The 57,671-nt window shown below is 50.9% G+C and carries 44 protein-coding genes and 1 pseudogene (1 of these 45 only partly in view); 26 read left to right on the top strand and 19 right to left on the bottom strand.

What is annotated here, in order from left to right:
* From htpG to Undi14_RS17695, 6 genes are all read left to right on the top strand, one after another.
* On the top strand, window positions 1-1,294 hold the 3' portion of the coding sequence (gene htpG, locus Undi14_RS17720) for a molecular chaperone HtpG (RefSeq protein WP_200181984.1). The gene continues 614 nt to the left of window position 1, outside the view; the window shows 1,294 of its 1,908 coding nt (coding positions 615-1,908); the start codon falls outside the window, past its left edge; it ends in the stop codon at window positions 1,292-1,294.
* Window positions 1,295-1,596: 302 nt separating this feature from the next.
* Entirely contained in the window at window positions 1,597-3,828 is a 2,232-nt protein-coding gene (locus Undi14_RS17715; protein WP_200181983.1) for a TonB-dependent hemoglobin/transferrin/lactoferrin family receptor, read from the top strand.
* A gap of 30 nt (window positions 3,829-3,858) precedes the next feature.
* Window positions 3,859-7,935 carry a cobaltochelatase subunit CobN gene (gene cobN / locus Undi14_RS17710; RefSeq protein ID WP_200181982.1) on the top strand — a complete coding sequence of 1,359 codons (4,077 nt, stop codon included), beginning with the start codon at window positions 3,859-3,861 and terminating at the stop codon, window positions 7,933-7,935.
* Window positions 7,935-8,906, top strand: a complete 972-nt coding sequence (locus Undi14_RS17705; protein ID WP_200181981.1) for a ChaN family lipoprotein — start codon at window positions 7,935-7,937, stop codon at window positions 8,904-8,906. The genes cobN and Undi14_RS17705 overlap by 1 nt, the downstream gene beginning before the upstream one ends.
* Window positions 8,906-9,397: a MotA/TolQ/ExbB proton channel family protein gene (locus Undi14_RS17700; protein ID WP_223827085.1), complete on the top strand. Its 492-nt coding sequence runs from the start codon at window positions 8,906-8,908 to the stop codon at window positions 9,395-9,397. The genes Undi14_RS17705 and Undi14_RS17700 overlap by 1 nt, the downstream gene beginning before the upstream one ends.
* A gap of 2 nt (window positions 9,398-9,399) precedes the next feature.
* A complete protein-coding gene (locus Undi14_RS17695; protein ID WP_200182040.1) occupies window positions 9,400-9,717 on the top strand; it encodes a DUF2149 domain-containing protein in 318 nt (105 codons plus the stop codon).
* A gap of 151 nt (window positions 9,718-9,868) precedes the next feature.
* On the opposite strand, the gene Undi14_RS17690 is transcribed toward Undi14_RS17695, so the two are convergent.
* From Undi14_RS17690 to Undi14_RS17680, 3 genes are all read right to left on the bottom strand, one after another.
* On the bottom strand, window positions 9,869-10,375 hold the full coding sequence (locus Undi14_RS17690; protein ID WP_200181979.1) for a DUF3016 domain-containing protein: 507 nt from the start codon (window positions 10,373-10,375) through the stop codon (window positions 9,869-9,871).
* 265 nt (window positions 10,376-10,640) lie between these two features.
* The gene (locus tag Undi14_RS17685; protein ID WP_200181978.1) at window positions 10,641-11,150 is read right to left on the bottom strand and encodes a DUF3016 domain-containing protein; all 510 of its coding nucleotides are present in this window, start codon (window positions 11,148-11,150) and stop codon (window positions 10,641-10,643) included.
* 192 nt (window positions 11,151-11,342) lie between these two features.
* Entirely contained in the window at window positions 11,343-11,792 is a 450-nt protein-coding gene (locus Undi14_RS17680; protein ID WP_186885934.1) for a glycine zipper 2TM domain-containing protein, read from the bottom strand.
* Between the two features lie 248 nt (window positions 11,793-12,040).
* Between Undi14_RS17680 and Undi14_RS17675 the strand changes: the two genes are divergently transcribed.
* Window positions 12,041-12,547: a DNA-deoxyinosine glycosylase gene (locus Undi14_RS17675; RefSeq protein WP_200182037.1), complete on the top strand. Its 507-nt coding sequence runs from the start codon at window positions 12,041-12,043 to the stop codon at window positions 12,545-12,547.
* 36 nt (window positions 12,548-12,583) lie between these two features.
* Here the strand turns inward: Undi14_RS17675 and Undi14_RS17670 are convergent, their stop codons facing one another.
* Window positions 12,584-15,217, bottom strand: a complete 2,634-nt coding sequence (locus Undi14_RS17670; protein WP_200181975.1) for a hypothetical protein — start codon at window positions 15,215-15,217, stop codon at window positions 12,584-12,586.
* 198 nt (window positions 15,218-15,415) lie between these two features.
* On the opposite strand from Undi14_RS17670, the pseudogene Undi14_RS17665 reads away from it, so the two are divergent.
* The 3 genes and pseudogenes from Undi14_RS17665 to Undi14_RS17655 all read left to right on the top strand — a co-directional run.
* Window positions 15,416-15,766: pseudogene (locus Undi14_RS17665) on the top strand (DNA-deoxyinosine glycosylase); the annotation flags it as partial.
* Window positions 15,767-15,867: 101 nt separating this feature from the next.
* A complete protein-coding gene (locus tag Undi14_RS17660) occupies window positions 15,868-16,686 on the top strand; it encodes a methyltransferase domain-containing protein (RefSeq protein WP_200181970.1) in 819 nt (272 codons plus the stop codon).
* Between the two features lie 127 nt (window positions 16,687-16,813).
* Window positions 16,814-18,595: a GspE/PulE family protein gene (locus tag Undi14_RS17655; protein ID WP_200181968.1), complete on the top strand. Its 1,782-nt coding sequence runs from the start codon at window positions 16,814-16,816 to the stop codon at window positions 18,593-18,595.
* A gap of 11 nt (window positions 18,596-18,606) precedes the next feature.
* Here the strand turns inward: Undi14_RS17655 and Undi14_RS17650 are convergent, their stop codons facing one another.
* Window positions 18,607-19,494, bottom strand: a complete 888-nt coding sequence (locus Undi14_RS17650) for an SDR family oxidoreductase (protein WP_200181966.1) — start codon at window positions 19,492-19,494, stop codon at window positions 18,607-18,609.
* 12 nt (window positions 19,495-19,506) lie between these two features.
* Between Undi14_RS17650 and Undi14_RS17645 the strand changes: the two genes are divergently transcribed.
* A complete protein-coding gene (locus Undi14_RS17645) occupies window positions 19,507-20,532 on the top strand; it encodes a CDP-6-deoxy-delta-3,4-glucoseen reductase (RefSeq protein ID WP_200181963.1) in 1,026 nt (341 codons plus the stop codon).
* A 385-nt stretch (window positions 20,533-20,917) separates the two neighbouring features.
* Window positions 20,918-22,108: an acetylornithine transaminase gene (locus Undi14_RS17640; protein ID WP_200181961.1), complete on the top strand. Its 1,191-nt coding sequence runs from the start codon at window positions 20,918-20,920 to the stop codon at window positions 22,106-22,108.
* Window positions 22,109-22,357: 249 nt separating this feature from the next.
* Here Undi14_RS17640 and Undi14_RS17635 read toward each other — a convergent pair whose 3' ends face one another.
* Window positions 22,358-24,136, bottom strand: a complete 1,779-nt coding sequence (locus Undi14_RS17635; protein WP_200181959.1) for a glycoside hydrolase family 44 protein — start codon at window positions 24,134-24,136, stop codon at window positions 22,358-22,360.
* 259 nt (window positions 24,137-24,395) lie between these two features.
* Here Undi14_RS17635 and Undi14_RS17630 point away from each other — a divergent pair, with 259 nt between their 5' ends.
* Window positions 24,396-27,818 carry a S41 family peptidase gene (locus tag Undi14_RS17630; protein ID WP_200181957.1) on the top strand — a complete coding sequence of 1,141 codons (3,423 nt, stop codon included), beginning with the start codon at window positions 24,396-24,398 and terminating at the stop codon, window positions 27,816-27,818.
* 228 nt (window positions 27,819-28,046) lie between these two features.
* Here Undi14_RS17630 and Undi14_RS18570 read toward each other — a convergent pair whose 3' ends face one another.
* The 5 genes from Undi14_RS18570 to Undi14_RS17605 form a co-directional block, all read right to left on the bottom strand.
* A complete protein-coding gene (locus tag Undi14_RS18570; RefSeq protein ID WP_200181955.1) occupies window positions 28,047-28,202 on the bottom strand; it encodes a transposase in 156 nt (51 codons plus the stop codon).
* A gap of 112 nt (window positions 28,203-28,314) precedes the next feature.
* A complete protein-coding gene (locus Undi14_RS17620; RefSeq protein WP_200181952.1) occupies window positions 28,315-28,905 on the bottom strand; it encodes a hypothetical protein in 591 nt (196 codons plus the stop codon).
* A gap of 427 nt (window positions 28,906-29,332) precedes the next feature.
* Window positions 29,333-30,157, bottom strand: coding sequence for a DUF2189 domain-containing protein (locus tag Undi14_RS17615; RefSeq protein WP_200181950.1), 825 nt, complete (start codon window positions 30,155-30,157; stop codon window positions 29,333-29,335).
* 280 nt (window positions 30,158-30,437) lie between these two features.
* Window positions 30,438-31,412 (bottom strand): alpha/beta hydrolase, encoded by a 975-nt coding sequence (locus tag Undi14_RS17610; RefSeq protein ID WP_234030675.1) that lies wholly within the window; start codon window positions 31,410-31,412, stop codon window positions 30,438-30,440.
* Window positions 31,413-31,455: 43 nt separating this feature from the next.
* Complete coding sequence (locus tag Undi14_RS17605) at window positions 31,456-31,836, bottom strand: tautomerase family protein (RefSeq protein ID WP_200181948.1); 381 nt, start codon at window positions 31,834-31,836, stop codon at window positions 31,456-31,458.
* Window positions 31,837-32,331: 495 nt separating this feature from the next.
* Here Undi14_RS17605 and Undi14_RS17600 point away from each other — a divergent pair, with 495 nt between their 5' ends.
* Entirely contained in the window at window positions 32,332-32,820 is a 489-nt protein-coding gene (locus Undi14_RS17600; RefSeq protein ID WP_200181946.1) for a MerR family transcriptional regulator, read from the top strand.
* Between the two features lie 40 nt (window positions 32,821-32,860).
* Entirely contained in the window at window positions 32,861-33,805 is a 945-nt protein-coding gene (locus Undi14_RS17595; RefSeq protein ID WP_234030686.1) for an aldo/keto reductase, read from the top strand.
* A 165-nt stretch (window positions 33,806-33,970) separates the two neighbouring features.
* Here the strand turns inward: Undi14_RS17595 and lpdA are convergent, their stop codons facing one another.
* The 7 genes from lpdA to tagH form a co-directional block, all read right to left on the bottom strand.
* Complete coding sequence (lpdA, locus tag Undi14_RS17590; protein ID WP_200181943.1) at window positions 33,971-36,091, bottom strand: dihydrolipoyl dehydrogenase; 2,121 nt, start codon at window positions 36,089-36,091, stop codon at window positions 33,971-33,973.
* 14 nt (window positions 36,092-36,105) lie between these two features.
* Window positions 36,106-37,434 (bottom strand): dihydrolipoyllysine-residue acetyltransferase, encoded by a 1,329-nt coding sequence (aceF, locus tag Undi14_RS17585; protein ID WP_200181942.1) that lies wholly within the window; start codon window positions 37,432-37,434, stop codon window positions 36,106-36,108.
* Between the two features lie 79 nt (window positions 37,435-37,513).
* Complete coding sequence (gene aceE, locus Undi14_RS17580; RefSeq protein WP_186885950.1) at window positions 37,514-40,210, bottom strand: pyruvate dehydrogenase (acetyl-transferring), homodimeric type; 2,697 nt, start codon at window positions 40,208-40,210, stop codon at window positions 37,514-37,516.
* Window positions 40,211-40,714: 504 nt separating this feature from the next.
* Entirely contained in the window at window positions 40,715-41,206 is a 492-nt protein-coding gene (locus Undi14_RS17575) for a TssQ family T6SS-associated lipoprotein (RefSeq protein ID WP_200181941.1), read from the bottom strand.
* An 11-nt stretch (window positions 41,207-41,217) separates the two neighbouring features.
* Window positions 41,218-42,921 (bottom strand): serine/threonine-protein kinase, encoded by a 1,704-nt coding sequence (locus tag Undi14_RS17570; protein WP_200181940.1) that lies wholly within the window; start codon window positions 42,919-42,921, stop codon window positions 41,218-41,220.
* A 65-nt stretch (window positions 42,922-42,986) separates the two neighbouring features.
* A complete protein-coding gene (locus Undi14_RS17565) occupies window positions 42,987-43,754 on the bottom strand; it encodes a PP2C family serine/threonine-protein phosphatase (RefSeq protein ID WP_200181939.1) in 768 nt (255 codons plus the stop codon).
* Between the two features lie 11 nt (window positions 43,755-43,765).
* Window positions 43,766-44,989: a type VI secretion system-associated FHA domain protein TagH gene (gene tagH / locus Undi14_RS17560; RefSeq protein ID WP_200181937.1), complete on the bottom strand. Its 1,224-nt coding sequence runs from the start codon at window positions 44,987-44,989 to the stop codon at window positions 43,766-43,768.
* Between the two features lie 461 nt (window positions 44,990-45,450).
* Between tagH and Undi14_RS17555 the strand changes: the two genes are divergently transcribed.
* The 7 genes from Undi14_RS17555 (at window position 45,451) to Undi14_RS17525 (ending at window position 52,579) form a co-directional block, all read left to right on the top strand.
* Window positions 45,451-45,975: a RodZ family helix-turn-helix domain-containing protein gene (locus Undi14_RS17555; RefSeq protein ID WP_186885955.1), complete on the top strand. Its 525-nt coding sequence runs from the start codon at window positions 45,451-45,453 to the stop codon at window positions 45,973-45,975.
* A gap of 370 nt (window positions 45,976-46,345) precedes the next feature.
* A complete protein-coding gene (gene folD / locus Undi14_RS17550) occupies window positions 46,346-47,191 on the top strand; it encodes a bifunctional methylenetetrahydrofolate dehydrogenase/methenyltetrahydrofolate cyclohydrolase FolD (protein WP_200181935.1) in 846 nt (281 codons plus the stop codon).
* 1 nt (window position 47,192) lies between these two features.
* The gene (locus Undi14_RS17545) at window positions 47,193-49,256 is read left to right on the top strand and encodes a M3 family metallopeptidase (RefSeq protein ID WP_200181933.1); all 2,064 of its coding nucleotides are present in this window, start codon (window positions 47,193-47,195) and stop codon (window positions 49,254-49,256) included.
* A gap of 11 nt (window positions 49,257-49,267) precedes the next feature.
* Window positions 49,268-49,885 (top strand): glutaredoxin family protein, encoded by a 618-nt coding sequence (locus tag Undi14_RS17540; RefSeq protein WP_234030674.1) that lies wholly within the window; start codon window positions 49,268-49,270, stop codon window positions 49,883-49,885.
* Between the two features lies 1 nt (window position 49,886).
* Entirely contained in the window at window positions 49,887-50,306 is a 420-nt protein-coding gene (locus Undi14_RS17535) for a DNA polymerase III subunit chi (RefSeq protein ID WP_200182031.1), read from the top strand.
* Window position 50,307: 1 nt separating this feature from the next.
* Complete coding sequence (locus Undi14_RS17530) at window positions 50,308-50,733, top strand: hypothetical protein (protein WP_200181931.1); 426 nt, start codon at window positions 50,308-50,310, stop codon at window positions 50,731-50,733.
* Window positions 50,734-51,433: 700 nt separating this feature from the next.
* Window positions 51,434-52,579 carry a branched-chain amino acid ABC transporter substrate-binding protein gene (locus tag Undi14_RS17525; protein ID WP_200181929.1) on the top strand — a complete coding sequence of 382 codons (1,146 nt, stop codon included), beginning with the start codon at window positions 51,434-51,436 and terminating at the stop codon, window positions 52,577-52,579.
* Between the two features lie 103 nt (window positions 52,580-52,682).
* Here Undi14_RS17525 and Undi14_RS17520 read toward each other — a convergent pair whose 3' ends face one another.
* Window positions 52,683-52,991: a c-type cytochrome gene (locus Undi14_RS17520; protein WP_200181926.1), complete on the bottom strand. Its 309-nt coding sequence runs from the start codon at window positions 52,989-52,991 to the stop codon at window positions 52,683-52,685.
* A gap of 125 nt (window positions 52,992-53,116) precedes the next feature.
* Between Undi14_RS17520 and Undi14_RS17515 the strand changes: the two genes are divergently transcribed.
* The 4 genes from Undi14_RS17515 (at window position 53,117) to Undi14_RS17500 (ending at window position 57,567) form a co-directional block, all read left to right on the top strand.
* A complete protein-coding gene (locus tag Undi14_RS17515) occupies window positions 53,117-53,350 on the top strand; it encodes a TIGR04438 family Trp-rich protein (protein ID WP_186885962.1) in 234 nt (77 codons plus the stop codon).
* Between the two features lie 80 nt (window positions 53,351-53,430).
* On the top strand, window positions 53,431-54,342 hold the full coding sequence (locus tag Undi14_RS17510) for a LysR family transcriptional regulator (protein ID WP_200181924.1): 912 nt from the start codon (window positions 53,431-53,433) through the stop codon (window positions 54,340-54,342).
* Window positions 54,336-55,133 carry a prolipoprotein diacylglyceryl transferase gene (gene lgt, locus Undi14_RS17505; protein WP_190480983.1) on the top strand — a complete coding sequence of 266 codons (798 nt, stop codon included), beginning with the start codon at window positions 54,336-54,338 and terminating at the stop codon, window positions 55,131-55,133. Before Undi14_RS17510 ends, lgt begins: the two co-directional genes overlap by 7 nt.
* A gap of 346 nt (window positions 55,134-55,479) precedes the next feature.
* On the top strand, window positions 55,480-57,567 hold the full coding sequence (locus Undi14_RS17500; RefSeq protein WP_200181921.1) for a M13 family metallopeptidase: 2,088 nt from the start codon (window positions 55,480-55,482) through the stop codon (window positions 57,565-57,567).
* Window positions 57,568-57,671 lie beyond the last annotated feature (104 nt).

Genomic DNA, 57,671 nt, shown 5'->3' with positions numbered 1-57,671 from the left:
ACTGCCGATCAAAATGCAGAAAGAAGAATGGGATGAAGAGAAAAAAGAACAGGTATTGAAAGACGAACTGGAAACAGTGAATCAGGCCAGCGCATTGTGGGCGCGCAGCAAGTCTGATATCACACCAGAACAGTACGACGAATTCTACAAACATATTTCGCATGATTTCGGCGCTCCACTGGCACACACACATAACCGCGTCGAAGGTCGCAGCGACTACACACAATTGCTGTACATCCCGGCGCGCGCGCCGTTCGATCTGTGGGATCGCAACAAACGCGGCGGCATCAAGTTGTATGTGAAACGCGTGTTCATCATGGACGATGCTGAGCAACTGATGCCGGTCTATCTGCGCTTCGTCAAAGGCGTGATCGACTCCAACGACTTGCCACTGAATGTGTCGCGTGAAATTCTGCAGGAAAGCCGCGATATCAAGGCGATCCGCGATGGTTCGACCAAGCGCGTACTCGGCATGCTGGAAGACCTCGCCAATGCTGACGGTGATGACGCACAAGAGAAGAAAGATAAGTACGCCACATTCTGGAAAGAATTCGGTCAGGTGCTGAAAGAAGGTATAGGCGAAGATGCGACCAACAAAGACCGCATCGCTAAATTGCTGCGCTTTGCTTCCACCCACAACGACAGCGACGCACAAAACGTGTCTCTGGCCGATTACCTGTCCCGCGCCAAAGAAGGCCAGGACAAGATTTACTATGTGACCGCTGAAAGCTATGCGACTGCAAAAAATAGTCCGCATCTGGAAATCTTCCGCAAAAAAGGTGTGGAAGTTTTATTGCTGACGGATCGCGTCGATGAATGGATGCTGTCGTTCCTGACTGAATTTGAAGGCAAGGAACTGGCCTCCGTTGCGAAAGGCGGATTGGATCTCGGCACGCTCGAAGATGAAGCCGAGAAAAAGCAACACGAAGAAACCGAAACCGAGTTCAAGGATCTGGTTGAAAAAATGAAAGCGGCACTGACGGATAAAGCCAAAGATGTCCGCGTCACTTTCCGCCTCACCGACTCGCCAGCTTGTCTGGTTGCCGATGAGCATGATCTCTCCGGTAACCTCGCCCGTATGCTGAAAGCGGCTGGTCAGGCTGCGCCGGAATCGAAACCGATTCTGGAAGTCAACCCGGATCACCCGCTGGTGCAAAAGCTGAAGTACGAAGAAGCGAAATTCGCTGACTGGTCACACATCTTGTTCGACCAGGCCTTGCTGGCCGAAGGCGGTAACCTGGCCGACCCTAGCAGCTTTGTGAAACGTCTGAATGAAATGCTGCTGAGTAAGTAAGAAAAACACAGCGACATCAGACAGTCGCTGAAAAACAAAAATCCCGCTCATTCAAATGAGCGGGATTTTTTTTGCAGATATCAACGACAAGTACAGCAAAAACAATCTGCTGGTAGCTGTTTGTGCAATAGGGAAGTAACACTTAGTTCTGGCAGCAAATACATCAGATTCATAAATAGTCCTTTACTATTCAAATGCGAATCATTATCATCTGCATTTGCAAATATTCCGGCGTATCCCACACTTTTCATCTCAGGCAGCCGGTCAGCAACTTTTTTATCATCACTGCCAGGAGATACACCGTGCATAAAAAACCACGCCTTCGCCCGCTCTGCGCCGCGATTGCTGCCCTTCCTTTCCCATTATTTTTCTCGCCTGTATTACATGCGCAAACAGCAGAAACTCAGTTAAAAGAAATCGTTGTTTCGGCCGCGCGTATTGAGCAAAGTGCAGATGATGTCGCCGCCACCATCAGCAGCGTTACGCAAAAACAGGTGGAGCGCGAAATGCCTGTCAATCTGCAGGATATGATGCGCTATGAAAACGGAGTCTCCGTCCGGGTATTACCAAATCGTGCATCCGGTGTCTTCAGTGCCACAGGCAGAGCCGGGAATGAAGGTGTCAATATCCGTGGTCTGGAGGGCGATCAGGTGCGCCTGCAAGTGGATGGTGTTCGCTTGCCATCCACCTACTCATCGGGACCCTACGCTGCCGGACGTGGCGACTACATTGACGTTGAGGCATATAAGCGTGTTGAAATCCTGCGCGGCCCGTCTTCGACTCAGTTTGGTAGTGATGGCCTCGCTGGTGCAGTCAGTTTTCTGACGAAGGACCCGGCAGATTTACTGACACTAGGAAAGCCTACGCAGTTTGCATTCAAGAGCGGGTACAACTCAGTCGATCGCAGTTGGTCGCTGGTTCCCAGCTTTGCCATTCGTGGCGACACTGTCGAAGCAATGATATTGGCAAGCTTGCGACGCGGTCATGAAACAAAAACAGGCGGTTCAAACGATAGTGCGAACATCAACCGCACAACTGCGAACCCAGCAGAAACCAGTTCTGATTATGTGCTGGCAAAAATGGTGATCAAAAAAGATCGCAATAATCGTTTTAAATTAACAGCAGAAAACCTGGACAGAGAAAACTCCACCACTCCATTGAGTTTTTTCGGCGACTCCTTTGCGGCGGCGGGATTGAATGATGTGAAAACCCGAGAAAATATCACTCGCCAGTTGCTAAAACTCGATTACGACTACACCAATACCGATAACAGCTTGTTCCAGAGCGCCAGCGCGAGCATTTATGGTCAGCATTCCAAGAATCATCAATGGGGTTATGAAGCGAGAAGCAGTACGAGCGGGTGGAACAGCAGGACTCGTGATACCGAGTACGGAGAGAAAGTCGCTGGCGGTAATCTGCAACTGGAAAGCAACTTCGGCAACGCTGTCGCACATCGTCTGATTTACGGGGTTGATGCGTCGCTGACGAAAGTCGAGTCGCTGAAAGAAGGCAATAACATGCGCGACGGTGTTTCGCTCACCGGTACGGCAGGGTTCAAGGTCAATAAGAGCTTTCCGGATACAGACTATCGTTTGCTGGGTGCATTTATTCAGGACGAAATCAGCATAGACAATCTGGCGATCATACCGGGTCTGCGTTATGACAGTTTTAAATTGACGCCAAAGCCTGATGCTTTGTATGCGGTCAACAATTCAATTGCCCCCACCACACTTTCAGGTAATGAGCTATCACCGAAACTGGGGGTTATATGGAAATTTTCACCGGTACTGAACGCCTTTGCGCAGTATGCGCATGGGTTTCGTGCACCAACGCCTAGCCAGGTCAATGGCGGCGTCACCAACCTCACAGCAAATCCACCATACACCGCCATCGGTAACGCCGACCTGAAACCAGAAATCAGCGACTCGCTGGAATTTGGTCTGCGTGGGCGTACGCAAGAGTTCAGTTACAGCGCCAGCATATTTCATGGCAAATACAAAAACTTCATCGCAAGTAATGTGCAAGTCGGAGGTGCCGGTACATTAGCGAGCCCGACGGTATTTCAGTCTGTAAATTTATCTGATGTAAAAATTAACGGCTTCGAAGCCCGCGGCGAATGGAACTTCTCGCCAAACTGGATGCTGAGTGCAAGCTACGCACATGCACGCGGCGATCAGAATTCCAACGGTAAAAGCACGCCACTGGAAACCATTGACCCCGATAAACTTGTGCTGTCCTTGCGTTACAACGAAGAGCATTACGGTGCACAGGCAAATCTGAGTGCTGCCGAGCGCAAGAAACGGAATCCTTATGGCGCATCGTCGTTTTCACCCGGCAGTTATCAGGTTCTGGATTTAATGGTCTGGTACAACATCGATAAAAACTCGAGTATCAACGCGGGTGTTTTTAATCTCTTGAACCAGAAATATTTCCTGTGGGCGGATGTTCGCGCTGTCAGCGCGAACAGCGCTTCGCTGGATGCATATAGTCAGGCTGGACGTAATTTCAGCGTCAGCTACCGATACCAGTTCTGATTTTCACTAATGCATTCTGACAAGTTCGCCATGACATCTGCCACACCCAGCTTTTTTCAACGTTTTTTTAAACCCAATTTATATCAACGCAAAACATCGTGGGTACAGCGGTTGTATGGCTTACTTGTTATATTGATTTCTTTAGCCTGCCTGCTCTGCACAACAGCGCAGGCAACCAATATACTGATCATCACCAGCAGCCCGGTTCCGCCGGGAAAATTCCGCATGCTCGCAGAATTAGCCAGTGCGCATGGTGTCAAGATCGATACCCGCTACAGTGAGAAACTTCCTGCCAGCACGGATGCGAGTATATTCAACGGCTACGACATCGTTATGTTTGACGCCCCGCGTGATCACATCCGCGAAGCTATTCAGGCACAACTGCACAATGCCTTATCCGGCTTAAAAATACCGTCGCTCTGGCTGCACACCACCGAGCCCGTCTGGAAAAATTTACCTGAGCCGCTTGCTAAACGTCTTAACACTTATTACGTCAACGGCAGCACACCCAATTACCAGCACTTTTTTGAAACACTCTCTGCATACCTTGCAGGACGTTCATGGAAACAGATCGCAGAACCAATTCTGTTTCCAAAGTCAGCCATCTACCATCCTCGTGCGCCCGGACTAGTATTTGCCAATGCTGCGGCCTACCTGAAGTGGAAGCAAGTCGATCCCACGCAGCATCGTCCTGTAATCGCGATTGCTATGCATCAGCAATATGTCGTTGCAGAACAAACCGCCTTCGTCAACGATATGATCTACCGCATTGAAGCGGCAGGCGCGATACCGATTGCGTTTTACAGTCCGGTGATGGATGCCGATGCCATCGGCAGCATGATCGCTCCCGGCGGTAAGCCTATTGCAGATGTGCTGATCAATACGCAAATCATGCTCAATCCGGAAGGGCGAAAACAAGAATTCGAAACCCTGGGAATTCCCGTCATACAAGCAATGCCTTATCGAAAAGGCGATATCGCCGACTGGAAAAAAGATCCGCATGGTATCGCCCTGATGGATGTTCCCTTCTACATGGCGCAGGCGGAGTATGCGGGCGTCAGCGATATACAGATCGCTGCCGCTACCGATAAAAAAAATGATCAGATTGTTCCTATCGCAGAACAAACGTCCGCTGTCGTGGCTAAGGCGATTAATCTCGCCAAGCTGAAAAACATGCAGCACGCCGATAAAAAAGTGGCGATCTTCTTTTGGAATTACCCGCCTGGCGAAAAAAATCTGTCGGCTTCTTATCTGAATTTGCCTAAGAGTCTCGATGCAACGCTATCCGCACTCAAACTCGCTGGCTATAAAACAGATACTCCTGGCGACAAAGAACTGACACGGCAACTACAACGTTTGCTGGCACCGTTCTATCGCCCGCCTGCGGATAATCGTGAACTGAACGCCTTGATTGATGACGGTCTGGCCGACCTGATGCCGCTAGAAAATTATCGGGAGTGGATCAGTAGCCTGCCAGCAGAAGTCAGTGCCGGGATCTTGAAAGACTGGGGAGCCCCCGAAAAATCGACTATGGTCGTGGAACGTCAGGGTCGGAAATATTTCGCCATTCCGCGTCTGCAAATCGGTAATGTCATCCTGATGCCACAAGCACCACGCAGCGAACGTGGCAGTGATAAAGAGAAACTGCTGTATCACTCTAACGTCGTCGCACCACCGCCATTTTATCTGGCGAGTTATCTTTGGATGCGTCAGCAATTTGGCGCGCATGCCTTAATTCACTACGGAACTCACGGCACACAAGAATGGTTGCCAGGGAAAGAACGCGGTCTCTCTGTATATGACTATCCTCAGTTGGCGATCGGAGATGTACCGGTGATTTATCCCTACATCGTTGATAACATCGGGGAAGCGCTGCAAACAAAGCGCCGCGGACGAGCCGTAACCATCTCACATCAGACGCCACCATTTGCGCCTGCTGGCCTGCACGAAACGCTGACACATATTCATGATTTACTGCATGCATGGCTCGCACAAGATGAAGGCATGGTCAAACAGAAACAACAGGCTGAACTGATTTCGCTGGTTAAAAAAGAACGTCTCGACAAAGATATGAATTGGGATGCGCAGCAGATCAGCAAAAATTTTGCCGGTTTCATCAATGTATTACATGACCATTTGCACGAACTGGCTCGCACAGCACAACCGATGGGCTTGCATACATTTGGCAAAGGCGCTGCAGAGGAATGGCGGCTAGGCACAGTCATGCTGATGCTGGGAAAATCTTTTTGGGAAGCAGCCGCCGCTCCGGGCGACGATATCGACGAGGCTCTGGTCAACGACTACCTGAAACTCAGCAGTTCATCGGCCTATCAGTTACTGAAGCAGCATATTATCGACGGCAAACCGGATGACAAGCTCACACCGACATTGCGAGAGGCGATAGAAAAAGGTCGGCAGTGGTACAACGATCTTGCGGCAACCAGTGAGACCGCCGGATTACTCGCAGCACTGGATGGCCGCTACATTCCGACATCGTATGGCGGAGACCCGATCAAAAATCCCGAATCCTTACCAACCGGACGTAATCTGTATCCATTTGATCCATCTCGCATCCCAACTAAAGCAGCATGGGAAGCCGGTAAGGAAACGATGGAGAACTTAATTGCGACCCATATCCGGCAATCGGGACACGCCCCGAAAAAACTGACTTTTTCATTATGGTCGGTAGAAACAATGCGCCATCAGGGCATGCTCGAAGCACAGGCATTGTGGGGACTTGGAGTTGAGCCGGTATGGGATCAGGGCGGTCGCGTTGTTGACGTAAAACTGGTGTCACGTACGGAATTGAAACGCCCGAGGGTCGATGTTGTGTTGTCAGCGACAGGTCTGTATCGCGATCATTTTCCTAACACGATGAAAATTCTCGCCAAGGCTGCGAAACTCGCTGCGGAAGCCAATGAGGCAGATAATCCGGTGGCAATCAACGCCCGCAATATCAACGAGCAATTAGTCAGACAAGGATGGGCAACGGCCGCGGCAGACAAGGCCAGCAAAACCCGAATTTTTGCTTCTGAATCCGGCAAGTACGGTACAGGTCTTGACGACGCAGCGCTGGCAACCGATACCTGGGACAGCAAAGCGGAAGGCGACAAAAAACTGGCGCAACTTTACTTAAACCGTATGCAATATGCGTATGGCCCCGATGAAGCTGATTGGGGAAAAAGCGCAACAGAATTGAGTAATGGAAAGCCCGGCAATCTCTACGCCACTCACTTAAAAGGTACAGAAGGCGCGATTCTCTCCAGAACATCTAATCTGTACGGCATGCTCACGACAGATGATCCGTTTCAATATCTTGGCGGTATTGCGCTTGCTGTGCGTCATCTGGATGGACGCGCACCTGAACTGTACATTTCCAACCTGCGCGAATCCGGTAGCGGCAAAATCGAAGGTGCCGCGCAGTTTCTCGCGAAAGAACTGGCAACGCGTAACTTCCATCCCGGATATATCAAAGGGCTGATGTCTGAGGGGTATGCGGGCACCTTGCAGGTACTCGACAGTATGAATAACTTTGCGGGATGGACTTCTGTTGCGCGGGAAATCGTGCGGGATGATCAATGGCAGGAATTTGTCGATGTCTATGTACGTGACAAGCATCAGCTTGGCTTAAAAGACTGGTTCGAACGTGAGAACCCCCATGCACTCGCGCAGACCATAGCACGCATGCTGGAAGCGGCGCGAGGCGGTTACTGGCAGGCAGATGCCGCCACAGTCAGTGAGTTAAAGCAACGCTATCGCGAGCTGGCTCAGACCTACGACGTTAAAACTGACAATGCGAAACTGGCAGCCTATGCAGGATTCAGCGGCCTTGGACTTGATGCTCCGGCATCAGCAAAAACTAATCCTCAGGAAACAGCAGCAGCGAATGCAGCCAAAACGCCGCGTGCTACCCAAACCATCACAAAACCCAAGCCAGATACAGAGACGAAACCTGCAACAACACAAACAATCAGCGGAATGAAACTGGAATCCGTTTCGCAGAAGGTCGTTGAAACGCTGGGACAGTTAATGATTGCGGCCATCGCTCTTCTCATTTTATTTCCTTTGATCGGCGCCTGGCGCCAATGGAGAAAGTCAACATCGTGATGAAAAAATACACAAACCGATATCATTGGACCTCATTCGTCGCGGCTACGCTGCTGAGTAAGATGAGCCTGGCCGCGATGGCTCAAACAACACATCCGCTGGAGGGACGTATCTGGGATACACGTTCAAATAGCTTTGTCAGCGAAGACGCCGCTTACAATGCAGCAGCATCCAGCCGTTATGTACTCCTGGGTGAAAAACACGACAGCACTTTTCATCATCAGTTGCAACTGCAAGCCCTGCAAGCACTTCAGCAACGCCATCAGGGGAAAGTACCTCTGACGCTGGCGATGGAACAATTCGATTCCGAATATCAGTCAGCGCTGAGCGCAGCCGTTAAAGCAGGCGTAAAAGATGCAGAACAGCTGGCTGACGCTGGCATGCTCAATCGTAAAGGATGGCGATGGCCTATGTACAAAAGCCTGATCACCTTCGCAGCAACACATGACTGGTCATTTATCGCCGCAAATTTATCACGCAAAGATGCACGCGCCATTGCTATGGGCACGATGACGTCAGACTTACCGAAGGCAGATACATCCCAGATCGCTGCATTAGAAAATGAAATCGTGCAAGGGCATTGCGGTCAACGCCCGGCACCAGCGCAACTTGCCGCGATAGTCACCGCTCAACGGGCACGCGACGCGCGTATGGCGGACGCTATTGAGGCAAGCGCAGGCCCTGTCGTGCTGATCGCAGGCTCCGGACATGTGCGGCGTAACCTCGCCGTTCCCCGCTACCTGAAAAGCAATGCCAGTACCCTTGCCGTCGCCTATGTCGAAATCAATGAAGGTCAATATTCGCCGCAGGATTACGACACAACAGGCTTTGATCTGGTCTGGTTTACTCCGCGCACAAAACGCGAAGATCCCTGCGCCATGCCTATAGGCGGCGTTGTCTCCGGAGCGGCGGTAACAAGCACATCAGAGACATCCTCATCCACACCATCTCCAAAAAAGGAAAAACAATAATGCCAACCTCCACTCTTGAACTACTGATGTATCAGATCGGGCAGTTGTTCTTATTCCCTGTACTCGTACTGGTCGCTGCGATGTTTGCATATTCATTTTATGCATTAGGCTCGTTCATTCTGCAAGCACTGCAACGTCGTCGTCGCTCGCAACATCTGGCGGGGTTTCCTTTGCTGCAGCATGTTCGCAAGAATGCGGAGACCACATCAGACGAACTTGATTTGCTTGCACACAAATTACTGGAACCTGCACGCATCGCCAGTCGCATCGCGCCTATGCTGGGGCTCATTGGCACGATGATTCCTATGGGACCAGCACTAAAATCATTAACTGACGGCAATCTGGCGAAAGTATCGGGCAATCTCACGGTGGCTTTTTCCGTCGTGATCATCGCACTGATCGCCGCCAGCATCACCTACTGGATTGCTAATGTTCAACGTCGTTGGCTGGCAGAAGAAATCGTGGAAATTCAAAAAGAGAAAACAGCATGAGCCTGAAGCTATTACATGAACCTGAGAGCGATGATCCTATTCTCTCCGTGGTCAATATTATCGATATATTTCTGGTCATTATTGCTGCACTACTTATTACAGTCGCGCAGAATCCGCTGTTAAACGCATTCAGCAAACAGGATGTCACTATCATCACGGATCCAGGAAAGCCAAACATGGAAATGATGATTAAAAAAGGCAAAACAATAGAACACTATAAATCCAGCGGCGCTATCGGCCAGGGCGAAGGAGCAAAAGCAGGCACCGCCTACCGCATGAAAGACGGCTCTATCGTTTATATTCCGGAAGACAAACAATAAAGAAATCAGACATCCCGAAGCAAAACTAAAATCACATTATTTCAATAACAAATGGTCTATAGCACTTTGGCATTGAAAAAGTAATTCATGTATAAAAAAAGGGAAGTGTTTTCAGTGGAACACTTCCCTTTTTGCAGAAAAAAATCAATGATCACTTCGTCGGAAATTTCTTATCCCGCTGCTGTTTTCTGAACCAGTCCTGCAGCATTTTTTCTTCATATTCAAAGCTGGTGTGGCCGGATGGAATATGCATTCCCATCATAAAATTCATGTCTTTGATGTCTTCCTGCCCTTCAGCTATTGTCGCGCCCTTACCATCGGTCATGCGATAACTGAGCGACATGCGCGGCCAATAAATTTCTTTGATGATACGAATATCATTCGCAGTACCACGCATCATCGGGTGGACATCACCAGCGAGATCGACATCGGTGACCGTAATAGCCCACTTCACGTCGTCCGGTAATTTTTTCGCCAGATCGACAAAAACCTCGCCCAGCTCTTTCGCCACGCGCTCCTGAAATGCCTCGCGGGTTTCGCTGGAAGGGCGTATATCCGTATATTTTTCCGGTGTTTGCCAGGTGATACTGACTTCGCCCGCATACACAGGGGATGTCAATGCGCTCGCGATAAGCAGAGTCAGACTAATCTTTTTCATCTCTTTTCTCCTGAATCAAATCAAGCCGTACCCCAGTAGAGCTGAACCTTACTGCGATCACCTGCCAGATGCATCGACCAACTTAAATGTTGCTAAACCATCAGAATAGCAGTCAGCGGAAACTATGCAGTAAAAAAATAAAAAAACCCGTTCAAATGCATGAGCGGGTTTTCCGTTGTCGACGAGAAAATCAACCATATTCTCAATTGCCGCGTGTCCGCCACGAACCTTTATCGGCAAGGACACATACAAGAAAATATGATGTTTACTTCGTTGGGAATTTATTATCCCGCTGCTGATTCTTAAACCAATCTTGCAGCATTTTTTCTTCATATTTCAGCACGGTATGTCCAGAGGCTATGTGCGGTCCCTTCATCAAAAAAGTCATATCTTTAATCTCATCTGAACCCTCGGCAATTTTTATGCCCTTGCCATCAACCATACTGTAACTTACCGACATCCGAGGTAAATAGACATCTTTGATGACACGAACATCTTTTCCAGTAACGCCCTTGGCATGAAGAACTTCGCCAGCCAGATCAACGTCAGTCACTGTCACGTTCCATTTAACATCGTCAGGCAATTTTTTTGCGAGATCCGCGAAAACGATGCCGAGCTCGCCAGTCACAACATCCTGAAATACGTTATCAGTACCAACGGCGGCTTTGATATCAGTATATTTCTCGGGTGCTAGCCAGGTGACGCTGACCTGTCCAGCATAAGCCGCAGAAGTGAGCATTGTCGCGGCAAACAAAACTAAACGAAGTTTCTTCATGGATTCTCCTTTGACATGTCAACAAACGAAATATCTGCTCACTCCATCTGGTTCTCCGTGCTTTCGCAAGATGGTCAGGATAGAAACAAAACAGTATCATAAAGACTACTATTTATTTCATTTAGTTACAATGATTCAATATGCAGATTTTTGTAACGTATTCCTTCTGACCAAGCTCGGTATTGCAATGAGTTAATGCGTCACACGCGTCGTGCGTCCATTCGACAGCAGGCGCACTCTTTCGCCGACGCGGAACAGTTCATCGGCGTCTTGCGTAATGGCTCTGAACTCGCCGCTGTCAAGCCTGACCGTAATTTCGAGGCCGCGCTTCTGGCTATTGCTCTGCTCGATTTTCTGGCCGATCAGACCACCTGCCACCGCGCCGACTATGCCAGCAGCGATCGAACCGTTACCGCCGCCGATACTGGAACCGGCAGCAATGCCGCCAAGCGCCGCGCCTGCTGCCGTGCCGACACCGGTCTGCCCTTTATCGATGGTCACTTCGCGTACCGATTCCACATAGCCCATGCGCACACTTTGCTCATTCTGCGTCTGGCTGGCGCGATAGACGCTGCCGGAGTTATTCGGTTGGGCACAAGCGCTCAGCAGCGCCACAGCAGTCAGTATCAAGACTTTTTTCATTGCGATCTCCTTATTCATCGAAACATCAATACAACTATGATCACACTCGGTAATGTTCAGACTGCACGACAGATGAAAAGTTTCTCAGGCTGCGTTTGCGTCTGTTGCACCGAGCGGCATACACAATAGTATAGCCATGCATCATAATGTTTGCCGGCCGGCGCACAAACAGAACGAAGATCACAAAAAATAAGCAGCAAAAGCACGAACTTCAGCGCTTGTTACTGCAAGAACGAACAAACCAACAAATGAGTCAAATAATTTTATCGGGATTTCCCCCAGTTATCGATGAGGCAACCCACACCCTGATACTGGGGAGTTTTCCGGGGCAAGCTTCGCTAGATGCGCAACAATATTATGCGTTTCGTCACAACAAATTTTGGGAACTGCTCGGTGCGGTGATCCATGTTGATTTACGTAGCCTACCCTATGAAGCTCGCCTGCGGACCCTGCTCGCACATGGCATTGGTTTATGGGATGTCATCGCAAACGCAAATCGCACAGGAAGCCTTGACAGCCAAATAAAAAACCACCTAGATAACGACATTGCAGGGATGATCGAATCCCTGCCACATTTGAAAACGATTGCCTTCAACGGCGGTACCGCAGCAAAACACGGCTTGAAACAACTCGGAACAATCGCCAGTCGCTACCAGATAATTCTACTGCCATCGTCAAGCCCAGCCTATACGCTTGCATTCGAGCAAAAGCTGCAATCCTGGAAAAAGTTGTGTCAGTTTGTCTGTTTACATTGAAGTGTTTTTCAATCTGAAGCACTGCCGTTGCAAGATTCACTTACTATTAATCAACGTACGCATTTTCCGGGCTGAAGCCTCATCATATGAACTCTGCGTCCTTAAAGCTGTGGTCAGCGCTGGCCCTTCCCAATTCAGTTCACCTCGCAACGAAGGCGTGAGATATTCACAGTGCTGCTCAAATCGGGCATGAAAATGGGTCAACGTCTCGCCGACATAAACCGCCTTATCCACTGCAAACCAGCCGATTGAGTTATTGCAACCTACGCCATTCGCAGACCAACTCAATCCACCGAATGCCCGATTCTGGAACGGAATACGCATTACATAGTCATAGAAACCCGTCTGGAACTTCTTCATTCCTATCATGGTCTGGAATGCACCGCTCCAAATTCTTAATCCGGTTTTGGAGGACTCCATCGATAACCCAAAATACGCATCGTTGTTGTACAGCGCAGTCAAGCTGGCAAAAAACTGGGTGTCCTTATTGGTCATTAGTACAGTCCTACCTTGACCAATGCGGTCCCCTTGGTCGGATTGCACATATAAATAATTACCACTTGTCGGCAAAGACCCTGCTGGTGCCCGCCATAAATCCGCAGGAATCGGTGCTGGCCCAGACGGTTGCCGCATGTCCTCCGCCATCCAGCGGATTTCGCCACGGGTTGGGCCAGGATCGTTGTCGCAGTGCTGCTCAAAACGCATGAGTAATTCGATCAATTGGTTCCCAGAATAAGTCACCTTATCGACAACCACCCCGGAAGTGGCTTCATTGCAGCCACGCGCATTACCGCCCCAATTGAACTTGCCACGTGAAGGATTGTAAACCGCAGAATTGTTGAGGCCCGCATAATAACCGGTCAAAATCTGAGTTGCATTACTCATTGCTGCAAAGCTACCGCTCCAAATCTTGTCGCCTTTCACTTCCACTGAGACAGAATTGCCGGTACCGCTGACTGTGATTAAGCTGTTTAACGGCGTGTAAAGGTGGGAAGACTGGCTGGAAGACTCGTCACCAAGATAGTCGCTACGGTCGCTTTCCAAATAAATATAGTTTCCCGACGAAGGTGTATTGCCTGCCTCAGGATGCCAAAACAGCGATGGTACAGACATCGATGGTCCGGTAAAGTTGTCAGACTGACCGGCTCGCCAATGCAACTGCCCATGCAGCAGGCCGCTAGCATTACCAGCCCGGTTATTGCCAAGTTCTTCAAAGCGTAAATCCAGCGCCACAATCTTTCCTGACGAGTAGTTGATACTGTCGATGACAACCCAACCCTGCGGTGAAAATTCCCCGTAGCCGTCAAGCGAAACAGTGAGCGCACCGCGGGTCAAATTACCATAGTCTCCGACAGTAAACTGACTTTGTCCTGGCTTAGGTGCCAGGCTCACGTTCCAGTAGTGAGCGCCATGCACGTTAATGGCCAGACGGTTATCCTGCGCGTCGACACTGAACGTGGCGGTCGAGTTGGTTTGCAGATCGATCAGACCTTTGGCCAGCGGCTCACCCACATCGCTTTGCATATACAGATAATTTCCGCCGACAGGCAACGCTGCCGCCGGTGCATACCAAGAACCGACTTCTGTATTGACTGCGACAGGCGGCAGTAGCGACGGTGATTTCCAGTGAATCACTCCACGCAGGGCGGCAGCTCGGCCCTCGCAATGCTGCTCGAAACGTAGATCGATGGCGGTCACTAGTAAGGTTGTCGTGTCGCTTGTTACGGAGTCAATCACCACCCAACCTGTAGATTTACTGCAACCTCGCCCCGCGCCAGTCAAACTCATGCCCCCTTTAACCGGATTGTGGAAACGCGAACCATGTATACCCGGATAGTAACCAGGTTGGAAAATCTTAAAACCGTACATCCCCCGTAGTTCAGCAGACCAAAGGTCGCTTCCATTAACGGTAATATTCAAGTTAACGTTATCCCCGACAACATCGATCTTGGAGCTTCGCTGATCATAACGCCATGTTTTTCCTAAGCCAACATAATCACCACCATCGCTTTCAAAATACGCATAGTTGCCGACACTGTTAGCTACATCAGCCGGTGGACGCCACAGCGAAGCTGGCGCAGGCGCAACGGGTGGCGGCGGTTTGGTGGTATCGTCAGCATAGTACGTAATTTCACCATGCATAGCTGCGGCTGCACCATCACACTGACGCTCAAAGCGAACCTTGACCTCTCTGAGTTGTGTGCCGATATATTTCACGTGATCGATACTGAACCAGCCATAGGAACTTGAACACCTCCGCCCTTCACCCCACCAAGTGAGTCCGCTCTCTCCCCAGTCCATGCCATCGACATATCGCTGAACGTTAGTCACCGTACCAACTTGTAGTTGGTTTTGCGTCGATCCGCCGGTCTGGAATACTCCTATCCAGGACTCATCACCTTCTACCAGAACTAATAAGCGATTATGGTCGCTGCTCACTGAAATCTTTGCATCACTTAAACTGTATGCGTAGTTTTGTCCCAAGCCAATCGCGTCACCTGCATCGCTTTTCAGGATAATTTTGGTGAGACGGCTTTCAACTGGAGGTATCACGGGCGGTGTGACCGGCGGTTGCGTAGGCGTGCCGGTTGTAGAACCGCCACCTCCACCACCGCATCCACCAAGCAAGACAAGAAAAACGACAATCAGTAAACGGGGTAAGTTGATCATGAAAATTTATTGCAAATAAAGAAATTCTATTTTGCACTAAAATTTTTTTAAAATCACTCCCTATTTGCAATGACGATATTCGCCAATTACCACTTGGACGTATATCTCGGTGGCTATGACTCAGCGTCTGACTATCATTGAATAGCAGCTATTGGCTGCGAGCTAGCGTCAAATTGACCATGAGTTAATCAGCTCTGGCGATTGTTATCGGTAGTGTTGCAACAAGATCTGGTCGTTTGTGAGTACCCGCAAAAACTGGAACTGCTGTTAGCGCATGGGATAGGACTGTGGGATATTTTCTGTCATTGCGTGCGTCAGGGCAGCCTGGACGCAGCGATACGCGAAGGGCAGTTAAATGATTTTGCCACATTGCGGCGCGACTATCCGCAGCTCAGACGGGTTTGTTTTAATGGCAAAACGGCAGCAAAAATACAAAGCTGGTTTCAGGCGCAAGGCTATCAGACGCTGGTGCTACCCTCTTCTTCGCCGGCCAATGCGATGCGCTCGTTTGCAGAAAAATCACACGAATGGCAACAGATTCTCAACTGAATCGATGCCGCCTGATTTTATTTATCGTTGCTGTCACATTGAGCGACAAACTTTTACATGAATTCTGTTTTAGATACAAAAGCAAAAGGTAAAATAGCGCTATGCTAATCAAACGTAAATCCATAGAAGCCGAAGCCAATCATCGCTCCGGCCCCAAGGCCGCGGCCGTTAAAAAATCTCCACGCAAACCTAAATTCGCGCCAGTGACTTTGTCAGAACTCGACGGTGTGCGTTTTTTACATTTCGGTACCGAATGGGTACAAGGCGCAATGCGCTTACGCAAACCGGATGCTATCGAACTCGAATACGCGCAGCAAATGATGATCTGGATGTTGTTCATACCTGAACCGCAACACATCGTTCAGCTTGGTCTGGGAACTGGTGCGCTGACTAAATTCAGTTATCGTCAGTTCGAGAGCGCACGTGTTACCGCCGTTGAGCTGAACCCTTCTGTCATCGCGATTTGCGAGAGCATGTTCAAATTGCCTGCCAATGACGACAGATTGAATGTCATCGAAATGGATGCGCTCGATTTTGTTAACGATGAAAACAATCTCGATACCGTCGACGCGCTGCAGGTGGATCTGTACGATGCGACCGCCAAAGGACCTGTACTGGATACGGCAGAGTTTTATCAGTCATGCGCAGCCTGCCTCAAAGACAACGGCATACTGACCGTCAATTTATTCGGCGACCACCCAAGTTATGCGCGCAATCTGAAAGCCCTGCGCTTTGCTTTTGCCGAAGTCTTATGTCTGCCGGAAGTGCATGATGGCAACGTCGTTGCAATCGCTTTCAAACACAAACAACAATTTGATTTTGCTGCATTATATGAACGCGCAACTGAGATCAAGGCGGCGACCAGGTTGCCGACGAAATCCTGGGTTAACGGTCTCAAAGCAGCGAGTGATCCGGAATAATTTCACATTACAGACGAGTCATTTCAGGCAAGATTTTTAAGATAAAAGCAGATAACAAAGCAGCTAAAAAAACAGTTAACGGTCATCCGCTATTCGCCCACTACAACTACAACGTCAGCCAGAGAAAATGAACCAAAAAGCCCCGCGCCGCTTAGATCTGCAACAAATTTTCACCTGGTTGATGGCCGATGGCCTGATCCTCAAAGACGAGGCCAAAGCAAAATACAATGAGGCGCAAGGTATCCTGAAAAACGGACCATCCACCATGCACCCGTTGACGGCAACCGCGCAATGTAAGCTGCTTTCAGCAAAGACACCGCATGCGCAGCTGACGCTGGACTGGCTGACCGAATGGGCGGCGGCAAAAGTGCACCTGCCGTTTTACCGGATAGATCCTTTAAAAATTGATTTCACCACGGTCTCTGATGTGATGTCATCGACGTATGCGACACGCTTTAATATTTTGCCTGTCGAATCGAATGCCAACACGCTCGTCGTCGCTACGACTGATCCGTATAACACGGAATGGCAAGATGAAATCGCGCGTCTTTCACGTAAAGAAATACGTCTGGTACTTGCGAATCCGCTGGAAATTTCACAATACATCGTGCAGTTTTTTTCGCTGGCGAAATCGATTAAAGATGCGCGTAAATCCAGCAGCAATGACCTGGGCTTGCGACAAAACTTTGAGCAACTGGTTGAACTTGGTAAGTCGAATAAACAAGTTGATGCGAATGATCAGCACATCATCAATATCGTAGACTGGTTATGGCAATTTGCTTTTGATCAGCGTGCCTCGGATATACATCTCGAACCCAAGCGTGATATGGCGGTGATCCGCTTCCGTATTGATGGCGTGCTGCATCAGGTGTATCAGGTGCCGGCCACCGTCATGATCGCGATGATCGCGCGGATCAAATTATTGGGTCGTATCGACGTCATTGAAAAGCGGCGCCCGCAAGATGGTCGTATTAAAACCCGTACCGCCGATGGGCAGGAAGTCGAGTTGCGTTTATCAACGCTGCCGACCGTGTTCGGTGAAAAAATGGTGATGCGTATTTTTGATCCGGATGTCGTGGTCAAGACCTTGCCGGAATTAGGTTTTCCGCTGAACGATGCGAAACGCTGGGACAATCTGACCAAGAAACCGCACGGCATCATTCTCGTCACCGGGCCGACCGGCTCAGGAAAAACTACAACGCTGTACACCACACTGAAAGCGCTGGCGACGTCAGATGTGAATGTCTGTACTGTCGAAGATCCGATAGAAATGGTGGAAGCTTCGTTTAATCAGATGCAGGTGCAATCATCGATCGATCTGAACTTCGCCGACGGTATACGCGCACTGATGCGGCAAGATCCTGACATCATCATGGTCGGTGAGATTCGCGATCTGGAAACCGCAGAAATGGCGGTGCAGGCCGCACTGACCGGCCATCTGGTGCTGTCGACCCTGCATACCAATGATGCGCCATCCGCGATCATGCGGCTGCTGGAACTCGGCGTTCCGTATTATCTGTTGGAGGCAACGATAATCGGCATTCTGGCGCAACGTCTGGTGCGTACCTTGTGCGTTCATTGCAAAGTCGCTGATGGCGAAATTCAGGATGCCATCTGGGAAACGCTGGTCGAAGACTGGGGCATCCCGAAACCACAGACCGTCTATCGCCCTGTCGGCTGCCCGGAATGCCGCCAGACCGGTTTTCTGGGGCGTACTGGCCTGTATGAGTTGCTGACCGTGACTTTGCCATTCAGTAAGCTGATCACGGAAAACGCCGATATTCATGCCTTACGTGCGCAAAGCATCAAGGATGAGATGAAGCCCTTGCGCATTGCGGGTGCTTACAAAATTGTCGAAGGTCTGACGACCGCCGATGAAATTTTGAAAGTCACCTCATCGCTGATATAAAACTATTCTCGTCAACTGTTGACTGCGGCAAAAATGCCATCGCGCACCTGCGGATACAGCAAGCGTGCGCCCAGCTCGTGCTTGATACGCTGATTCTCGAGGCGACGGGATTCCGACATGAATGACAGCAGCATGGGCGATACTTGTTTCTGTAATTCAGCACGAGGCAGACGTGGCGGGCGCGGCAACTGAAACGCGTCAGCCACCAGATCAAAATAATCCCCCATCCGTATGTCGCTGTCGTCCACCGCGTGATACACGCGCTGCGGCAAACCGCGGAATAAGGCCAGCCGGATCAGCCGCGCCAGATCGTCAGCATGAATATGATTGGTGTACACGTCATCACTGCCGATCAATGCTGGCGTGCCTTTTTGTAAGCGTTCCACCGGTAAGCGATCCGTCGCATAAATCCCCGGCACTCTCAAAATAGATAAGGTGGACTGGCTGCGTTTTGCCCAGCGTCGCAGGCACTGTTCTGCCGCCACGCGTCGCACTGCACGCGTATTTTGAGGGTTGACCGTGCGTGTTTCATCAAACTTTGCGCCAGCGCAATCGCCATACACGCCGGTCGTGCTGACATAAACAAGACGGCTCTTGTCGGGTAAAATGGCGCTCAAATTCTGGCTGCGGATATCTGTAATGCCGTCAGATCGCGGTGGCGCCAGATGCACGATACGCTGCGCCAGCCCGGACAAGCGCGCCAGAGTATGCGGCTGATCCAGATCAGCAACCACTGGCACAGCCCCCGCCACACGCAGCTCTGCGCAACGCGCAGGCTGACTGGTGACAGCGAAAATGCGGAAATGCGCACGCAATAACGGCAGCAGACGCATACCGACATCGCCACAACCAATAATCAGTAAGCGCGGCTTAGCTATTTTTTTTAACTGTTTTTTCATGCTCAGGATTGTATGACTTTTCAAGTAACCGTGACCCCCAGCGGTCGTCAATTTAGCTGCGAGGCAGATGAAACCGTATTATCAGCCGCTTTGCGCGCGGGCGTCATTCTGCCTTACGGTTGTAAAAATGGAGCCTGCGGTTCCTGTAAGGGCAAAGTCACCGATGGCACTGTCGTGCACGGCAATCATCAGCAACGCGCGTTAACCGAAGATGAAGCAGCACAAGGCATGTCGCTGTTCTGCTGCGCGAAGCCGCAAAGCGATCTGACGATAGAAGCGCGTGAGCTGGTCGCCAATGATGAATATCCGGTCAAAAAAATGCCGACCCGCATTGCGAAACTGGAAAAATTATCCGATGACGTGATGCTGCTTGCCTTGCAATTGCCAGCAAATGAAAAACTGAATTACCGCGCTGGTCAGTACATAGAATTTTTACTGCGCGACGGCAAACGCCGCAGCTACAGTATGGCCAATGCGCCGCACGATGCGGAACACATTACCCTGCATATCCGCCACATGCCGGGCGGCTTATTTACCGATCAGGTTTTCTCGACCTTGAAAGAGCGTGACATCCTGCGCTTTGAAGGCCCGCAAGGCACGTTTTATCTGCGTGAAGACAGCGACAAACCGATTATTCTGCTCGCCTCTGGCACCGGCTTTGCACCAATCAAGGCGCTGGTCGAACAATTGATCCACACTAAATCCACGCGCCCTGTCGCGCTGTACTGGGGCGGCCGTCGTCCAGCTGATCTTTACATGGACAAGTTATGTCAGGATTGGGCTGCGCAATTACCGGGCTTCCGTTATGTGCCGGTCATTTCCGATGCACAAGCCGAAGATCAATGGCAGGGTCGCACCGGCTTCGTTCATCAGGCGGTGATGGCCGATCACGCTGATTTATCAGGCTATCAGGTGTATGCCTGCGGTGCACCGGTGATGGTGGATTCCGCCAAACGCGATTTTGTCGCGCAATGCCAGTTACCGGCGGACGAGTTCTACGCCGATTCGTTCACATCCGAAGCCGATCTGGTGAATTAACAAGGAACGGACAACGCGTGTTCATGCATGCGAAAAACGATGTACTTGTGCTCTGTTAATCAATTGCTCATCGTCCACGCGTTCCTGAACTGAGCATCCCGTTTTTTTCGGCGCACTGCATAAATTTATTTTGACGCAGTGCGCAAAAAGTCCTACTATCCGCTTTATGAAAATTTTTACCGACATGTCCTCACCAAATATCGCACGACGTCGCAGCTCGTTCTTCGAGCCTGGGACTATGTACGAGTGAGCGTGCGCGGTAAATGAGCAGCACCACAAGTATCAAGCCACAGGCAACTCCTGTGGCTTTTTTGTTATTCAGCACCCGATTTAATCTCCACCACTCTTTTTTTACCCCTGCATTGTCGACTTTAGGAGTCTTGAAATGGAATTCAGCCAGTACAACGTTAACGCTCTGATGTACATCACACCGCGCCCGGAAATCGTCTTTACGGAAGGCAGCGGCATGTGGCTGACGGATAACAATGGCAAGCGCTATCTCGATTACCTGCAAGGCTGGGCGGTCAATTGCCTCGGCCACAGCCCGGCGGTAATCCACGATGCGCTGGTCGCGCAGTCGAAAAAACTGCTGAATCCATCCCCTGCTTTCTACAACGCGCCGATGATAGAACTGGCTTCGCGTCTGACCGAGCAATCCTGTTTTGACCGCGTGTTCTTTACGAACAGCGGTGCAGAAGCGAATGAAGGTGCGATCAAACTGGCGCGCAAATGGGGTCAGCTGAACAAGAACGGCGCATTTGAAATCATCACCTTTGATCACGGCTTCCATGGCCGCACACTGGCCACCATGTCGGCCTCCGGCAAACCGGGCTGGGACACCATATTTGCACCGCAAGTCACCGGTTTCCCGAAAGCAGATCTGAACGATATCGCTTCGGTTGAAAAACTGATCAGCGACAAAACCGTCGCTGTCATGCTGGAACCGGTACAAGGCGAAGGCGGCGTGTTGCCGGCAACGCGTGAATTCATGCAACAACTGCGCGCACTGACGCAAAAACACGGCATCCTGCTGATCGTTGATGAAGTACAGACCGGCATGGGTCGCACCGGTGAATTGTTTGGCTATCAGTTGTCCGGCATCGAGCCTGACATCATGACGCTGGCGAAAGGTATCGGTGGCGGCGTGCCACTCGGCGCCTTGCTGTGCCGCGAAGCAGTGGCCTGCTTTGTGCCGGGCGATCAGGGCGGTACTTATAACGGTGCGCCATTGATGACGGCCGTCGGTATCGCCGTGCTGAAGGAATTGACCAAGCCAGGCTTCCTCGATGAGGTCAAAGAAAAAGCCGCGTATCTGAGCGCAGAATTAGTGAAACTGTCGGATGAATTCGGTCTGCAAGGCGAACGCGGTGAAGGCTTGCTGCGCGCGCTGAAACTCGGCGACAACATCGGCGCACAAATCGTTGAAACTGCGCGCAATATGGAACCAGTCGGTTTGCTGCTGAATTCACCGCGCCCTGATCTGCTGCGTTTCATGCCTGCGCTGAACGTGACGAAAGAGGAACTCGATCAGATGCTGGCGATGTTGCGCGAAGTGCTGAAGCAAATCAAAAAATAAGCGCTGAACGTCAAAGTTCTGCCTATAAAAAAAGCAGCTAAGGCTGCTTTTTTTAACGTCTGTTTCCTTATTTTTGCTTGTATTTTGACGAATTTCGGCATACTCCCCCCTTTTTTTCTTGTTTTCGCCTTTATCTCAGCATAAACAAAGGGGCTTACAACATACTCCCGGGGAGTATTATTCAGGCATTTTTCGGCACTTTTCCGGCTCTCTTTCAAACTATGTCAGTCACGCCAGTGAATTGCCGGCTTATGGCTTCACCACAAAGTGCATGACCGACCACGCTGGCAAGGTGTAACTGAACTGATTTTGCTTGATCGCACTCAGACCCGCACGCATGGTCACGGCCTGACTGCTCGCATCGACACCCCATGCCTGTACAGAATTCAGCGCCACCGGATGGGCGATTTGCAAGCTGGCATTCAACGGTGTGCTGAGGCGGTTGATCGCTATCAGATGCACGGTATCCGGCGCGGCGGCACTGACTGCGGCATACACGGTACCATTGCCGTTATTCGTCGAGACCGCTTTGACTGAGACTTCGGGAAACACCGATTTATTGCCGTCGTAATTGCGGAAAATTTTAAATCCGGCTGCGATGTAAGCTTCGACATCACCGAAATACGTTGCCAGATGCACGCCCTGCTGACCAAAAGCGCCGAGCGCATCTGCCTGCGCAATCGCGCCGCTCACATCGTCTCTGCCGCCAAAATCATATTCGGTCACAGCGAGTTTGGTGCCCGGATAAAAATCCGCAATCGACTGTTTGAGCTTAGGCAGAATTTCCAGGCCACGGCCATCTGTAAAGCCGTTACCACCTTGCGTGATCCAGCTTGGTTCGACATAGCTGCTATCCCACAAACTGCGTGAAGCCTGTACGCGATTTGCCGGATCATACGACGCTTGTGAATAGTAGTGAAACGAGAAAACATCCAGCAAACGCTTACCCGCCGTCGCAGAAGCTTTGCGCATCGTATCCAGATAGACGTTAGCAAACGTCATGCCGTTGTAGCGATAGCGGTCACCGGTATTTTTGCTGAGATACGGCTCCCCATAATATTGATTCCAGTCCGCTGGCTGGCGCGATTGCGAACCATCCCAGACCGCCCACAGACTGAATAAGCCAAGATAGCCACTCAGCGCCGGGCCAAAGGTTTGCGCGGAGCTGTCCATGCGCTTCACCGTTTTGGCCAGCGCCAGATTTTTTTGCATGACATCGCTGATCGTGGTCAGCTTCGGGTACAGATCTTCATGTGTGCCAGCGCCTTGGTCTGATGGCCAAAGGTGCCAGAGATCGGGTTCGTTATCCAGTTCATAGCCTTTAACACCTTTGGTGGAAGATGCCTTGCCATATTTTTTAACGAGGAAATTAAGCTCTTCGTCGATATACACCACACTGTCGTTCAGCGATGGTGACAGACTCAGACTGCCTGCTGCCGTAGGTTTGTCATTCACAATATCAAGCCAGCGGCTGACATCGACATTCGATGGTCCGGCGGTGCTTTGCCATAACTCGTAACCTTTGCAGGACGACGGTGGATACAGATTGACGATGTCTTTCGGCAGCTTGCCCGCAGCAGGTAATTGCAGCAAAGAGAACGTGCCCAGCGCCAGCGACTGATCGTGGAACGCTTTAATCCCGGCACCCGGCGCGTAATACGCAAGGCCGTTGGTGGTGGAAGGCTCACCAGCGCCGGTCGCGTATGTCACACCGGCATTTGAAGAATGGCACCAGTCGGCGCCGGAATTGCTGACACCGTTTTCCCAGTTATAGCTGGTCATATTATTGCCACCGAGGCGACGCGAAGTCAGATTCAGACTATCCAGATTCGCTTTGCCGCCATGCGCATCCCAGCCAGTGCGGCCATAACCGTCGGCGTAGGCATTGAAGCCGTAAATCAGCGGGCTGATGGTTTTGCGTTCGGCCTGAGTGTTAATGCTGAAAGTGACGTTCTGCGCCATCGCTAATGACATTTCTGTCGAAATACTGAGGATTGCAAGAACTTTGATGAAGTTGACTGGTCTCATGGCTCTCTCCGCCGGGTAACTAAACTAATTGCGCGTTGATGGTCACGTAAGGCAGATCGGCCAACGTGTAAGGAAACAAATGTTGCTCTGCCGATGTTATAAATGGATAGTTGCCCGACATCAACAAAACTTACACTTCGGTAACACTTTTTATGATTTTTTGTAGGAAAAAAGAGGAGATTTGTTTTTCTTACCGGCTTTGTTTGCAATAAGTAATTTCAATAAATAATTTCAATCAATTAAGTTAAAGATCTTTCACATGAAACTACCCGCTGGTGTCACCCGCTACTTACCTTCGTCTGTTCTGCCGCGCAAACTGAGCAAACGGCAGCCTCTCAACCTCGCTCTCAGTCTCGCGCTTGGACTGACGCTAGTCAGTATTCTTCCTGTGGCGACCGCTGCACCGGCGTATTACCGCTTTCCTGGCATACGCGCAGATACCGTCGTCTTTACTGCGGAAGGCGACTTGTGGAAAGTCGGTCTGCGCGGCGGACAGGCGCAACGGCTGACCACACATCCGGCCGCAGAAACCCTGCCAGCGATTTCACGTGATGGGCTATGGCTGGCGTTTTCCGCCGCCTATGAAGGGGCAACTGAAGCCTATGTCATGCCGGTCAACGGTGGTTTGCCACAACGTCTGACATTTGAAAATGATGTGGTGAATGTGCTCGGCTGGACAGCACAGGGCGAAGTCTTGGTCAGCACGCTCAACAGCACCGGGCCAAACGCACACAGGGTCATTGCAGCGATTGATCCGAAAACGCAGCTGCGCCGCGTGTTCCCGGTTGCCGATGCGAATGAGGCGGCGCTCGATGACAGCGGTCGCTATCTGTATTTCACGCGTTTCGGTCTGCAAATGACCAATGACAATGCCAAACATTACCGCGGTGGTGCCACAGCACAATTGTGGCGCTATGACTTGCAGGGCAAAGCCGAGGCCGTCAATCTGTTTGCCAGCGACAGCAGCAATAACAAGCGTCCGATGTGGTATCAGGGACGCCTGTATTTCGTCAGCGACCGAGATGGCGCGTTCAACATCTGGACTGCCAATGCCGACGGCAGCAATCCACAACAACTGACATCGCATAAAGAATGGGATGTCAGAAACGCCGCCATCGGTGACGGCAACATCGTCTATCAGCTCGGCGCCGATCTGCATGTGTTGAACCTTGCCAGCAAAGCCGACAACACCTTAGCGATCGATCTGACATCCGATTTTGATCAGCAAAGAAAACGCCTGATCCGCACACCGCTGGACTATCTGAGCGATACCGAAATCGCCAGCAAAAGCGAGCGTCTGATTTTTACCGCCCGCGGCCACGTCAGCATTGCCGGCACCGACCGCCAACGTCGTGTCGATTTAGCGATTCCCGAGAATGCCCGCGCCCGCGCTGCCGTGTTTTCGCACGATGATCAAAGCGTGTATGTGATTGTCGACAGTTCAGGCGAAAATGAAATCTGGAAATATCCTGCCAACGGCATAGGTAAGGCAGAAATGCTGACCCACAATGGCGATGTGCACAGGCTGAACATCTATCCGTCACCGGATGGAAAATCGCTCGCACATACAGATAAACGTGGTCGTGTCTGGTTGCTGGATCTGGCAACGAAAACCAACACCATCATTGATGATGGTAGCAAAGCAGCCTTTGATCGCTACGGCGATATCGTCTGGGCACCGGACAGTAAAACGCTGGCCATCGTGCGCCCGGATAGCAGCAGCGGTCGCGAACAAATCGGCTTATATTCATTCGCCAGCAAACAACTGCATTTCGTCACAGGCGATCGCTATGAATCGCATACGCCGGTATTTTCCACCGATGGCAAATGGTTGTATTTCTTATCTGAACGCCACTTCGAGGTCGGCAATCGTTCACCTTGGGGTGATCGCAATCTCGGCCCCAGCTTTGACAAACGTTCCGGCATTTACGCCCTCGCCTTGCAGGCAAAAAATCGCTTCCCGTTTAAAGCGGACGATGAGTTAAGCAAGCTCAGTAACAAAGCCGAAGTAAAACCCGCAGAAAAAGCGGCTGACAAAACAACGGATAAAACAACTGAAAAAACGGCAGAGAAATCATCGGATACGGATGCTAAATCAGCAGATACAAAAGCCAGCAAAGCAGCATTACCCGCCATAGAATATGCGGGACTCAGCGAACGTTTGTATCAGGTGCCACTCGCCGCCGGTAATTACGGCGGCTTAGCGATTGACGACAAGCGTCTGTATTTCGTTGAATCAGAAGGCCGCGAAGGACGCGGCACGCTGAAGACACTCGCCATCAGCAAAAACCCGGTGCAACCAGAAGTATTCGTCAGCGGAATCCGTCAGTTCGATTTATCCGCCGACAAAAAGCATGTGTATTACAAAACCGCTACCAGTAACGGTGCCAGTGATTTTGTGATCGTCGAAGCCGGTGCGAAAGCACCCAACGATATCAGCAAGGCGAAAGTCAGCATCAATGACTGGAGCTTCACATCCGACCCGCGTCAGGAATGGCGTCAGATGTTCGGTGATGCCTGGCGTATGCACAGAGATTTTCTGTACGATGAAAAAATGCGTGGCGTGGACTGGAAAAAAATGCGCGACAAATATGCGCCTTTAGTCGAGCGTGTCACTGACCGCAATGAGTTGAATGATGTGCTCGCGCAAATGGTCAGCGAAGTCGGTGCGCTGCATTCACAATTCCGTCCTGGCGACATACGCAAAGCTGCTGCCGAAGGTGCACCAGCAACGCTGGGCGCAGTGTTAGCCCGCAGCAAAGACGGCTATAAGATCGAGCATATTTATCGCAGCGAACCGGAGTTACCAACAGAGCGCAGCCCGCTGGCGCAACCCGATGTCGATGTCAAAGAAGGCGATGTCATTCTGAGCGTCAACGGCAAGCCGGTCATGGAAGCGCGTGATATTGCCGATCTGCTGCTGAATCAGGCCGACAAGCAAGTCTTGCTGCAGGTAAAACGCGCAAATCAGGCGCCGCACAATGTCATCGTCACGCCAGTCAGCATGACGAAACATGCGAATCTGCGTTACAGCGACTGGGAACAAAGCCGCAGCGCACGCGTTTACGAAGCATCGAAAGGTAAGATAGGTTATCTGCATCTGCGAGCCATGGGTGCGCAAGACATCAATGCGTTTGCACGAGAGTTCTACAGCAATTTCAATCGTGACGGCCTGATCATCGATGTGCGCCGCAATCGCGGCGGCAATATCGACAGCTGGATCATAGAAAAACTCTTGCGTAAAACCTGGGCGTTCTGGTCGCGCGGCAACAACCAGCCTTACACCAATATGCAACAGACCTTCCGTGGTCATCTGGTGGTGCTGGTGGATGAGCTGACGTATTCTGACGGCGAGACTTTCGCAGCAGGTGTGAAGGCATTGAAACTCGGACCACTGGTTGGCAAACGCACGGCTGGTGCCGGTGTCTGGCTGTCCGATGGCAACAGCCTCGCGGATAACGGCATGATACGAGCGGCAGAAAATGCACAGTTCGGCATGGATGGGCAATGGCTGGTCGAAGGCGTCGGCGTCACGCCGGATGTCGAAGTCGAAAACATGCCGCATGCAACCTTCAACGGACAAGATCAGCAACTGGAAACCGCAATCCGCATGCTGACCGATAAACTGCGCGAACAACCCGTCAAAAAACTGGTGCCGCAAGCGATTCCACCGCTGAAATAAACCCGCTGTCATTCAAAGCATCAAGCCCGGTCAGGTTAATGAGCGGGCTTTTTTTTGAGGGGCAGAGGTCGCAATATCAGACCAGAAGGTATTGCGTTAACCGGTTGAACCAACTGGGGCTTTTTTTAAATTATCGATATCCATGCGCAGTGGGCGGTTTTGAGCTTCCAATTCCCAGATACGTATTTGATCCGCGGCGAGTGGCTTGCCTATTCCTGGCAGCCCGCTTTATTCTGCCCGCACCTGAGTGAACCAGCAACGGACTGCAGTCTCGCTGAACTTCATATCTTTGCAGACTTGCGATACGCTCAAGCCTTGATCATGAATCATGCGGACAGCCTGCAGCTTAAAATTGGCGTCAAATGTTCTTCTTTGTTTTGCCATTCTTTTTCCCTCGATAGATGAATTATCCACCTATCCTGGTGTCCATTTTTATTAGACAACTACAGTTGTAGCCATAATGACTCCTGAATTATTGGTTAAATTAAACGCTGCATTAATTTTTACAGAACGATGATTCAGCAACAATTTTTGCGTATTCGGGCGACATCCCTTGAACACTCATACGCTCTATTTTGGTATTAATTGTGTGATAAGCCAGCTCAGCTTTATTACTAATTCTTGTCAGAATATTTGCAGGCCTCCCTATATGTTGCGGCGACAAATCAACCTGTTGCCACTGTCCGTTACGCAACCGGAATTCGGCATACGGAAGTTTTGGTTTTCCTATTTTTCTCCATGCGTCACACATGTAAAAAGTAGTCACGACAAACCATTCTTTGGTTCCTGTATCCTGATCAAACAAGATGGGAATCAAGCCAATCTCTGATTGCCAGATTGGTGGATTACCGTCGCGAAGCGGTCTGATGATGACCATGCTATTAAACTTGGCATCCCATCCTCCTGGCCCACCAATTTCACCAAGTGCTTCCGTTTTAAACTTACGGTCAACCACGATAAGCTCTCCGCTCGCCAGTTGTACTTCCTCCGTAAACCGGAGATAGTGATCACTCATAAAGTAGCAGGCTATCGCGCTACCTAAGCCGACGATGGTAATCAATGGCAACCATGGCTTTAGTGAGTTCATAACTTTCCTTTTCTAGCAAGCGTAGCGTACGTACTCCTTAGGGTGCGTCATACGCACCACTCTCAACAATCAAACAGCACTCACCTGTTCATTCGCATCTCACTCTGAAATCTGGCGACGTCGCACATGATGATTGCGCATCTTATGCGGGGTGCTTACTGCCAGCCGACGAACATCAACCTTGCCTGATTTGGTGCGTATGACGCATCCTACACTGACTGTATTTTTCTCTTAAATTAGCATTTTAAGGGGAGTATGTGGCAAAAATGCCTTTATCTCCTTAGAAATAAAGGGCTTTAAAATATACCCTAGGGAGTATATTTTTAGCTCCAGCAGCCATTTTTGCACCTTACTGGCATGACAGGCATAAAAAAACGGAACCTGTTGCGGCTCCGCCTTTGGGAATACGATGTTGGCCAGCATCAAATCAGCGCCGGTCGGAGGCGTTCCCCACCACTTCTTTGTACGCATGCCAGGTCGCATGGCCGATCACTGGCATGGCGATAATGAAACCCAGGCTCCAGGTCATGAAGCCGAGTACCACGAAGCTGACGATGATCAGCGCCCAGACGATGCTTGCGGGTACATTGATGAACAGCGCCACACAACTGATAATCATCGAAGTGATGGCATCGCTGTCGCGGTCGAGCATCATAGGAATCGAGACCCAGCTGATTGCGAAAACGATACTCGCAAAGATAAAACCGATGCAGGCATAGACCAATAGAAATTCCAGATTATTCAGTGAAAATAACTGCGTCAGAAAACCGTGCATGGTGGGCATGCCCTTGTTATAGAACAGCGCAAAAATCACCAGCGAAGCGCGCGCCCAGACCATCAGTATCACTGCCAGCACGAGTGCCAGCACGCCGATATTGCTCCAGCGGCCGCGCATGGAAAACACACTGCCGAGCAAACCGGAACGCACGTTTTCTATACGGCGGCTGATGTCGTACAAACCCAGCGCCAGCAAGGGCCCGATCAGTAAAAAGCCGCAACTGAGTGCAGACACATATTGCGGCGCATGACTGAGCACGAGATTGAGTATCAGCCCCATCGCGGCGAAACAGATACCGTAAAAAATACTGGCGCTGCCGGATTCGCGAAAATCGTCCCAGCCCAGCCGCAGCCAGGTGAACGGGCGAAACATGCCGATGCGGCGGATGGGTGGAAAGGGTGATGCGGTATCGATGATGGTGGTAATGTCGGGTGGCGCGCTGTCACCACCTCGTCCCTGAGTCTGGTCTGCCATGCTGTCTCCATCGTTTTTGTAGTGGATTGTCCATCTTGATCTGGATCAATACATTCATACTATGACAACAAAACAGCCATTGGCAATGACCGCCGACGCGAAAACGGTAAGGACTTTAGGTGCAGTGCGGCATAAGTACCGCGTCAGCAATGCGGAAGATGCGGCATTGATGGATACTCCCCCATGTATTGATAAAAACAGCCCTGATGTCCTTATAAACAAAGGGCTTTAAAATATACTGGTGGGAGTATATTTGAAACCAAAAATCGATCCAGCAGCATCAGTGACGAGGCAGTTGCTGCAAAAATGCCGACAAATGGCGTATCAGCTCAGGTGAAATCGGCAGCGTGGGATCAAAATACGAGGCCATTTGTTTCTTTGCATCGGCCGGTACTATTTTCAAGACATGATTCATGCCGCTGATGATGTGGAGTTCTGCGTCTGGTTTTGCCGCTTTCAATGCTTCGGCCTGACTGCGATCGACCTGAATATCGGTATCGCCCTGCAAAATCAGCACTGGCATCGTGAGTTTGCGAATTTCTTGCAGCGGCGTATAGCGGTACAGAGAAATCAGGTAGGGCTGCACACTTTCGCGATATAAAAACTGCAGCGCAGGCGGCACGCTGGCGGTGGTTTTCCCTGCCTGCAAGGCTTGCAATATTTCTTCATTCGGCTTCACCAGATCGGGTGGTAATTTTCCATACAGCTGCTGACGCAACACATCCGCTAAATTGCTGCCAGCGCCCGCAACCGATACCAGCGCGCTGACTGGCACTTGCTGCGCGGCGAGCATCGCAATCAGCGAACCTTCGCTATGCCCCAGCACCACCACATCAGAAAAACGCGTATCCGCTTTCAGCATCTTCAGCCACGCCACGGCATCGTCAACATACGTTTCAAAGCGTATAGCCGATTCCGTTGTTGCCACAGCGGCGCTGTCGCCCACGCCGCGCTTATCAAAACGCACCGACGCATAGCCCTGATTGGCCAAGCCCTCTGCCAGCATTTTCAGACTATTGTTATTGCCGGATGATCCTGCACTGTTGCCATTGCGATTCGTCGGGCCAGAACCAGCGATGATCAGCACGACCGGCACTTTTGCGCTGCCTTCCGGCTGCAATAAGCTGCCCTGTATTTCGCCATTGGCCGTTGCCAGGGAAATACCACGTTCTGTGCTGTCGGCTTGCGCTGGCGACACACAGAACACGGCAATCGATACCATCAGCGCACTACACATCTGCCACATTTTTTGCATCAATTTTCCTTAGTTTCACGAACAAGATTACAGGATTTAGCGTTCAGGTATGCAGCAAGCGCCCACCGGAAAAAGACCAGTTTTCCCAGCTGGTTTCTTTAAATACCAGCATCACATTTTCCGGATTAAACCCCTGCGCCTGCAACTTTTGCATCAGGTCTGTCAGTAAAGCTTTTTTCACTTTTACGCTGCGTCCGGCCGACCACAGAATTTCGATCAGAATGAAATTCTCATCGCGATCAGTTACTGCATCGGGATAGCGCGCATGAAAGCGAAAATCTTCGGCATCAAGTTCCAGCACGCGCTGGAATACATCGTCCTGCGGTACGCCGGTGGCGACCAGCGCCGCATGTATGCTATTGAGTACCGTGTCTTTAAACGCAGCAGTTTTAGGACGGCGTACCGTCAATGTCACCAAGGGCATGGAGATTCCTTTCAATCACAGACAGGTTAAATCAGACAAGGGAGCAATGAATGCCATCATGAAAAGACAATAGTACAACATCAGCGAAACCACCCCAGATGAAGGGGCCGGTATTCACCCGCTGAAAGCAGCAATTGTGGATACTCCCCCCCTATTTTATAAAAAACACCTCTGATGTCCTTATAAACAAAGGGGCTTTAAACATACCAGGGGGAGTATATTGAACACAAAAAATGGCATGGGCAGAATCGATAACAGGACAGTTGCTGTAAAAATGCTGACAAGTGCAGTATCAGCCCGGGTGAAACCGGCAACGTCGGATCGGAATACGATGCCATTTGTTTTTCGTTTCGCAAGAAAACTGTCTGTCTTTTTCAGGATGGGCATAAGATTGAATCCTGCTATTCTGTCTGCGCAATCTTGCCTTTCATACTCAAACATTTTCTCAGAAATGTGCTTGACTTAGAGCGCGCTCCAACTTCTAGACTGCCTGCCATGACCACTCCCATGACGATACAACAAGCCGCTGCTGCCACCGGCCTCAGCGTGCATACCCTGCGCTATTACGAACGGATCGGTTTGCTCGATCCGGTCGCGCGGCGCAGTAATGCACATCGCCAGTTCCGTGAAGAAGATATCCGGTGGATAGACTTTTTGCTGAAACTACGGCGCACTGGCTTGCCGGTACGCGACATGCTGCGCTATGCAGAATGGCGCAGGGAAGGCAATACGCCAGAGAGTGTGTCTGCACGCAAGGCCTTGCTGGAACAGCATACCCAAAGCGTGGAACAGACGATCGCAGCCTTGCAGGACAACCTGACGGTACTGCAACTGAAAATTGCCATGTATAGCGATATGCAGGCGAACTTCGGGGCTGAGATCGATTTACCATCCATTCACCCCAAGGACAGCCTTCATGAGCACCAGCCATCCGCACCACAAACCGACTCAGGCACCAGTCGCCACAGAAACCGCAACTCTTAAAACCCGCCAGCTCGGCAGTAATGGCCCGCTGGTCTCCGCCATGGGGCTGGGTTGTATGGGAATGAGCGATTTCTATGCCAACCGCGACGATGCCGAATCCATCGCCACCATTCATCGCGCACTGGAAATCGGCATTACCTTGCTCGACACTGCCGATATGTACGGCCCTTACACCAATGAAGAACTGATAGGAAAAGCGATACAGGGAAAGCGCCAGCAATGCTTTATCGCGACCAAATTCGGTATCGTGCGCGATCCATCCAATCCGCATCTGCGCGGCGTCAATGGTACGCCGGCGTATATCCGTAGTGCCGTCGAAGGCAGCCTGCGTCGTCTCGGCACGGATACCATCGACCTGTATTACCAGCACCGGATTGATCCGCATACACCGATAGAAGAAACGGTAGGCGCACTGGCCGATCTGGTCAAGGCAGGCAAGATTCGTTATATCGGCTTATCGGAACCATCCGTTGCCACCATAGAGCGCGCGCACCGGGTTCATCCGATCACTGCAATACAAAGCGAATATTCCTTGTGGACGCGCGATCCGGAACAGGGTGTACTCGCTGCATGTCGCCGCCTCGGTATTGGCTTTGTGCCGTATAGTCCGCTGGGACGCGGCTTTCTGACAGGTGCGCTCACCAGTCCGGAACAATTTTCCGAAGATGATTACCGGCGTTCGAGCCCGCGTTTTCAAGGAGAAAATTTTAATAAAAACCTGCAACTCGTAAAGAAAGTGGAACAACTTGCCACACACTATGGCTGCACCGCTTCACAGCTCGCGCTCGCCTGGGTACTGGCACAAGATCCGCATATCATCCCAATTCCCGGAACCAAACGGCGGACTTATCTGGAGCAAAACTGGGAGGCGCTGAACGTTTCACTGTCTGCCGCAGATGTACAAGCCCTGAATCAGATTTTTCCGCCGGACGCCGTCGCCGGAGAACGCTATCCGGCAGCAACGATGAAAATGCTGAACGGCTGACCTTGTTGACCTGTTGACCTGTTGACCTGTTGACCCGTACCAAATGCAGGCAATCTCTGCATTGCCAGCAAATGTTAAGCAGCAGCGAGCAGCCATAAAAAAACCGCGCCCTGAAGCGCGGTTTTTTTTCATGCAGTACCGTTCCCTTAAGAATGGGGGATGCTCTTACTTCTTGCGTTGCGGTGGCAAATCAGTGCAGACGCCTTTATAGACTTCCGCCGCCATGCCAATAGATTCACCCAGCGTAGGATGTGGATGGATGGTTTTACCAATATCCACCGCATCTGCGCCCATTTCAATTGCCAGCGCAATCTCGCCTATCATGTCACCGGCATGTGTACCGACAATACCGCCGCCGACGATGCGTTTGCTGTCTGCATCAAACAGCAATTTGGTGAAACCTTCGTCGCGGCCATTCGCCACAGCACGGCCGGAAGCCATCCACGGGAACAAGCCTTTTTCGACTTTGATGCCCTTGGCTTTGGCTTCGTCTTCGGTCACACCGACCCATGCGACTTCAGGATCAGTGTAAGCAACCGACGGAATCACCTGCGCGTCGAAGTAGGCTTTTTCACCAGCGGCAGCTTCGGCAGCCACATGTGCTTCATGCACGGCTTTATGCGCCAGCATAGGCTGACCAACCAGATCACCGATCGCAAAAATATGCGGCACATTCGTGCGCATCTGTTTATCGACGTTGATGAAACCGCGATCAGTCACGGCAACGCCTGCTTTGTCGGCAGCAATTTTCTTGCCGTTAGGACTGCGACCAACGGCGACCAACACCAGATCATAGACTTGCGGTGCCGGTGCAGCTTCGCCTTCAACTGCGGATGCAAACGTGACCTTGATGCCTTCCGGCAGTGCTTCGACACCGACCGTTTTGGTTTTCAGCATGATGTTATCGAAGCGTTTTTCATTGTGCTTCTGCCACACTTTGACCATGTCGCGATCCGCGCCCTGCATCAGACCATCCATCATTTCAACCACATCGATGCGCGCACCGAGTGTCGAATACACAGTCGCCATTTCCAGACCGATAATACCGCCGCCAATCACCAACATGCGTTTTGGCACCTGACGTAATTCCAGTGCGCCAGTGCTGTCGACGATACGTGGGTCAACAGGGACAAACGGAAGATTCACGACGGAAGAACCAGCCGCAATAATCGCCTGCTTGAACTGCACGACTTTTTTCGTGCCGTCTGCCGCAGTGACTTCAATGTGATAAGGGCTGAGGAATTGACCAACGCCTTGCACGATATTGACCTTACGCGCTTTCGCCATGCCAGCTAAGCCCGTCGTCATTTTTTTGATGACGCTTTCTTTGTAGCCGCGCAGCTTATCGATATCGATCGCCGGTTTCGCAAATGTCACGCCCAGCGCTTCCATGTGCGATGTTTCATCGATCACCGCTGCGACGTGCAACAGCGCTTTCGAAGGAATACAGCCAACATTCAGACACACACCGCCGAGTGTAGAATATTTTTCAACCAACACCGTATTCATACCAAGATCGGCAGAACGGAAGGCAGCAGAATAACCGCCAGGACCAGCACCGAGTACCATCATGTCGCACTCAATATCGACTTGACCAGTGTAGCCAGACGCAAGCGGTGCAGGAGTAGCTGGAGCAGCCGGAGCAGTTGCAACGGCTGCTGACTGTGCAACGGCAGCGACCGCAGCAGATGCTGAACCCGCAGCTTCCACCAGCAACAACAACGAGCCTTCGGCGACTTTATCACCGACCTTGACTTTGACTTCTTTGACCACACCGGCGTGGCTGGAAGGAATCTCCATACTCGCTTTGTCCGATTCCACCGTGATCAGAGACTGATCGACCTTGATCGTATCGCCCACTTTGACCATGACTTCGATGACTTCAACTTCTTTGAAATCGCCGATGTCCGGCACTTTAACTTCGACGATGCCGACTGGTCCTGCAGGTGCAGGTGGAGCTGCAGGCGCGGCAACGGCAGCCGGGGCTGGAGTGGCAGCAACTGCTGGAGCCGCAGGTGTTGCACTCGCTGTCGCTGTTCCAACTGCACCTTCCGCCTCAATCACCAGCAGAATACTGCCTTCGGCAATTTTATCGCCCAGCTTGACTTTCAGCTCTTTGATCACGCCCGCGTGGCTGGCAGGAATTTCCATGCTGGCTTTATCGGATTCAACCGTCACTAAGGACTGATCCACCTTGATCGTATCGCCGACCTTGACCAGCACTTCAATCACTTCGACTTCTTTGAAGTCGCCGATATCGGGAACTTTAACTTCGATAGCACTCATAGCCTGGTCTCCGCTCACAGCAAGGTTTTACGCAGATCAGCCAACACGTCGGCCAGATAAGCAGTGAATTTCGCGGCCATCGCGCCATCAATCACGCGGTGATCGTATGACAGCGACAGAGGCAGCATCAGACGCGGCTGGAATGCTTTACCATCCCACACCGGTTTGATGCTGGATTTCGACAAGCCCAGAATCGCCACTTCAGGTGCATTGATGATAGGCGTGAACGCCGTACCGCCAATACCGCCGAGCGAAGAAATCGTGAACGTTGCCCCTTGCATATCAGCTGGTTTCAGTTTGCCTTCGCGCGCTTGCGCTGACAGATCTCCCATTTCCTGTGCGATCTGCGACAGGGTTTTCTGATCCGCATTTTTGACAACAGGCACCACCAGACCGTTCGGCGTATCGGCAGCAAAACCAACGTTGTAATACTGTTTCAGGATCAGGTTTTCACCGGTAGCATCGAGCGAAGAATTAAATGCCGGGAATTTTTTCAGCGCAGCCACACTCGCTTTAATCACGAAAGCCAGCATAGTCAGCTTGACGCCGGATTTTGCCATCGCTTCGTTCGACGATTTACGGAAATCTTCGAGGCCGGTGATGTCGGCTTCATCAAATTGCGTGACGTGCGGGATCATGACCCAGTTACGATGCAGATTCGGGCCGGACAGTTTTTTGATGCGTGACAAAGGTGAAATTGTCGTCGCGCCAAATTTGCTGAAATCCAGCGATGGCCACGGCAATACATCAAGGCCGACGCCGCTGCCATTTTTCGCCGGAGCAGAAACCGCAGCAACAGCTGTGCTGCCAGCCATGATGCCTTTGACGAAGTTCTGCACATCTTCCTGCGTGATCCGGCCTTTCTGGCCAGACCCGGCAACGCGGCTCAGATCAACACCGAGTTCACGCGCAAATTTGCGTATCGATGGTGAGGCATGCGCTTTACCGGCAACCGCAGTCGCCACTGGTGCCGCAGTTGTTACCGCAGGTGCCGCTGCAACCACCGGCGCGGATGCAGGTACTGGTGCTGCGGCCACTGGCGCGGCGGGCGTCGCAGGCGCAACAGCTGGCTGAGCTGGTGCAGCTGCAGGCGCTGCCGCATCGCCACTGGCTTCGACGATCACCAGTAACGAACCTTCGGCGACCTTATCACCAACTTTAACTTTAATTTCTTTAACCACACCGGCATGGCTGGACGGGATTTCCATGCTGGCCTTGTCTGATTCGACCGTGATCAGAGATTGATCGACTTTGATGGTATCGCCGACTTTGACCATCAGCTCAATGACTTCCACTTCCTTGAAATCACCGATATCCGGTACTTTGACTTCAATTGCGCTCATAAATTAGCTCCGTTATTTCAGGTAGGGTGCGACGTGCGCACCTTGATTTGGTGCGCACGGCGCACCCTGCCTCATGCTGTTACACAGTCACCGGATTTGGTTTGTCTGCGTTGATGCCATATTTCGCGATTGCCTGAGCCACCACGGAAGCAGACAAAGCGCCTTCGTCAGCCAGCGATTTCAGCGCAGCGATCACAACGAAGTAACGATTCACCTCGAAGAATTCACGCAGTTTGGCACGTGAATCGGAGCGACCGAAACCATCAGTTCCCAAGACCTTGTAGCTACGGTCTTTCGGGATGAAAGCACGTACCTGTTCAGCAAACGTACGCATATAGTCCGTCGATACCACGATAGGGCCTGTCGTGTCTTTCAGACACTGAGTGATGTATGGCAAACGTGCGTCTTCAGTCGGATGCAACATATTCCAGCGTTCAGCATCCTGACCATCCCGCGCCAGCAAAGTGAATGAAGGTGCAGACCAGACATCGGCTGCGATGCCCCAGTCAGATTGCAACAATTCAGCAGCGGCAATCACTTCGCGCAGAATCGTGCCGGAACCCAGCAACTGTACGCGATGTTTGGTTGTTTCTGCTGATTTTTGCAACTGGTACAGACCTTTGATAATGCCCTCTTCCTGACCCGCTTTCAGACCCGGATGGCTGTAGTTCTCGTTCATCAGCGTGATGTAGTAGAACACGTCTTCCTGATTCGTCACCATACGACGCAGGCCGTCATGCATGATGACCGCCACTTCATGCGCAAAGGTCGGATCGTAAGGCACGCAGTTCGGAATCGTCGATGCCAACACATGGCTGTGACCATCTTCATGCTGCAAGCCTTCGCCGTTCAGCGTCGTGCGACCGGCTGTACCGCCAAGCAGGAAGCCGCGTGCACGCATATCGCCCGCAGCCCAGGCCAGATCGCCGATACGCTGCAGACCAAACATCGAGTAATACGTGTAGAACGGAATCATCACGCGGTTATTGGTCGAGTAGGAAGTCGCTGCGGCGATCCACGAACTCATACCACCGGCTTCATTGATGCCTTCCTGCAAAATCTGACCAGCTTTATCTTCGCGGTAGTACATGACCTGATCTTTATCGACAGGCTCATACAACTGACCAACCTGACTGAAAATACCGATCTGACGGAATAAACCTTCCATACCGAAAGTGCGTGATTCATCCACCATGATAGGCACGACGCGCGGGCCCAAACTCGCATCCCGCAGTAAGGTCGTCAGAACGCGGACATACGCAGCAGTGGTGGAAATTTCGCGGCCTTCAGCGGTGGGTTCGAGCATCGCCTGAAACGCAGATAATGCTGGCACGACCAGCGCTTCATCCGCTTTCTGACGGCGTTGCGGCAGATAACCGCCCAGTGCTTTACGACGCGCATGCAGGTATTGCATTTCCGGCGTATCGTCAGCTGGTTTGTAGAAAGGAATGGCTGGCAGATCAGCGTCAGCGATCGGCAACTGGAAGCGGTCGCGCATGGCTTTGATCGCTTCATCATCGAGTTTCTTGGTATTGTGCGCGGTATTACGTGCCTCGCCGGATTTACCAAAACCGAAGCCCTTGATACTTTTCGCCAGAATCACAGTTGGTTTGTCTGTGCTTTCCTGTGCCACTTTATAAGCAGCATAAATTTTGTGCGGATCATGACCACCGCGGGTCAGACGCCAGATATCGTCATCCGACATTTTGCTGACCATTTCCAGCAATTTAGGATGTTTGCCAAAGAAGTGGGCACGGACATACGCACCATCTCTGGCTTTGTAGTTCTGATATTCACCATCAACGGTTTCCATCATCACTTTTTGCAGGATGCCTTCTTTGTCTTTCGCCAGCAATTCATCCCAGCCACTGCCCCAGATCACTTTGACGACGTTCCAGCCTGCGCCACGGAAATCGGATTCCAGTTCCTGAATGATTTTGCCATTGCCGCGTACTGGGCCATCCAGACGCTGCAAATTACAGTTGACCACGATCACCAGATTATTCAATTGTTCGCGGCCTGCCATACCGATTGCGCCCATGGATTCCGGCTCATCCATCTCGCCATCGCCACAGAATGCCCAGACTTTCCGTTTCTCTGTATCCGCAATACCACGCGCATGCAGATACTTGAGGAAACGCGCCTGATAAATCGCCATCAATGGCCCCAAGCCCATCGATACGGTTGGGAACTGCCAGAAATCCGGCATCAGTTTTGGATGTGGGTACGAGGACAAACCTTTGCCGTCAACTTCGCGGCGGAAATGCTGCAACTGTTCTTCGGTCAGGCGACCTTCCAGAAATGCGCGGGCATAAATACCTGGCGCAGAGTGACCTTGGATGTACAACAAGTCACCGCCGTGGTCTTCGGTCGGTGCATGCCAGAAATGGTTGAAACCTATGCCCAGCATATTGGCCAGCGAAGCAAAGCTGGATAAATGGCCACCCAGATCGCCATCCAGACGATTGGCTTTCACCACCATCGCCATCGCGTTCCAGCGCATCATCGAGCGCAGTTTTTCTTCGATTTCCAGATTACCTGGGCAATGTTCACCCTGATCGGCCGGTATCGTATTGACGTAAGCGGTATTGCTGGAGAACGGGATATGCGCACCGCGGCGGCGCGCCAGATCAACCATGCGCTCCATCAGGTAATGAGCACGCTCAGGGCCTTCATTCTCAATCACGGATTCGAGTGCATCAAGCCACTCGTTCGTTTCCATGACATCTGGATCATTGACGGCTTGCGCCAGAACTTGGTCTATCTGGGGTGACATAAGAGGCCTCCTGTTGGTGCGCTTTCGAGGTGAGCGCGCGTTAGCGTATCGACGAATATAAACTGAAATTTTATTTATGCAGGCATTCTAGCAGGGGTTTTTTAATTTTCCAAATAGCGATATTCAATTTTATAATGTGAAATTTTGTTTGCGGCGCAACATATTTTATCGCCTGCTTTTTAACGAAAGTTACCGCATGGAATAGTCAGCTCCCGCACCCGGAAACCGATCCGGCAAACCTGATTCTCATCCGCCATCTGACCAAGGTAGTGCACAAAAATGGGAAATGAAACTTTTACAGGCATACATGGCGAAAACAAGCGCAGAAAGACAAGCAGCACGGCGTTGCTTGTCTATACCTGTTTTTGAATTTATATCAGCGAGAAAGACGGCTGGAAGAAGTCAGCATCTGCGATGTCATGAGCGAGCGCGATGACAGAAACACTTGAGCAGAACAGCAGCAAAATAGCTGGACAACCAAAAGCTGCGCAGCATGACGCCCTGTTATTTTTTAAGGCTTTTGGCTTTTTTAGCTTTCAAAAAGACCGGGCCCCATATCGGATGACCAATTTCATTCGGCATCAGATCAAAGTTGGGATCAAGCTTTAAGGCCCGCTCAAATTGCTGACGGCACAGTTGTGTTCTGGATGTTACGCAATAGCTGAACGCCATTGTTTTCAGCGCATCGAGTTGTATCGCCTTGTTATGACCATTCCAGATCTCGGTCGCGCCACTGAGTTTTTTGATCGCGCCGTTGTAATTACCGTCGTTATATAAGGCGCTTCCCTCGTTGTAAGCCTGCACATCAGGGCTGATCACCGGTGCTGGTGCTCCGGCTTCAGTTGCTGGATTAGCCGCTGCTACAGGTTTTGCCTCTTTCGATTTGACGGCCGCTTTTGGCGCCGGAACGTTCTTTGGAGCTGTTTCGCATCCCGGCAAAAAGGTGCATACGAGAAGCAGGCTGCAGACAGGAAAAAGGCGGAATCTATTCTTCATTTTACTCAAACTTATTTAGCAACGAACTCATGCTCGATGACGCTGGCATTATTTTTACCAGCGTCAACCTCGATCAGATAGTCGGGGAAACCTGGATTGGTAATCCTGATTTTATGCTTACCCTTGGTCAGACTTAAATTCTTCAGCGGTGGGCTGGCACCACTTTGCACACCGTCGACAAACACTGTGCCCCACGGCTTGACGGCAAGTTTAACATTGACTTTGCTGATCACAGGTTCCGCCGGAACACTCTGCGCCTTCGCCTGCTCTGCCGCCTGCGTTAATTCATTCAGACGTGCTTGCGCCGCTGCGGCATGTTTGCCATTCGGATACTGCTGCAAAAATGCGCTGATCGCTTGCGGCTCTGAATGATCACTGCCATTCAGTTTTTCCCATGCCTGCGCTTCTGGATCCGGGCTACTGGCCATATCTGATGCAAGCGGAATGGATGCCGTGGCCGCGACCGATGACGCAACGGTCTGCTGCTGTGCAACCGGCACGGTTGACAACACTGGTTGCACGCTCTCATGGCGACTGGCGAAATAAACACCGGCTGCCAGCAAAATCAGAATACCGCCGATAACAGCCTGTCCTGCGCGGGTGGTGGAACTCTGGCGTAGCGCTTGCAGTTTTTCACGCAACATACCGGGAATCGTACCGACGGTAACCGGCTTACCAAGACGCGTGGTCGTGGTAAGTTTTTGCGATGATGGATTGCTGGCATCCGTGCGCCCGCTTTCACTCGCCTTGCGCTGGGATGAGGATTTGCGCGATTTACGGGATGAGGCAAGCGCGCTGATACCAAGCAAGCGCCTGAATTCATCCATCGTTTGTGGTCTGTCCTGTGGCTGTATTGCCAGCCCTTGATCAACTGCACTCAGAAATTTTGTACTAAACCCTGGGTGAGGATCTTGCTGCAAAGGCACCAGCGTATCCTTTACCACACGTGCCACGGACATCACAGGCGGGGATTTGATAATCATGTAATACATGACCGCGGCCAGCGCATAAATATCGGTCCACGGCCCCTGACGCAGATCATCGTCATCCGCATACTGTTCGACCGGCGCATAGCCGGGTTTCAGAATAACGGTTAATCCTTGTGTCATGTCACCGATAATCTGCCGTGCTGAGCCAAAATCCAGCAACACCGCATCACCGTTTTTTTGCACGATAATGTTATCGGGTGACACATCTCTGTGCAGTATTCTGGCATGGTATAAAGTATCCAGCGCATCCAGAATTTGCCGGAAAATAAATTTGAGCCACGCTTCCGTCACGAGTTCGGGACGCGTGGCAGCAATCTCCTTGAGCGTCACGCCATCGTAGTGACGCATCACCATGTAAGCCGTCTTATTTTCTTCCCAGAAGCGATAAACTTTCACCAGCGACGGATGATCGAACTGCGCCAGCAAACGTGCTTCATTGATAAAGCTCTTGAGACCGGCATCAAACGTCGGTTTGTGCCGACCAGTGTGAACGACGACGCTGCCATCCTCTGCCCTGCCGGCAAGTGCGCCCGGCATATACTCCTTGATCGCTACGGTTCGCTGCAAGGAATGATCGAAGGCCAGATACACGATGCCAAACCCACCCTGACCAAGCACACCGGTAATTTCAAAATCATTCAGGCGAGTCCCTGTCGCGAGGCAATTTCCGGTTCCTGCCGGGTGCTCGTCTGCGACATCGTTATCGAGTAATTTAGTTGTATTCAAGGCTTACTCAGAGGCTAAAAATTAGAAGCTAAAATCAAAGGGTAAAAATGGCAGATCATGTCTTATCACAAAGCGCTGGCATCACGGACGCAAATGGCAAATGCTGAAAAATTATCCCGACTGACATCGGTGTTGGCGATATTTTTCTCGGCCATCGCATTCATCTGCTTCAACCACGCTTCGCTGCTCCGGCTTGCCAGCCAGCTCTGTTCTATCTGGTCTTCATGCACCCATTCCCAGAAGCCATCCGTACAGATAAGGAAGGCATCGCCTTCTTGCAAAGCCACGGCATCCAGTGTTACTTCCGGAACAATATCACCCTCGGCACCAACCGCGGCAAATAATATGTTGCGATGAGGATGTTGCCGTAGCGCTGCGTAATCCGCATAACCTGCGTCGACCATTCTTTGCGCCAGACTGTGATCTTTCGACACCGACAGTATTTTTCCCTGACGCAGCAGATAAATCCGCGTATCCCCCAGATGCGCCCACAAGGCGCAGCGATTCGCGATATCAATCAGCAGCGTTGCCATGGTCGAACTCATATTTTCCTGCCGGACGCTGGACGCTTTCTCTTGCCCAACCTGCTGTATCGCCGACTCTATATAAGAGCGCAAGGCATGGGCACTGAACGACGCATCTTTCCGGAACTTGGCTATGATACTCGCAGTAACCAGATTGGCGGCGGTTTCGCCGCCCAGATGCCCGCCGGTTCCATCAGCCAGTACGAAACAAGCGAGATCATCCTCAAACGCGCTGTCAAGTACATCCTGATTCGATTGCCGGTCACCGATCGCGTTAATGTATGCAGTATCCAGATGCATGGGCATCATCACGCAATCATTCAGAGCGCAGGGGATTCGTGTCTGGCACGTTCCACTTCGCGTTCATAAGCAGCTAAAAATTCTTTGCCGAACAAGGTCTGAAATTCGTCTTTCGATTCCAGCGAAAGATCTTCAAACATTTCCACAAAATGATCCCACATATCCGCTTTACGGCGTGCCGGATTCATCTTATCCATCAACGTCGGCACCGGCAACAAGCGCTCAAATCCAGCTGGTTCGAATTTTTTCTGCAGCGCATCCATCGCGGCCTTCATCCCGGCGACAACGCCCAACTGATGCGCGCGCAAATCCTGAAATGCATCTTCCATCGCTTCTGCCGGCGTCATAAAGCCGGGCATCTTTTTGCGCAGCATCTGCGTCAGTACCGTTTGACTATCCGGGAAAAATTTTAAGGGATTGTTTTTTCGTAACACCACCATGGTGACGTCCGCATTCACTTCGCGTTTCACCAATGCCCGTTGCGAAATCAAACCCATCGTTCCTTCCACCGACGTCGCCACTAATTTGCCTAATGTTTCCATCAGCTCCGTTGTCAGCCCGGAGGAAATGTGCAGGGAAGTCAGACCCGCGCCCTGCAAAAAGGCATTTAATAATTCATTGGAATCCGCAACAGCCTTCGCTGATTCGGCCAGTTTTGCGACATCTGCTACCTCGACCGCCTCAGCTACCACACCATCCGATGCTGGCTGCGTCGTGGTAGCCGATGACAGACTATGCGCATCGTCCTGATGCAAGTTTTCAGCAACAGCATCGGCGTCCGCACGCATTAAAAATCGCGGAGGTTGCGGCGTCTCTTTCCGGTCGCCTTGCAATGCCGCTGTTTTTACGAACGATACACTCTCGGTCGGAGCCGGTGCGGCAATGACATCTGTCACGCCGACCGCAGTTAACGTGGTGTCACTTTGCACCTCACTGGCAAGAACTTCGAGCACATATAAGCCAATCTGAATCTGGTCGCCGATATGAATAGCATAGTCATGCTCAGGATCGATTTCTTTACCGTTAACACTGACCGGATTCGCCAGACTGACATTCATCAGATAATGGTGTGTTCCATCGCTCCAGACTTTGGCCTGAGTGCGGGAAACGAAATGTTTGGGATCTGGTAAGACCAGAAAATTGTCGTCGCTGCGTCCTATCGTCTGCGGTGTTTCACTAAAGCTGGCCGCAACGGGGGAGATAGGAGTTTCATTGTTATATGAAACAACGGCAATTTTTATCATTTGTCATACTCCGGAATCAAAGCGGATAGGCCCACGGGAAAAGGAAAGCACCGGACGAGAGTCTGGCTGGTTTTAAACCAACCTGAGATTATCGCGCATTTATGGCGCATTATTTGCATCAGGCTTAGACAACGGCGTTAAATTTTTACCACGGCTGAACCACAACAATCAGCCAACTGGTAAAAATGGTGGTGATCAAAAGTACCATGCAAGTGACAAACCGGGCTTGCATAAGAGATCAAGATCACGTCAACTCACCGACGTAAACCAAGCATAAACATATCTTTCGATGTAACAAAAAAAGCAATATCCGAGTCTAAATAACATGAAGTAACGGCTTTACAACGATAAAGTAAGCAACACTATAAAAATTACACACAGTTACAAAAAAGCAATATGATCAGTGCTATAGTTATTCGCCGTTTTTGCGCAAAATATCGTTTTTTTAAAGCGAGGGTTCTATGAGTGATGCAGGGTCGGGTCAGCCGTTATTATCAGAAGTGACGGGATCTTTTCATTATCAGGAACTGATTGAGTCCAGGCTTGGGCAACCCATTGCGACTGATGTATTTAACGCTGATGCTGAACGCCTATCCTCTTCGCCGGGCGCCAGGCTGGCCGCAGCCCGCAATGCGTCTGGCTGGACTGTTGATCAGGTGGCGACGCAACTGAAAATAACACGTCACCAGATACTGGCAATTGAAGCAGACGATTATGACGTCCTTCCAGCACCGGCAATCGTCCGCGGTTTTGTCCGCGCATACGCCAAGCTGCTTAAGCTGGACTCTGCGCCATTGCTCGAGTTGATGCCGGATGTGCACGGTAAGAAAAAGTTGCCGTCTGCAAAAGGCAGCAAAGCGCGGGCTTCCGCCGATAGCGGTAAGCGTTCCGCGACAAATGCAGGGATAGCCCCACCCACAACCGCACTCTTTATCTATGCTTTGTGCGTATTAGGACTGGTGCTGGCCGTCGTCATGTATAAATAGCCTTGTTGACACTCGCTGCGGGCATCATCGCTTTGTCCGCTACTGTCGATATTTCAGATACTCCCCCATAAATTATCAAAATCTCCCCTAATGTCTTTGAAATCATTGGGGCTGTAAATATACTCCCCCGGAGTATATTTACAGTTAAAAACAACTCGATCTGGTTCTCTGCGCTAAATATCATTGCAACTCCGGTTCACGGCACATGTCTGAGCGCAGCCTCAACGTGATATACGTGATATTTCAGCTATCCGGCACTCAGACTTCTCACGCAGGCATACGTTTGCATTCTGCCTCACTCTGCATAGTTATCCGGTGAGCCACCGCATAATTTATAATCGCGGCTTGATCTTCTTTTGCAAAGCCCATCATGACTGCCCAAATTATCAGCGGAACAGAACTCTCCCAACAAATTCGTGCCGATGTCACGCACCGTGCTGCTGCCCTGACAGCGCAAGGAAAACAGCCGGGTCTGGCAGTCATTCTGGTCGGTGAAAACCCGGCCTCGCAGGTCTATGTCCGCAACAAGGTGAAAGCATGTGAAGACTGCGGTTTCTATTCAGTGCTGGAAAAATATGCCGCCGATCTCAGCGAAGCCGATTTACTCGCCCACATCGAAAGACTGAATCAGGACCCGAAAATTAACGGCATTCTGGTGCAACTGCCTTTGCCTGCGCACATCAACGCGAATAAAGTCATCGAGGCGATCGCCGCAGAAAAAGACGTCGATGGCTTTCATATCAGCAATGCCGGTTTGCTGATGACAGGCCAGCCGCTGTTCCGTCCATGTACACCATACGGCGTCATGAAAATGCTGGAATCGATTGATTACCCGGTGCGCGGTGCGAATGCGGTCGTGGTCGGTGCGTCGAATATCGTCGGTAAGCCACAGGCGATGTTGCTCTTGCAAGCCGGTGCCACCGTCACCATCTGCAATTCCAAGACCCGCGATCTGGCTGCGCATACGCGCAACGCCGACATTCTTGTTGTCGCCACTGGCAAACGCAATATCGTTACCGCAGACATGGTCAAACCAGGCGCCGTTGTGATTGATGTCGGCATGAATCGTGATGACGACGGCAAACTCTGTGGCGACGTTGACTATGCGCCAACCAAAGAAGTCGCGGGTTATATCACACCGGTTCCGGGTGGCGTAGGTCCTATGACCATCACCATGTTACTGGTCAACACGATTGAAGCTGCCGAAAGAAATTAAGATGACAACCAGTTCTCCATTACTCGACTTTACCGACCTGCCACGTTTTGCCGATATCCGCGCCGAACACATCACGCCCGCCATCACCAGCCTGCTGGCGGAAAACCGTGCCGTGGTCGAACAACTGTCCGCCAGTCAGGACGAAGTGACGTGGGAAAATTTTGTTGAGCCACTGGAGAACGCCACCGAAAAACTGGGCCGTGCCTGGGGCATCGTCAGCCATCTGAATGGCGTAGCCGATACGCCGGAATTGCGGGCGGCCTACAATGAAAATCAACCGGCGATCACAGAGTTCTGGACCGAGCTGGGACAAAATCTGGCGTTGTTCGGCAAATACAAAGCCTTGCGCGCACAAGCCGGATTTGATGCATTGCCTGTGGCACGCAAAACTATCATACAAAACGCGATCCGTGATTTCCGTCTGGGTGGCGCTGAGTTGCCGGATGAACTGAAACAACGCTATGCAGAAATTCAGGAAAAACACGCGATGCTGACCACGCGTTTTTCCGAAAATGTACTCGATGCCACCAATGATTATGCGTTACTGATCAGCGACATCAACGAACTCAAAGGCGTACCGGAAGATGTGATTCAGGCAGCCAAAGCAACGGCTGAAAAAAATGGTAAAGCCGGTTATCAGTTCACCCTGCATTTCCCGTCCTATTTCCCGTTATTGCAGTACGCCGATAATCGCCAGATTCGTGAAACGATTTATCGCGCGAATGCCACCAAGGCATCTGAATTAGGTGCGAAACCTGAGTGGGATAACACCGCAATCATTGCGGAATTGCTGCAGTTACGCAAAGAAGAAGCAGAATTACTCGGCTACCGGAATTTTGCCGAAGTCTCACTCGTGAGCAAAATGGCAGAGTCACCGGCGCTGGTCAGCCGCTTTCTCGAAGACCTCGCGCAACGCGCGCGCCCTTATGCCAAAAAAGACTTGCAGGAATTACGCAGCTTCGCCGCAGAACAATTAGGCATCAGCACGCTCGAAGCGTGGGACGTCACCTATGCCTCCGAAAAACTGCGCGAACAGCGCTATGCGTTTTCTGAGCAGGAAGTGAAATTGTATTTCCCCGAGCCGCAAGTCATCAGCGGCTTATTCCGCGTGATTCAGACCTTGTTCGGCGTCACCATCCGTATCGATAAAGCGGATACCTGGCACCCTGATGTGCAGTTTTATCGCATAGAAAAAGACGGCCAACTGATCGGTCAGTTCTATCTTGACCTGTATGCGCGTCAGGGCAAACGCGGCGGCGCCTGGATGGACGATGCCCGTGGTCGCCGCAAAAACGCCGATGGCATACAAACACCGGTTGCCTATCTGGTGTGCAATTTCACCGAACCTGCGACGGTGGATGGTGTGCGCAAACCAGCTTACTTTACCCACGATGAAGTGATCACGCTATTCCATGAATTTGGTCATGGCCTGCATCATCTGCTGACGCAAGTTGATGATTTATCGGTATCCGGTATTTCCGGCGTGGAATGGGATGCCGTCGAATTACCGTCGCAATTCATGGAAAATTTCTGCTGGGAGTGGGATGTGCTGCAACACATGACCGCTCATGCCGACACCGGCGAATCCCTGCCGCGCAGCCTGTACGACAAGATGATTGCGGCGAAAAATTTTCAGTCCGGCTTGCAAACCCTGCGTCAGGTCGAATTTGCGCTGTTCGATATGCGCCTGCACGATCAGTTTGATCCGCACGGAACGCAGTCGGTGCAGGATATTCTGAATCAGGTCAGAGAACAGATTTCTGTGTTTACCGCACCGGAATTCAACCGCTTCCAGCATGCATTCAGCCACATCTTTGCCGGCGGTTATGCCGCTGGTTATTACAGTTATAAATGGGCCGAGGTATTATCTGCCGATGCCTATGCGGCGTTTGAAGAACACGGTAAAACCGCGGGCAGCAATCTGTCACGCACAGCGGGACAAAAGTTTCAGAAAGAAGTACTGGAAGTTGGTGGCTCACGCCCGGCGCTTGATTCATTCAAAGCCTTCCGTGGCAGAGAGCCCGCCATCGATGCTTTATTACGCCATAGCGGCATGTCAGCCTGAAGGAGCACACCTTGAAACGAACAACCTCAGCAAAGCATTTCCTGCTTCTGCCCTTGATGTTACTGGCAGTGCAAGCGCAGGCACAGCTGTATAAATCTGTTGGACCGGATGGAAAAATCACGTATTCCGACACACCGCCACAGGCGAATCAGAAATTGCTGGAAAAAAAAGAATTGTCCGGCTCGGTCAGCACAGCGAATTTTCCTTATGAGCTCGGGCAGGCTGTCTCAAAAAATCCGGTGACCATTTACACAGCGGCCAATTGCGCACCCTGTAATGATGGAAAAAATCTGTTGAAATCCGCCGGTGTTCCTTTTTCAGAAAAAACTGTCAAAACATCCGAAGACATAGAAAAGCTGAAGCAAATCAGTGGCGACACCCAGCTTCCTGTGATGCAAATCGGCAGCAAGAAATTACGTGGTTACAATGCTGACGACTGGAAAGCTGCGGTAACGTCTGCCGCTTATCCTGCCAGCAACATGCTGCCGCCGGATTATCGTTATCCGACAGCAGAAAGCGCAGCACCCGCAGCACCGACAACGACAACTGGTGAAAAGCCCACACAGCAGAAAAAGCCTGCCAACGTTCCGGCCAAAAAGCCTGCGTCAGAAAATGACTTCCGCTTCTGATATGACGCGTATCGATTTCCACAGTAATGTCGCTGACAAGCTTCATTACGCCTGCCGACTGATACGCAAGGCGCGCGCAGCGAACAGCAAAGTCGTGGTCTATCATCATGATCTGACTGTTCTGCGCCACCTGGATGAAGCACTGTGGACCATCAGCGAAGCCGATTTTTTACCGCATGTCATGGCCGATGACGCACTGGCATCAATGACGCCGATTGTCCTCAGCAATACGCGTCTGGATCAAAGCCCGCATTTTGAATTGCTGGTCAATCTGAGTGCCTCGGTGCCGGAACATTTCCCTCTGTTTGGCCGCATGATAGAAATCGTCTCAGGCGACCAGCAAGACACGCTGGCAGCGCGCGAACGCTATCGCCACTATCAACAGCAAGGCCACACTCTCAGCCATAACGTCGCTAAATAATATGAATACCTCGATTGATGCCAGCATCCCCGTTCTCACCGAAATTATCCTCCCAGTTACTGAAACTGTGGATCAGGCTCTTGCTGAGGCTGGAACGGTAACAGCTGCAACAACATCCTCATCTCCATTACCAAACCCGCCGCCTGCCATCATTGCCCAAGCGGATGCCGAGGCAACAAATGTCAGCGTTCCAGAAGAACACTGGCAAACACTGGAGCAAAGTTTAAAAGAAGACGTACTGAAGCACGTTCTGGCGCGCGTCGACTTTGTTCTTGAACATAGAGTCAGGGACAATCTTGCCGACGTATTGCAGACAGCGGTTGAGGGCTTGGCGAACGAGATTCGCGCCGGTCTGAAAAACTCACTGGAAGAACTGGTCACCAGGGCTGTCACCCAGGAAATCAACAAGGTGAAGAATTCAAAATAGTTTTTTATCTCAATGTTGCAACACCTCGTTCCATTCTTTCAGGCTAGTTTTCTGCGGTCAGACGACTGCATTCGGCGCGCCGTCTGACCTATCCTGCCAGCAACATATCCAATGCACGCACGTTCGGGTGACGCACAAAGTCGATCACAATAACGTGGTGCGCCGCACAAAATCAGCCTCTTACTGATGTAAAAAACCACCAGAATTAAAAAAATATTGTCGCTATCAAATAAAATTTCAAAGCATTTTTCACTCGCATTTTCATGAGGTCGCACCAACTTTGTGCGCCTCGCCCTAAGTTATCTCTGCCCACGCCTTACCGCCTCAGCATTTGTCCTTAGTCAGAAAACCTTCCCACCCTGACATCGGCACTATCGTGGCAAACCTTATGAACATGGGATGGCTGCGACATAACATTTTGATGCACTGCAAAGAAGTGTTCGCGAGATGGACAACGGTTGCTTATCAAGGCTTCAACATTAATAATCGACGCTGACTTTCTATGAGTTAAAAGCTGGCAATCCCGGTTAAAAAAATGCCCGATTTTGGCGCATGGAAAAATCATTCGGATAAAAAAAAATCATGCTAAAGAGCTTTCCGAAATTTTTTTTCTGTTGTACCTTTTGTATATTCAGTTTCCTGAATAGGTTGGCATTACAGTTTTGTAGCCCTACTTTTTAATCCTCAAGGGAGTATGTTCATGTCGTTAAAAACTAAAATGATTCCACTGGCTGGCGCGATCGCTTTCGCATTTGCCGGTTCTGCGGCAGCTCAGGAAGTCGTTATTAAAATTGGTCACGTCGGCCCAGTTTCCGGCGCTATTGCCCACTTAGGTAAAGACAATGAAAACGGCGCCAAAATGGCGATCGAAGAGTTGAATGCAAAAGGCGTGATGATAGGCGGCAAAAAAGCAAAATTCGAATTGCTGGCTGAAGACGACGGCGGCGATCCTAAACAAGGCACGACTGTTGCGCAAAAACTGGTTGATGCCAAAGTCAACGGCGTCATCGGCCATCTGAATTCAGGAACAACAATCCCAGCATCCAAAATCTACAACGATGCAGGTATTCCACAAATTTCCCCATCTGCAACAGCAGTTCCATACACCAACCAAGGCTTCAAAGGCGCATTCCGCGTAGTAGCTAACGATGGCCAGTTAGGCGGCACTTTGGGTCGTTATGCTGTACAGATCAGCAAAGCGAAAAAAATTGCAGTGATTGACGATAAAACAGCCTATGGCGAAGGCGTGGCAAAAGAATTCGTCAAAGGTGCTAAAGGTAAAGGTGCAGAAATCCTCGTTCAGGAACATACAACGGATAAATCGAATGATTTCGCCGCAATTCTGACCACAATCAAAGCGAAAAAACCTGATCTGATTTTCTTCGGTGGTATGGATGCGGTTGCCGGTCCTATGCTGCGTCAGATGAAAGCATTGGGCGTGAATGCAAAATTCATGGGCGGCGATGGTATCTGCACAACCGATCTGGTTAAACTCGCTGGTGATGCTATCGGCGAAGGCCAGGTCGTCTGCGCTGAAGCTGGTGGTGTTCTCGACGCGCAAAAAACAGCGAACGACAACTGGAAAGCAGCTTACAAGAAAAAATTCGGCGTCGATGTTCAGATCTATGCACCGTATGTTTACGATGCTGTGATGACGATGGTCGAAGCAATGAAACAAGCTAATTCTGCAGAACCGGCAAAATATTTGCCAGTACTGAAGAAAATCAAATACAAAGGCGTCACTGGCGATATCGCATTTGATGACAAAGGCGATATCAAAGACGGTACACTGACTTTGTACACATACAAAGGCGGCAAACGTGATCTGTTGGCTGTGACGAAATAATCAGCGTCAAGATCAGCTTCAAGTTCAGACAAAAAAAGCCCGGTTCATTTGAACCGGGCTTTTTTATTAATGATGATCTGCATTTTTCAGCAGTCTGTTTTGCTTATTTCAATGCCAGAATCCACTTAACCAAAGTTTTAGCTTCTGCTTCTGTGACCTGCGGATTCGCTGGCATAGGGATCGCGCCCCAGGTACCGCTACCACCTTTGATGATTTTTTGTATCAGTTTCGCTTCTGCAGTTTTATCGCCCGCATATTTTTTTGCTACTTCTTTGTAGCCAGGACCGACGACTTTATTATCAACCGCATGACATGCCAGACAATTTTTCGCTTTTGCCAGATCGGCATTTGCCAGCGCCGAGCCAGATGCCAATACTGCCAGAGCAGCACCTACGATTAAGGAATATTTCATTGTTCTCTCCAGGTTAAAAATGCCGTTTCATTTTAACGCTTTTCAGAGATTTGAACACGACTGAAAACATGCTGGTTGACCTGCCACGCAATACGTTTTAATCTGCTGACAAAAGGAAACTAATTATGCTACTGATCATCCCGCTGTTCTTATTGCTGGTCTTAAAACTTGCCGAAGTGTCGGTGTTCGCCACGATGTCCTGGTGGTGGATTATTGGCGGCGCAATATTTGCCTTTTTGTGGTTTGAATTTTTCGAACGCATGCTGGGTCTGGATAAACGCAAAGATGATGCGCACTTCGAAAAAATGAAGGCAGAACGCCTGAAACGGACGTTTGATAAAAAAGTCGGTCGTCGTTGATGACGCTCAGTTTTAAGAAAACACAAAGCCGACATTGGGTCGGCTTTTTTTACGGACAAGAAAACCGGTAATCTTCACGCATGAGCAATTCTGATCTGCGCCATCTGGAATTACGCCAGCTTCGCTATTTCATCGCGGTTGCGGAAGAAATGCATTTTGGCAAAGCCGCACTACGCCTGAATATGACCCAACCGCCGCTATCGCAGGCGATTCAGTCGCTCGAAACCTTGCTCGGTACCGCACTGTTTATCCGTACCACCCGCCATACCGCGCTGACGCCCGCTGGGATTGCTTTGCTGCCGGAAGCCAGACGGCTGCTGGAACAGGCCAATAGTCTGCGTCAGTTGGCACAAAGAGCCGCCGCTGGCGCACAGGGGCATTTGTCTCTCGCCTTCGTCTCCGTCGCCGATTACAGCATACTGCCGCCGACGTTGCGGGCGTTCCGGCAAAGTCATCCCGACGTCAGCATAGAGTTGCGTGAAGCCACGACCGATGTCCAACTCGATGCGCTGGAAAAAAGTGAAATTGATGCAGGCTTTATGATTCCGCCTTTACCGGAAAAGCTGCAACAGCTTTTGTGCTATCAGAAAATTCTGACCGAACCGCTGATGCTGGCGGCACCTGAGCACTTACTACCGCGTCACAGCTCACTCAAAATGGAAAACTGTCCGGATCTGCCATTAATCTTATTTCCCCGCAAAATCGCGCCGTCATTGCACGATGCGATACTCGGCCATTTCCATGCGGTGGGGAAAACGCCGGTGATCGGCCAGGAGGCAATACAGATGCAAACCATCGTCGGTCTGGTCTCGGCTGGCATGGGTATCGCACTTGTGCCACAATCCGTCTCGAACTTGCAGCGCCCCGGCGTGGTCTATCATCCGATTGAACATGCCACACCCGCAGTAGAGATCGGCATCGTCTGGCGTAAAGATAATCCGTCAGCAGTGCTCGCCTCCTTTTTACAGCTTTTACATACAACCACATGCTGATTCATCCTAATCCTGATCCCGTCGCTTTTGCCATTGGCCCCCTTTCCGTGCATTGGTATGGCCTGATGTATATGGTCGCCTTTGCCCAGTTTATTGTGCTGGGCCGTTATCGCCTCAGATTGCCGCATGTCGCCGCCAAAGGCTGGACCCGCGAACATATCGACGACATGCTTTTTTATGGCGTGCTTGGCGTGATTCTCGGCGGTCGTCTTGGCGAAGTGCTTTTTTACGGACTGCCCTACTACCTCGACAATCCGCTGGAAATTTTCAAAGTCTGGAAAGGCGGCATGTCATTTCATGGCGGGTTTCTCGGTGTGCTGATTGCGATGTCCTTGTGGGCGCGTAAAGCAAAAATGCATCTGGCGGATGTGTACGATTTCATCGCGCCGCTCGTGCCGCTGGGTTATGCGGCTGGCCGCATCGGCAACTTCATCAATCACGAATTGCCGGGGCGCGTTGCCTCCGCCGATTTACCGTGGGCGATGATCTGGCCCGGCGTCGATCATCCTGTGCATCCATCGCCGCTGTATCAGGCATTGGTCGATGGTGTTTTACTGTTCATTATTTTGTGGATCTTCGCCAGCAAAGCGCGGCCACGGCTGGCGGTCGGTTCGCTGTTTGTGATCCTGTACGGCTGCGCCCGCTTCTGCACAGAATACTTCCGCACGCCGGATTACGAAGTCAGTTTTGCCGGACTCACGATCTCTGCCGGACAGATGCTTTCTCTGCCTATGATAGTGGTCGGCGCGCTGCTGCTGTTCTGGTCTTACCGTCAGAAAAAATCCTCGTAATTGCTATAATTTGGGGGAGTATATGTAAAAAACACCTTAATCTCCGCGTAAATAAAGGAGGTTTAAATATACTCCCCCCAGTATAATTCATTCTTTTATCGCCTTAAATAGCCTCCTGAAGATCGCCTCAGCAATGCGTATTCAGACTAAAACTGGCGTCACCGACCGCATTATCCAGATAAAAAAAGCGACTGATTATTTCGCATTCTGACGAACTAATCAGCCGCTTTTTTGTCTCATAAAACTGGACAGCATTCTTCCCCTTGCATTACTTTTGATGCAGGTGGTTGAATGACATTTCTTGAACTCTATTTCAACCGAATTTAAAAATTAAAGGGACTCTCACATGCAACGCACCCTGCTCTCGCTTGCCGTCCTGGCAGCCATCTCTGCCGGCAGTACCGGCGCCGCTTTTGCCCAAACCACGACAACACCAGCCAACACGACCGCAGCCACAACGACTACCACAGCCGCCCGCAGTTCAGGCATAGACCTGCAATGGATAGATACCAGCGTTCGGCCACAGGATGATTTCTTTAAATTCATGTCCGGCAAATGGCTGGCGAATGCAGAGATTCCGGCAGACCGCGCCCGCTTTGGTTCTTTCGATCAGTTGCGCGACTTATCCGAACAACGTTCGTATGACATCATCAAAGCATTAGCCGCAGACAGCAAATTGAAAGCGGGCAGCAACGAGAAAAAAATCGCCGATCTCTACAATAGTTTCATGGACGAAGCACAGGCTGAGAAACTTGATATTGCGCCGCTCAAAGCGACATTCAACCGCATTGACCGTTTCACCAAAAAAGAAGATTTGCCAGCACTGATTTCTAATCTGTCCAAACTCGGCGTTTCGCTGCCGGTGCAATCCGGCATCGGCCAGGATGCACGTGATTCCAGCAAATACGCAGTGTATGTCAGTCAGGGTGGGCTGGGTTTGCCAGACCGTGATTACTACCTGAAAGACGACGATGCCAAGCTCAAAGGCTTCCGCGATGCTTACGTTAAACACATAGAAAAAATGCTGGAAATGAGCGGTCAGAAAGATGCTGAAAAAGCGGCTGCCAGCATTCTTGCCCTGGAAACAGAAATCGCGAAAATTCAATGGACCAAAGTCGAAAACCGGAACCCGGTCAAAACCTACAACAAAATTGAAAAAGCAAAATTAGCAGAACTGCTGCCCGGCTTCGACTGGACCGCGTATTTCGCAGGCACTGGCGTCGGCAACCGCGTGGATTACGTGATTGTCCGTCAACCGGGCTTCCTCAGTGGCATGGCAAAAATCATTCAGGACACACCTGTTTCCGTTTGGCAGTCCTATTACAAATGGAAAGTGCTGAGTGCGTATGCGAGCCTGTTATCGAAACGCTTTGTCGATGAAGATTTCAACTTCTCCAGCGTGACATTACGCGGCATTCCGGCCAACCAGCCTCGCTGGAAACGTGGTGTGGCACGCGTGGAAGAAAGCATGTCGGAAGCGCTGGGCAAACTGTATGTCGCCAAATACTTCCCGCCTGAGAATAAAGCACGCATGGAAGAACTAGTGAAGAATCTGACGCTCGCGTACAAACAAAGCATAGAAACGCTGGACTGGATGAGCCCTGAGACCAAAAAAGAAGCGCTCACCAAACTCGCTAAATTCACACCGAAAATCGGCTACCCGGATGTGTGGCGCGATTACAGCAAACTGGTCATCAAAAAAGACGATCTGGTCGGTAACGTAATGCGTGGCCGCGAACATGAATACTTACGCCAATTGTCCAAATTGGGTCAGCCAGTCAGCCGCAAAGAATGGGGCATGAGCCCACAAACCGTGAACGCGTATTACAACTCACGTCAGAATGAAATCGTATTCCCGGCAGCGATTCTGCAACCGCCATTCTTCAATCCGGCAGCAGATGATGCGGTGAATTACGGTGGCATCGGCGCGGTGATCGGCCATGAAATCAGCCACGGCTTTGATGATTCCGGCAGCCAGTCTGATGGCGATGGCAATCTGCGTGACTGGTGGACCAAAGAAGACAAAGCGAATTTCGGCAAACTGACCGCAGCGATGATTGCACAATACAACGCCTACAGCCCGCTGCCAGGTTATAACGTCAACGGCGCGCTGACACTCGGTGAAAACATTGCCGATAATTCTGGTTTATCAATCGCCTATAAAGCATATCAGATCTCACTCGGCGGCAAAGCGGCGCCGGTGATTGACGGTTACACTGGCGACCAGCGTTTGTTCATGGGCTGGGCACAAGTCTGGCGTGGTAAGGCGCGTGATGCCGAAGCGATTCGTCTGATCAACACCGACCCACACTCACCAGCGGCGGTACGTGGTAATGCGCCACTAACCAACCTGCCAGCTTTCTACTCTGCGTTTGGTGTCAAAGAAGGCGACAAAATGTACACCGCGCCAGAGAAACGTATCACGATCTGGTAATCGCATCAGCGATGTGAATCTGTATTCACATCACACCAAAAGCTGATTTCAACAATCAGACCAAGCTCTCTTTCTCTAAAAGGAAAGAGAGCTTTTTTTAAATT

Origin of the sequence: Undibacterium sp. 14-3-2, assembly GCF_016595265.1 — a bacterium.
GTDB lineage: Bacteria > Pseudomonadota > Gammaproteobacteria > Burkholderiales > Burkholderiaceae_D > Undibacterium > Undibacterium aquatile.
This window is presented reverse-complemented; position numbering and strand designations above follow the sequence as displayed.

Excerpts from the sequence above, each read along its gene's own strand:
- cobN (WP_200181982.1), top strand. The coding sequence starts at position 3,859 with ATGACATCTGCCACACCCAGCTTTTTTCAACGTTTTTTTAAACCCAAT.
- Undi14_RS17705 (WP_200181981.1), top strand. The coding sequence starts at position 7,935 with ATGAAAAAATACACAAACCGATATCATTGGACCTCATTCGTCGCGGCT.
- Undi14_RS17700 (WP_223827085.1), top strand. The coding sequence starts at position 8,906 with ATGCCAACCTCCACTCTTGAACTACTGATGTATCAGATCGGGCAGTTG.
- Undi14_RS17690 (WP_200181979.1), bottom strand. The coding sequence starts at position 10,375 with ATGAAAAAGATTAGTCTGACTCTGCTTATCGCGAGCGCATTGACATCC.
- Undi14_RS17685 (WP_200181978.1), bottom strand. The coding sequence starts at position 11,150 with ATGAAGAAACTTCGTTTAGTTTTGTTTGCCGCGACAATGCTCACTTCT.
- Undi14_RS17680 (WP_186885934.1), bottom strand. The coding sequence starts at position 11,792 with ATGAAAAAAGTCTTGATACTGACTGCTGTGGCGCTGCTGAGCGCTTGT.
- Undi14_RS17675 (WP_200182037.1), top strand. The coding sequence starts at position 12,041 with ATGAGTCAAATAATTTTATCGGGATTTCCCCCAGTTATCGATGAGGCA.
- Undi14_RS17670 (WP_200181975.1), bottom strand. The coding sequence starts at position 15,217 with ATGATCAACTTACCCCGTTTACTGATTGTCGTTTTTCTTGTCTTGCTT.
- Undi14_RS17660 (WP_200181970.1), top strand. The coding sequence starts at position 15,868 with ATGCTAATCAAACGTAAATCCATAGAAGCCGAAGCCAATCATCGCTCC.
- Undi14_RS17655 (WP_200181968.1), top strand. The coding sequence starts at position 16,814 with ATGAACCAAAAAGCCCCGCGCCGCTTAGATCTGCAACAAATTTTCACC.
- Undi14_RS17650 (WP_200181966.1), bottom strand. The coding sequence starts at position 19,494 with ATGAAAAAACAGTTAAAAAAAATAGCTAAGCCGCGCTTACTGATTATT.
- Undi14_RS17645 (WP_200181963.1), top strand. The coding sequence starts at position 19,507 with ATGACTTTTCAAGTAACCGTGACCCCCAGCGGTCGTCAATTTAGCTGC.
- Undi14_RS17640 (WP_200181961.1), top strand. The coding sequence starts at position 20,918 with ATGGAATTCAGCCAGTACAACGTTAACGCTCTGATGTACATCACACCG.
- Undi14_RS17635 (WP_200181959.1), bottom strand. The coding sequence starts at position 24,136 with ATGAGACCAGTCAACTTCATCAAAGTTCTTGCAATCCTCAGTATTTCG.
- Undi14_RS17630 (WP_200181957.1), top strand. The coding sequence starts at position 24,396 with ATGAAACTACCCGCTGGTGTCACCCGCTACTTACCTTCGTCTGTTCTG.
- Undi14_RS18570 (WP_200181955.1), bottom strand. The coding sequence starts at position 28,202 with ATGGCAAAACAAAGAAGAACATTTGACGCCAATTTTAAGCTGCAGGCT.
- Undi14_RS17620 (WP_200181952.1), bottom strand. The coding sequence starts at position 28,905 with ATGAACTCACTAAAGCCATGGTTGCCATTGATTACCATCGTCGGCTTA.
- Undi14_RS17615 (WP_200181950.1), bottom strand. The coding sequence starts at position 30,157 with ATGGCAGACCAGACTCAGGGACGAGGTGGTGACAGCGCGCCACCCGAC.
- Undi14_RS17610 (WP_234030675.1), bottom strand. The coding sequence starts at position 31,412 with ATGCAAAAAATGTGGCAGATGTGTAGTGCGCTGATGGTATCGATTGCC.
- Undi14_RS17605 (WP_200181948.1), bottom strand. The coding sequence starts at position 31,836 with ATGCCCTTGGTGACATTGACGGTACGCCGTCCTAAAACTGCTGCGTTT.
- Undi14_RS17600 (WP_200181946.1), top strand. The coding sequence starts at position 32,332 with ATGACCACTCCCATGACGATACAACAAGCCGCTGCTGCCACCGGCCTC.
- Undi14_RS17595 (WP_234030686.1), top strand. The coding sequence starts at position 32,861 with ATGGGGCTGGGTTGTATGGGAATGAGCGATTTCTATGCCAACCGCGAC.
- lpdA (WP_200181943.1), bottom strand. The coding sequence starts at position 36,091 with ATGAGTGCTATCGAAGTTAAAGTTCCCGATATCGGCGACTTCAAAGAA.
- aceF (WP_200181942.1), bottom strand. The coding sequence starts at position 37,434 with ATGAGCGCAATTGAAGTCAAAGTACCGGATATCGGTGATTTCAAGGAA.
- aceE (WP_186885950.1), bottom strand. The coding sequence starts at position 40,210 with ATGTCACCCCAGATAGACCAAGTTCTGGCGCAAGCCGTCAATGATCCA.
- Undi14_RS17575 (WP_200181941.1), bottom strand. The coding sequence starts at position 41,206 with ATGAAGAATAGATTCCGCCTTTTTCCTGTCTGCAGCCTGCTTCTCGTA.
- Undi14_RS17565 (WP_200181939.1), bottom strand. The coding sequence starts at position 43,754 with ATGATGCCCATGCATCTGGATACTGCATACATTAACGCGATCGGTGAC.
- tagH (WP_200181937.1), bottom strand. The coding sequence starts at position 44,989 with ATGATAAAAATTGCCGTTGTTTCATATAACAATGAAACTCCTATCTCC.
- Undi14_RS17555 (WP_186885955.1), top strand. The coding sequence starts at position 45,451 with ATGAGTGATGCAGGGTCGGGTCAGCCGTTATTATCAGAAGTGACGGGA.
- folD (WP_200181935.1), top strand. The coding sequence starts at position 46,346 with ATGACTGCCCAAATTATCAGCGGAACAGAACTCTCCCAACAAATTCGT.
- Undi14_RS17545 (WP_200181933.1), top strand. The coding sequence starts at position 47,193 with ATGACAACCAGTTCTCCATTACTCGACTTTACCGACCTGCCACGTTTT.
- Undi14_RS17535 (WP_200182031.1), top strand. The coding sequence starts at position 49,887 with ATGACGCGTATCGATTTCCACAGTAATGTCGCTGACAAGCTTCATTAC.
- Undi14_RS17530 (WP_200181931.1), top strand. The coding sequence starts at position 50,308 with ATGAATACCTCGATTGATGCCAGCATCCCCGTTCTCACCGAAATTATC.
- Undi14_RS17525 (WP_200181929.1), top strand. The coding sequence starts at position 51,434 with ATGTCGTTAAAAACTAAAATGATTCCACTGGCTGGCGCGATCGCTTTC.
- Undi14_RS17520 (WP_200181926.1), bottom strand. The coding sequence starts at position 52,991 with ATGAAATATTCCTTAATCGTAGGTGCTGCTCTGGCAGTATTGGCATCT.
- Undi14_RS17515 (WP_186885962.1), top strand. The coding sequence starts at position 53,117 with ATGCTACTGATCATCCCGCTGTTCTTATTGCTGGTCTTAAAACTTGCC.
- Undi14_RS17510 (WP_200181924.1), top strand. The coding sequence starts at position 53,431 with ATGAGCAATTCTGATCTGCGCCATCTGGAATTACGCCAGCTTCGCTAT.
- lgt (WP_190480983.1), top strand. The coding sequence starts at position 54,336 with ATGCTGATTCATCCTAATCCTGATCCCGTCGCTTTTGCCATTGGCCCC.
- Undi14_RS17500 (WP_200181921.1), top strand. The coding sequence starts at position 55,480 with ATGCAACGCACCCTGCTCTCGCTTGCCGTCCTGGCAGCCATCTCTGCC.